This is a genomic window from Pseudomonas sp. LBUM1647, assembly GCF_059716175.1.
Map to the genome: position 1 here is coordinate 3,844,614 of NZ_CP166809.1, position 57,671 is coordinate 3,902,284.

At 60.3% G+C, this 57,671-nt stretch carries 49 protein-coding genes and 1 pseudogene (2 of these 50 cut by a window edge); 25 read left to right on the forward strand and 25 right to left on the reverse strand.

Annotated elements, in window-relative coordinates:
- The 8 genes from ACA059_RS17505 to ACA059_RS17540 all read right to left on the reverse strand — a co-directional run.
- Window positions 1–578 carry the 5' portion of a dipeptide ABC transporter ATP-binding protein gene (locus ACA059_RS17505; RefSeq protein WP_497630284.1) on the reverse strand. It extends 1,147 nt beyond the left edge of the window, so the window shows 578 of its 1,725 coding nt (coding positions 1–578); its start codon is at window positions 576–578; its stop codon lies off the left edge, out of view.
- On the reverse strand, window positions 575–1,450 hold the full coding sequence (locus ACA059_RS17510; protein WP_497630285.1) for an ABC transporter permease: 876 nt from the start codon (window positions 1,448–1,450) through the stop codon (window positions 575–577). The genes ACA059_RS17505 and ACA059_RS17510 overlap by 4 nt, the downstream gene beginning before the upstream one ends.
- Window positions 1,451–1,616: 166 nt before the next feature.
- Complete coding sequence (locus ACA059_RS17515; RefSeq protein WP_497630286.1) at window positions 1,617–2,666, reverse strand: NADP(H)-dependent aldo-keto reductase; 1,050 nt, start codon at window positions 2,664–2,666, stop codon at window positions 1,617–1,619.
- Between the two features lie 43 nt (window positions 2,667–2,709).
- Window positions 2,710–4,053, reverse strand: a complete 1,344-nt coding sequence (locus ACA059_RS17520) for an LLM class flavin-dependent oxidoreductase (RefSeq protein WP_497630287.1) — start codon at window positions 4,051–4,053, stop codon at window positions 2,710–2,712.
- A complete protein-coding gene (locus ACA059_RS17525; protein WP_497630288.1) occupies window positions 4,050–5,363 on the reverse strand; it encodes an acyl-CoA dehydrogenase family protein in 1,314 nt (437 codons plus the stop codon). The genes ACA059_RS17520 and ACA059_RS17525 overlap by 4 nt, the downstream gene beginning before the upstream one ends.
- Window positions 5,364–5,388: 25 nt before the next feature.
- On the reverse strand, window positions 5,389–6,321 hold the full coding sequence (locus ACA059_RS17530) for an ABC transporter permease (RefSeq protein WP_497630289.1): 933 nt from the start codon (window positions 6,319–6,321) through the stop codon (window positions 5,389–5,391).
- Entirely contained in the window at window positions 6,318–8,018 is a 1,701-nt protein-coding gene (locus ACA059_RS17535) for an ABC transporter substrate-binding protein (RefSeq protein WP_497630290.1), read from the reverse strand. The genes ACA059_RS17530 and ACA059_RS17535 overlap by 4 nt, the downstream gene beginning before the upstream one ends.
- 76 nt (window positions 8,019–8,094) lie before the next feature.
- Window positions 8,095–10,236 carry a TonB-dependent receptor family protein gene (locus ACA059_RS17540; RefSeq protein ID WP_497630291.1) on the reverse strand — a complete coding sequence of 714 codons (2,142 nt, stop codon included), beginning with the start codon at window positions 10,234–10,236 and terminating at the stop codon, window positions 8,095–8,097.
- A 446-nt stretch (window positions 10,237–10,682) separates the two neighbouring features.
- On the opposite strand from ACA059_RS17540, the gene ACA059_RS17545 reads away from it, so the two are divergent.
- Entirely contained in the window at window positions 10,683–11,411 is a 729-nt protein-coding gene (locus tag ACA059_RS17545; protein WP_497630292.1) for a class I SAM-dependent methyltransferase, read from the forward strand.
- A 132-nt stretch (window positions 11,412–11,543) separates the two neighbouring features.
- Here ACA059_RS17545 and ACA059_RS17550 read toward each other — a convergent pair whose 3' ends face one another.
- Window positions 11,544–12,911: an MFS transporter gene (locus ACA059_RS17550; protein ID WP_497630293.1), complete on the reverse strand. Its 1,368-nt coding sequence runs from the start codon at window positions 12,909–12,911 to the stop codon at window positions 11,544–11,546.
- A gap of 67 nt (window positions 12,912–12,978) precedes the next feature.
- Entirely contained in the window at window positions 12,979–14,175 is a 1,197-nt protein-coding gene (locus ACA059_RS17555; protein ID WP_497630294.1) for a fumarylacetoacetate hydrolase family protein, read from the reverse strand.
- Between the two features lie 120 nt (window positions 14,176–14,295).
- Here ACA059_RS17555 and ACA059_RS17560 point away from each other — a divergent pair, with 120 nt between their 5' ends.
- From ACA059_RS17560 to ACA059_RS17570, 3 genes are all read left to right on the forward strand, one after another.
- Complete coding sequence (locus tag ACA059_RS17560) at window positions 14,296–15,255, forward strand: LysR family transcriptional regulator (RefSeq protein ID WP_056741656.1); 960 nt, start codon at window positions 14,296–14,298, stop codon at window positions 15,253–15,255.
- 164 nt (window positions 15,256–15,419) lie between these two features.
- Window positions 15,420–16,967: a UxaA family hydrolase gene (locus ACA059_RS17565; RefSeq protein ID WP_497630295.1), complete on the forward strand. Its 1,548-nt coding sequence runs from the start codon at window positions 15,420–15,422 to the stop codon at window positions 16,965–16,967.
- A gap of 72 nt (window positions 16,968–17,039) precedes the next feature.
- Entirely contained in the window at window positions 17,040–18,620 is a 1,581-nt protein-coding gene (locus tag ACA059_RS17570) for an aldehyde dehydrogenase (NADP(+)) (protein WP_497630296.1), read from the forward strand.
- Window positions 18,621–18,712: 92 nt separating this feature from the next.
- Here the strand turns inward: ACA059_RS17570 and ACA059_RS17575 are convergent, their stop codons facing one another.
- The gene (locus tag ACA059_RS17575) at window positions 18,713–19,585 is read right to left on the reverse strand and encodes a DNA/RNA non-specific endonuclease (protein WP_497630297.1); all 873 of its coding nucleotides are present in this window, start codon (window positions 19,583–19,585) and stop codon (window positions 18,713–18,715) included.
- 368 nt (window positions 19,586–19,953) lie between these two features.
- On the opposite strand from ACA059_RS17575, the pseudogene ACA059_RS17580 reads away from it, so the two are divergent.
- A pseudogene (locus tag ACA059_RS17580) lies at window positions 19,954–20,121 on the forward strand (LysR family transcriptional regulator); the annotation flags it as partial.
- 328 nt (window positions 20,122–20,449) lie between these two features.
- Here the strand turns inward: ACA059_RS17580 and ACA059_RS17585 are convergent.
- Entirely contained in the window at window positions 20,450–21,325 is an 876-nt protein-coding gene (locus ACA059_RS17585; protein WP_008154093.1) for a LysR substrate-binding domain-containing protein, read from the reverse strand.
- A 122-nt stretch (window positions 21,326–21,447) separates the two neighbouring features.
- On the opposite strand from ACA059_RS17585, the gene ACA059_RS17590 reads away from it, so the two are divergent.
- Both ACA059_RS17590 and ACA059_RS17595 read left to right on the forward strand, forming a co-directional pair.
- Window positions 21,448–21,798, forward strand: coding sequence for a RidA family protein (locus ACA059_RS17590; RefSeq protein ID WP_497630298.1), 351 nt, complete (start codon window positions 21,448–21,450; stop codon window positions 21,796–21,798).
- 46 nt (window positions 21,799–21,844) lie between these two features.
- Window positions 21,845–23,236 (forward strand): FAD-dependent oxidoreductase, encoded by a 1,392-nt coding sequence (locus ACA059_RS17595; RefSeq protein ID WP_497630299.1) that lies wholly within the window; start codon window positions 21,845–21,847, stop codon window positions 23,234–23,236.
- Window positions 23,237–23,367: 131 nt separating this feature from the next.
- Here the strand turns inward: ACA059_RS17595 and ACA059_RS17600 are convergent, their stop codons facing one another.
- The gene (locus tag ACA059_RS17600; RefSeq protein ID WP_497630300.1) at window positions 23,368–23,940 is read right to left on the reverse strand and encodes a hypothetical protein; all 573 of its coding nucleotides are present in this window, start codon (window positions 23,938–23,940) and stop codon (window positions 23,368–23,370) included.
- 43 nt (window positions 23,941–23,983) lie between these two features.
- The gene (locus ACA059_RS17605) at window positions 23,984–24,910 is read right to left on the reverse strand and encodes a Gfo/Idh/MocA family protein (RefSeq protein ID WP_497630301.1); all 927 of its coding nucleotides are present in this window, start codon (window positions 24,908–24,910) and stop codon (window positions 23,984–23,986) included.
- Between the two features lie 151 nt (window positions 24,911–25,061).
- On the opposite strand from ACA059_RS17605, the gene ACA059_RS17610 reads away from it, so the two are divergent.
- Window positions 25,062–25,973: a bestrophin family protein gene (locus ACA059_RS17610; RefSeq protein WP_497630302.1), complete on the forward strand. Its 912-nt coding sequence runs from the start codon at window positions 25,062–25,064 to the stop codon at window positions 25,971–25,973.
- 110 nt (window positions 25,974–26,083) lie between these two features.
- On the forward strand, window positions 26,084–27,586 hold the full coding sequence (proP, locus tag ACA059_RS17615; protein WP_497630303.1) for a glycine betaine/L-proline transporter ProP: 1,503 nt from the start codon (window positions 26,084–26,086) through the stop codon (window positions 27,584–27,586).
- A gap of 15 nt (window positions 27,587–27,601) precedes the next feature.
- Here proP and ACA059_RS17620 read toward each other — a convergent pair whose 3' ends face one another.
- The gene (locus tag ACA059_RS17620; RefSeq protein WP_497630304.1) at window positions 27,602–30,505 is read right to left on the reverse strand and encodes a sensor domain-containing phosphodiesterase; all 2,904 of its coding nucleotides are present in this window, start codon (window positions 30,503–30,505) and stop codon (window positions 27,602–27,604) included.
- 345 nt (window positions 30,506–30,850) lie between these two features.
- Window positions 30,851–31,192 (reverse strand): hypothetical protein, encoded by a 342-nt coding sequence (locus ACA059_RS17625; RefSeq protein ID WP_348133307.1) that lies wholly within the window; start codon window positions 31,190–31,192, stop codon window positions 30,851–30,853.
- Between the two features lie 254 nt (window positions 31,193–31,446).
- Here ACA059_RS17625 and ACA059_RS17630 point away from each other — a divergent pair, with 254 nt between their 5' ends.
- Window positions 31,447–31,683 carry a hypothetical protein gene (locus tag ACA059_RS17630; RefSeq protein WP_497630305.1) on the forward strand — a complete coding sequence of 79 codons (237 nt, stop codon included), beginning with the start codon at window positions 31,447–31,449 and terminating at the stop codon, window positions 31,681–31,683.
- Window positions 31,684–31,735: 52 nt separating this feature from the next.
- Here the strand turns inward: ACA059_RS17630 and ACA059_RS17635 are convergent, their stop codons facing one another.
- The 4 genes from ACA059_RS17635 to ACA059_RS17650 form a co-directional block, all read right to left on the reverse strand.
- Complete coding sequence (locus tag ACA059_RS17635; RefSeq protein ID WP_497630306.1) at window positions 31,736–32,497, reverse strand: bestrophin-like domain; 762 nt, start codon at window positions 32,495–32,497, stop codon at window positions 31,736–31,738.
- A 297-nt stretch (window positions 32,498–32,794) separates the two neighbouring features.
- Window positions 32,795–33,556, reverse strand: coding sequence for a PAS domain-containing protein (locus ACA059_RS17640; protein WP_497630307.1), 762 nt, complete (start codon window positions 33,554–33,556; stop codon window positions 32,795–32,797).
- The gene (locus ACA059_RS17645) at window positions 33,557–34,228 is read right to left on the reverse strand and encodes a response regulator (RefSeq protein ID WP_497630308.1); all 672 of its coding nucleotides are present in this window, start codon (window positions 34,226–34,228) and stop codon (window positions 33,557–33,559) included.
- A complete protein-coding gene (locus tag ACA059_RS17650; RefSeq protein WP_497630309.1) occupies window positions 34,197–35,342 on the reverse strand; it encodes an ATP-binding protein in 1,146 nt (381 codons plus the stop codon). Before ACA059_RS17650 ends, ACA059_RS17645 begins: the two co-directional genes overlap by 32 nt.
- Window positions 35,343–35,531: 189 nt before the next feature.
- Here ACA059_RS17650 and ACA059_RS17655 point away from each other — a divergent pair, with 189 nt between their 5' ends.
- The 9 genes from ACA059_RS17655 (at window position 35,532) to ACA059_RS17695 (ending at window position 46,603) form a co-directional block, all read left to right on the forward strand.
- A complete protein-coding gene (locus ACA059_RS17655) occupies window positions 35,532–36,044 on the forward strand; it encodes a dimethylamine monooxygenase subunit DmmA family protein (protein WP_497630310.1) in 513 nt (170 codons plus the stop codon).
- On the forward strand, window positions 36,041–36,970 hold the full coding sequence (locus ACA059_RS17660) for a PDR/VanB family oxidoreductase (protein WP_497630311.1): 930 nt from the start codon (window positions 36,041–36,043) through the stop codon (window positions 36,968–36,970). Before ACA059_RS17655 ends, ACA059_RS17660 begins: the two co-directional genes overlap by 4 nt.
- 9 nt (window positions 36,971–36,979) lie before the next feature.
- The gene (locus ACA059_RS17665) at window positions 36,980–37,996 is read left to right on the forward strand and encodes a heme-dependent oxidative N-demethylase family protein (RefSeq protein WP_497630312.1); all 1,017 of its coding nucleotides are present in this window, start codon (window positions 36,980–36,982) and stop codon (window positions 37,994–37,996) included.
- A 49-nt stretch (window positions 37,997–38,045) separates the two neighbouring features.
- On the forward strand, window positions 38,046–39,176 hold the full coding sequence (locus tag ACA059_RS17670; RefSeq protein WP_497630313.1) for an aminomethyl transferase family protein: 1,131 nt from the start codon (window positions 38,046–38,048) through the stop codon (window positions 39,174–39,176).
- A 31-nt stretch (window positions 39,177–39,207) separates the two neighbouring features.
- Window positions 39,208–40,074: a formyltetrahydrofolate deformylase gene (gene purU / locus ACA059_RS17675; RefSeq protein ID WP_497630314.1), complete on the forward strand. Its 867-nt coding sequence runs from the start codon at window positions 39,208–39,210 to the stop codon at window positions 40,072–40,074.
- Between the two features lie 28 nt (window positions 40,075–40,102).
- Window positions 40,103–41,470: a trimethylamine monooxygenase gene (locus tag ACA059_RS17680; protein WP_497630315.1), complete on the forward strand. Its 1,368-nt coding sequence runs from the start codon at window positions 40,103–40,105 to the stop codon at window positions 41,468–41,470.
- A 15-nt stretch (window positions 41,471–41,485) separates the two neighbouring features.
- Window positions 41,486–43,828: a trimethylamine N-oxide demethylase gene (locus ACA059_RS17685; protein WP_497630316.1), complete on the forward strand. Its 2,343-nt coding sequence runs from the start codon at window positions 41,486–41,488 to the stop codon at window positions 43,826–43,828.
- Window positions 43,829–43,903: 75 nt separating this feature from the next.
- Complete coding sequence (locus ACA059_RS17690) at window positions 43,904–45,583, forward strand: APC family permease (RefSeq protein WP_497630317.1); 1,680 nt, start codon at window positions 43,904–43,906, stop codon at window positions 45,581–45,583.
- A gap of 96 nt (window positions 45,584–45,679) precedes the next feature.
- Window positions 45,680–46,603 (forward strand): bifunctional 5,10-methylenetetrahydrofolate dehydrogenase/5,10-methenyltetrahydrofolate cyclohydrolase, encoded by a 924-nt coding sequence (locus ACA059_RS17695; RefSeq protein ID WP_497630318.1) that lies wholly within the window; start codon window positions 45,680–45,682, stop codon window positions 46,601–46,603.
- Between the two features lie 53 nt (window positions 46,604–46,656).
- Here ACA059_RS17695 and ACA059_RS17700 read toward each other — a convergent pair whose 3' ends face one another.
- The 5 genes from ACA059_RS17700 to glnT all read right to left on the reverse strand — a co-directional run bounded on the left by ACA059_RS17700 (window position 46,657) and on the right by glnT (window position 52,545).
- Window positions 46,657–47,982 carry an ammonium transporter gene (locus tag ACA059_RS17700; RefSeq protein ID WP_497630319.1) on the reverse strand — a complete coding sequence of 442 codons (1,326 nt, stop codon included), beginning with the start codon at window positions 47,980–47,982 and terminating at the stop codon, window positions 46,657–46,659.
- 210 nt (window positions 47,983–48,192) lie between these two features.
- Window positions 48,193–49,521 carry an FMN-binding glutamate synthase family protein gene (locus ACA059_RS17705; protein WP_497630320.1) on the reverse strand — a complete coding sequence of 443 codons (1,329 nt, stop codon included), beginning with the start codon at window positions 49,519–49,521 and terminating at the stop codon, window positions 48,193–48,195.
- A gap of 16 nt (window positions 49,522–49,537) precedes the next feature.
- Window positions 49,538–50,221 carry a protein glxC gene (locus ACA059_RS17710; protein WP_497630321.1) on the reverse strand — a complete coding sequence of 228 codons (684 nt, stop codon included), beginning with the start codon at window positions 50,219–50,221 and terminating at the stop codon, window positions 49,538–49,540.
- Between the two features lie 11 nt (window positions 50,222–50,232).
- Window positions 50,233–51,138, reverse strand: a complete 906-nt coding sequence (locus tag ACA059_RS17715) for a class II glutamine amidotransferase (protein WP_497630322.1) — start codon at window positions 51,136–51,138, stop codon at window positions 50,233–50,235.
- Between the two features lie 72 nt (window positions 51,139–51,210).
- Complete coding sequence (gene glnT / locus ACA059_RS17720; protein WP_497630323.1) at window positions 51,211–52,545, reverse strand: type III glutamate--ammonia ligase; 1,335 nt, start codon at window positions 52,543–52,545, stop codon at window positions 51,211–51,213.
- A gap of 282 nt (window positions 52,546–52,827) precedes the next feature.
- Here glnT and ACA059_RS17725 point away from each other — a divergent pair, with 282 nt between their 5' ends.
- From ACA059_RS17725 to ACA059_RS17750, 6 genes are all read left to right on the forward strand, one after another.
- On the forward strand, window positions 52,828–53,427 hold the full coding sequence (locus ACA059_RS17725; RefSeq protein ID WP_046052997.1) for a helix-turn-helix domain-containing protein: 600 nt from the start codon (window positions 52,828–52,830) through the stop codon (window positions 53,425–53,427).
- A 242-nt stretch (window positions 53,428–53,669) separates the two neighbouring features.
- Complete coding sequence (gene purU / locus ACA059_RS17730) at window positions 53,670–54,536, forward strand: formyltetrahydrofolate deformylase (protein WP_497630324.1); 867 nt, start codon at window positions 53,670–53,672, stop codon at window positions 54,534–54,536.
- On the forward strand, window positions 54,533–55,438 hold the full coding sequence (gene folD, locus ACA059_RS17735; RefSeq protein ID WP_497630325.1) for a bifunctional methylenetetrahydrofolate dehydrogenase/methenyltetrahydrofolate cyclohydrolase FolD: 906 nt from the start codon (window positions 54,533–54,535) through the stop codon (window positions 55,436–55,438). The genes purU (ACA059_RS17730) and folD overlap by 4 nt, the downstream gene beginning before the upstream one ends.
- Window positions 55,420–56,661: an FAD-dependent oxidoreductase gene (locus ACA059_RS17740; RefSeq protein ID WP_497630326.1), complete on the forward strand. Its 1,242-nt coding sequence runs from the start codon at window positions 55,420–55,422 to the stop codon at window positions 56,659–56,661. The genes folD and ACA059_RS17740 overlap by 19 nt, the downstream gene beginning before the upstream one ends.
- 13 nt (window positions 56,662–56,674) lie before the next feature.
- Entirely contained in the window at window positions 56,675–56,974 is a 300-nt protein-coding gene (locus ACA059_RS17745; RefSeq protein ID WP_497630327.1) for a sarcosine oxidase subunit delta, read from the forward strand.
- On the forward strand, window positions 56,971–57,671 hold the 5' end (the start) of the coding sequence (locus ACA059_RS17750) for a 2Fe-2S iron-sulfur cluster-binding protein (RefSeq protein ID WP_497630328.1). The gene runs 2,197 nt beyond the window's last position; 701 of the gene's 2,898 nt are visible here — the first part of the coding sequence; it begins with the start codon at window positions 56,971–56,973; the stop codon falls past the right edge of the window. The genes ACA059_RS17745 and ACA059_RS17750 overlap by 4 nt, the downstream gene beginning before the upstream one ends.

The following is a 57,671-nucleotide window of genomic DNA, read 5'->3' on the forward strand; positions in this document are numbered from 1 at the left end:
ACCGTGGCATCCAGTGCCGTGGTCGGTTCGTCAGCAATCAACAGGTCCGGTGCGCAGGCAATCGCCGAGGCAATCAACGCCCGTTGGCGCAAACCGCCGGAGAGTTGATGAGGGTATTGCCTGGCCCGCAACTCGGGCTCCGGAACGCCGACCGAGCGCAACAGCTCCAGCACCTTGAGCTGGCGTTGTTTTTTTGTGAGGTGTTCATGCAAGCGCAACGGCTCTTCGATTTCATCGCCCACCCGGCGCAACGGATCGAGGGAACCCAAGGCGTCTTGCATGACGAAGCCGATGCGCGCTCCACGAATGCGACGCCACGCGCGTTCGTCGAACGTGCGCAGGTCCAGCCCGTCAAAGTGCAATCGCTGCGCCTGAAGACTGGCACCCTGCCCGGTCAAACCCGCCAGGGTGCGCGAAGTCACGCTTTTGCCGGAACCGGATTCGCCCACCAGCGCCAGGCATTCGCCGCGATGGAGAGTGAAGGAAATGCCGCCGATCACCGGTTGTGCCTGACCGGCAAAGTGCACGCGCAGGTCCTGGACGTCGATCAGCGCGGGACCTTTTTCGAATTGGCTCATGTGCGCTTTCCTTCGCTGCGACGCAACAGCTCACGCCCCAGCGCGGTGATGGAAATCACCGTCAAGGTCACCGCCAGACCCGGCCAGGCCACCAGCCACCAACCATTGGCGAGGTAGTTGCGCCCCGCCGATAGCATCGCGCCCCATTCAGGAGAAGGCGGCGGCGCGCCAAAGCCTAGAAAACTCAAGGCCGCCCCGGCGGTGATGTTGCCGCCGATGCCGATGGTGGCCAGGACCAGAATCGGTTTGATCGCGTTAGGCAACACGTGGCGAAAGATAACGGCCGCTCGGTGAATGCCCAGGGTCGTGGCCGCTTCGACGTAAGGGGCCGAGCGAACGACCAGCGTCTGGGCTCGCACCATCCGCGCAAAACGCGGTACTCCGGCCACGCCCACCGCGACCACCGCGTTGAACAGTCCCTCGCCCCAGAACGTGATGATCACCAGGGCCAACAGCAGATCGGGAAAGGCCAACAGCACGTCCACCAAGCGCATGATCGTTGCATCGACAAGTCGCGGCCCCAGCCCTGCCAACAGACCCAGGGCGACACCGAACACCAGCGCGATGGCGGTCGCCGCCAACCCCATCAACAAGGAAGGTCTGACGCCATGAATCAGCCGCGTATACAAATCGCGGCCGTTCTCGTCGGTGCCCAGCCAATGGGTGCCACCGGGAGGCTGAAACGCGTGGCGTGCACTGGCTTCCAACGGATCGCCCGGTGCCAGCAGACCGGGTACCAACGCGGCGATGATCAGCAGCATCAGAAACACCCCGGCCAGCAGCAATCCGGGGCGCAACCGCCAGACTCGCGGCGCGGCACCCAAGGCCAGCGCGGGCAGGTTGCTCAGTAAAGTCTTGTTCGCGACAGTCATCTTTTTTCTCCTTCTAACAGCCAGCCAAACCGCGAAACCCTGTGGGAGCGAGCTTGCTCGCGATGGCGTCGTGTCAGGCGACATCGTATTGCTTGTACCGCCGCCATCGCGAGCAAGCTCGCTCCCACAGGGTTCGCGGTGTCCGCATGTCCGGGGGCGCCCGGCGTTACGGCGCCGGGTTGGGAATGCGCGAGTGAATCGCGTTGATGCGCCCGAGCAATTCGGCGTTGAGCGTCAGCGCCAGGCTGTCGAGGTTTTCCTTGAGCTGATCGAGCCGTGTCGCGCCCGATAGCGCACTGCTGACAAACGGACGACTGGTGACAAAGGCCAGCGCCAGCTGTACCGGCGACAGGTCGTATTCCCGGGCCAACTCCACATAGGCGGTGACCGCTCGTGTCGCCTCTTCACCGTCGTAGCGAGAGAACCGACGGTAGACCGAAGCCAGTCGCGAGCCTTCCGGCAAGGCGCCATTGAGGTATTTGCCGCTGAGCACACCAAAGGCAATCGGTGAGTACGCCAGCAAGCCGACTTGCTCTCGGTGGCTGAACTCGGCCAGACCCACTTCGAACTGACGGTTGAGCAGGCTGTAAGGGTTCTGGATGCTGACGATGCGCGGCAGCTTAAGACGCTCCGACTGCTTGATGAATTCCGCCGTGCCCCACGCGGTTTCGTTGGAGATGCCGATATGGCGAATCTTGCCGGCCGTTACCAGCTCGGCCAGTACCGAGAGCGTCTCCTCGATGGCGACGCTCTGCTCGCCTTCGACCCAGGGGTATTCGGCGCGACCGAAAAAGTTGGTGCTGCGGTCCGGCCAGTGCAACTGGTAGAGGTCGATGTAATCGGTCTGCAACCGGTCCAGGCTGCCCTCCAGCGCCGCAATGATGTTCTTGCGGTCATGCCGGGTTTCGCCGTTGCGAATGTGCGTCTGCTGGGCCGAGCGTGGCGGGCCGATGATTTTGCTGGTGAGGACGATGTCCTGGCGACGCCCGCTTTTAGCCAGCCAGGAGCCGATGAAACGCTCGGTGCTGCCCCACGTATCGGCATGGGTCGGCGTCGGGTACATCTCGGCGGTGTCGACCAGATTCACCCCGCGTGACAGCGCGTAGTCGAGCTGTTGATGGGCATCGGCCTCGCTGTTCTGATGGCCCCAGGTCATGGTGCCGAGACCGATCAGGCTGACGTCGATATCGGTTTTGCCTAGCTTGCGGTATTGCATGGTGATGATCCTTGAGCGTTGAAGTTGAACGTAGAAGGGTTGATCAGGCACTTTCGCGCTGAGCGGCATAACGACTGGTCACCGTCGGCAAGCCCAAGTGACCGCGCAAGGTGGTTGAGGTGTATTCGTGGCGGAACACTCCGCGCTTGCGCAGCAACGGCACGACTTCGTCGACGAAGATCTCGACGCCCGACGGGAACATGTCCGGCATGATGTTGAAGCCGTCGGCAGCACCGGCCAGGAACCAGTGCTCCAGGGTGCCGGCGACTTGTTCCGGGGTGCCGACGACCAGGCGGTGGCCGACGAGGATGCGTTGCGACAGTTGGCGCACGCTGAGGTTTTCCCGGCGGGCGAGATTGAGTTGGGCCTCCAGGAAGCCATGGGAACCGGCCTCGAAACTCTCCACCGGGCCGATGCGATGCCAGGGCAGCGGGCCATCCAGATCGAGTTCGCTGGCCGGGATACCAATACGCCTTGCCACCTGATCGATCAGGCCGCCGTCGCCATTGAAACCATTGAGCTGATCGAAACGGGCCTGGGCTTCCGCCTCGGTGCTGCCGATCACCGTGGACAGGCCCGGCATGATTTTCAAATGCTGCGGATTGCGGCCCCACTGCCGGGCACGGTTTTTCATTTCCTGATAGAACGCCAGGCCGTCTTCAAGGGTGGTCTGGGTGGTGAAAATTGCATCGGCGTAGCGCGAGCCCAGGGCTTTGCCGCCCTCGGATGAACCGGCCTGCACCAACACCGGATGCCCTTGAGGACTGCGCGGCACATTGAGCGGGCCCTTGACCGAAAAATGCTCGCCGACGTGATCGACCTCATGCACCTTCGACGGGTCGGCAAAACGTCCGCTGACGCGGTCACCGATGATCGCGTCGTCCTCCCAGCTGTCCCACAGCTTGCGCACCACATCGACGAACTCATCGGCCCTGCCGTAGCGATCGACATGCAGTGGCGCGCCACGCAAACCGAAGTTCTGCGCCGCCGCGTCACCGGCATTGGTCACCACATTCCAGGCCGCGCGGCCACCGCTGAGGTAGTCCACCGACGCGAGGCGCCGGGCCAGGTTGTAGGGATCGTTATAAGTGCTCGACGCCGTGGCGATCACACCAATGTGCTGGGTCGCCAGCGCCACCGCTGTCAGCAAGACCGTAGGTTCCAGTCGCCCGGCCGGCGAGCTGGAAACGTCACCCGCCAGGGCCGGACCGTCAGCGAGGAAGATCGCGTCCAAGGTGCCGCGCTCGGAAATACGCGCGATGTTGCGGTAATACTCCACGTCGAGGTAAGCATCAGCCGCCACTTCACCGACGCGCCACGCCGCTGAGTGCGCGCCGAAGCCCAGGATGTTCATGCCGATGCTCATTTGCTTCTGCGACGCGCTCATGGCGTTTGCTCCTCGGTGGTTTGGGGGGTGGTTTCCAGGGTGGCGCTGGCGTCTTTTTCAGCCTTGTCTTTGGCCAGTCGCTCGGCCCACGCCTCACTCGGTGTGACGTCGTTCAAGTAGAAATCGCCTAGCGCCCGCTCGCGCAAAATCGCCGGGTTGTGCGAAGACACGGTGCGGGCGTTGCGCCAGTGACGGTCAAGGTGACGCGGCGTGCTGGTGGCCGAAGCCCCGCCGACTTCAAACAGCAACGTGGTGGCTTGCAGCACCAGATCGATTGCGACCTGCTGGCCCTGATAGGCCTTGATCTCGGCCGCGGCGTAAAGCGCAGCATCGGCCGTGCCGGCCTGATGGGCTTGCCAGACTTCCTCGACCCCCGCCGACACGCGATCCACCACGGCTTCGGCGGCGAACGAAAGGCTGGACAGTCGACCGACGACGCGCTGGACCAAAGGGTCATGCCCGGGAATGGATTGCCCAGGCACGCCGAAAGTCCGCGTGCGACCTTTGACGAACGCCACCGCATCACGCAGTACGGCTCGGGAAATACCGGCGAGGGTCGCCAGATGCACCAGTTGATAGAACGCCGTGATGTAGCTCTGGCCATGCCCTTCGGCCGTCTTGAAGCGGCGAATCACCTGGTCGTCGCTGATAAGTACGTTGTCGAAGCGCGTGGTGCCGCTGCCGGTCAAGCGTTGGCCGAAACCGTCCCAATCGTCGAGGCGTGTCACGCCGGCTGCCGTGGTGGAAATCACCACACTGACATGGTCGTCGCCATCGGCAGTGGAAGCGGCGATCCAGTCGGCGTAAAGGGTGCCGGTGCAGTAATACTTCTCGCCGTCGACGCGCCAGTCGTCACCCTCCTTTCTCAGAGTCACGCTGTTACGGGTTTCGCCAGTACGCTCGGCCATCGCCGCCCCGAACAACTCGCCGGCCACCACCCTTGGAAACCAACGCTGGCGTTGCTCGTCTTCGCTGTCATTGAGGCGACCTTCGACGAAGCCGAAATGCGCCCGCAGGATTTGTGGCAGATTCGAATCGGCTTCGCCCAGCAACGTCAGCAAACGAAACAGCTGCGGCATCGTCGCCCCGATGCCGCCAAACGCGCGCGGCACACGCAGGGCGCCGAACCCGGCAGTGCGCAGCCAGTCGACGGCTTCGTAAGGCAGCTCGCGACGTTCTTCGCGCTGCAGCGTTCCGGCGGCGATTCGGTCGAACACCGGCTGAAAACGGCTGAGCAGTTCATTGTCCGTGGGCACGCCACTGGCGTCGTGCTGGTCCTGATCCACGAGAGAAGCGTTGATTGCGTTCATGGGAATTTCCTTGAATTACGAGGTTTCATGACTCGACCACGCGGGGGTCGAGAAAACTGTTCAACAGGTCGACAATCAGATTCACCAGCACGTAGATCAACGCCACCAGCAACGTGATGCCCAGTACCAGCGGGATATCCTTGTTGGTGGTGGCTTCGATCATCAGTCGCCCAAGGCCCTGCCGGGCGAACAGGGTTTCGGTAATCACCGCACCGCCGAGCAGGCTGGCAAAAATGAAACCGGAGAGCGTCACCAGCGGAATCAGCGCGTGGGGCAGCGCATGCCGCAGGCGCACACCGGCTTCCGACATCCCGCGTGCACGGGCCATGCTGATGAAGGGCAGCTCAAGCACATCCTCCAGTTCCTGGCGCAGCACCTGGGTCAGCACCGCTATGACCGGAAGCGCCAGCGTCAGTGTCGGCAAGACCATGGTTTTCCAGCCTTGGGAGCCGGCCGGCGGGAGCAGATGAAACTGAAAAGAGAAGATCAGCAGCAGGACGATGCCCAGCACAAAGCTCGGAACCGATGTCAGTACCAATTCGGAACCCGACGACAGTGAACGGATCCAGCGCGCGCGATGCGCGGTCAGCAAGGCCAGGAGCAACGCCGCCAGAACCGCCAGCACCGCGGCGCACGCAGCCAGTTGCAACGTGGCGCCGATCTGCTGGGAAATCGCCTTCACCACCGGGATTCGCAACCGGTACGAATTGCCGAGATCGCCCTCGGCCAGACGTCCGAGATAGCGTCCGTATTGCACGATCAAGGGCTGATCGAGACCGTATTCGGCGCGCACCTGTGCCAGCACTTGAGGCGTCGGCAATGCATCGGGGCCGCCGAGGATGGCCAGCGCGGTATCACCGGCAGTGACGTTTAGCGTCACGAAAGACAGGGTCGCCGCGCCCCACAACACCAGGGCGCCGGCCAGCAGGCGCCAGACAATACGCTTGAGGATTTTCATTTCGACTCCTTGCTGTCGAGCCAGACCGAGGTAAAGAACGGCGTGTTGTGCGAGGTGTCGTAGACGATGCCTTTGACACGTTGCCGGTGAGCGCTCAGCGAATAGTTCTCGTAGAGCGGCACCGCCGGAACCAATTCGGTCAGACGTTGCTGGACCTTGCGGTAAAGACCTTGCAACTGCCCCGAGTCAGTGGTGTGGCGGGCCTGGCCCAGCCAGTCATCAAGCTGCGCATCACGCAAGCGCGCGGTGTTTTGCCCGATGCGTTGGGGCGAGATGATTTCGCCGCTGTGATAAAGAATGTAGAGACCGTCCGGCGTATTGGTGTGCCAAACGCCGGAGCCCACCGCCTGAAAAAGATTGGCGCTACGTCGCTCGGCCAGTTGCAAAGGTGGCACCTGCGCAATACGCAACTCGAAGCCAAGCTTCTTGACGTCCGACTGAATGGCGACGGTGTCGGCAACAGGAGTGATGCCTTCGGCCAGCAACACCTCGGCACTCAAACGGTGACCATCGCGCACCCGATAGCCTTGCGCATCACGCTGATTCCAGCCGGCCTCGTCCAGCAGACGGTTGGCAGTTGCGGGGTCATAAACCAGTGCGCCGGCAAACGCGGGATCGTAGAAACGCGTGTTAGCCGCAAGAAAATCGCTCTTGGGCTGGTACTCGCCAAAACCACTCATCTGCACGATGCCTTCGCGATCGACACCCAACGCAAAGGCCCTGCGTACCCTGACATCGTCGAACGGCGCTTTGGAGGTGTTGAAGGTGATGCCGCGATTGGGGTTTCCCTGCCTGATCCTTCTGTCCATGACCAGTTCCGGGTCATTGCGCATCGCCTGGGCATTCTGCGCGGGAGCATCGACGGTCAGGTCATACTGCCCGGCGACCAGTGAGGAGTAGCGGATCATCGCCTCGGGTACGAAATCGATCTGGATCCGCTCCAGATACGCCGGCCCCGGGTGATTGATGAAGTCAGGTGCCCAATGGTAGTCATTGCGCCGCACCAGACTGATGCCTTGCTGACGGGTGTAATGCTCGACGACGAAGGGGCCTGAACCGACGGGCGCTTCACTCAGCCTGCGCGGATTTTCGGTGATTGCCTTGGGCGACATCATGGCCAGCCACGACTGCGCCAACACATTGAGAAACGCCGTGTAGGGTTCGCGCAGGTGCGCTTCAAAGGTGAAGTCGTCGATGACTTTGCCATCGACATACGGCGCGATGTACGCCGCCGCCAGGGGTGACTGGGTGGCCGGCGCCCTCATGTGTTCCAGATTGATCTGCAACGCCTTGGCATCGAAGCGTGAGCCGTCGCTGAAGGTCACGTCGTCGCGCAGGTGAAAGGTGTACGTCAGTCCGTCTGGAGAGATATCCCAGGATTTGGCGAGCCAGGGCGTGATGTTGCCCTTCTCATCCAGGTACACCAGGTTGTCGTAGAGCAAACGCCCCAGCCACTGTGAATTGGTGTGGGAAATGGCATGCAGGTCCAGCGACCCAGTGTCAGCCGCCACGGACACCCGAAGCGTGCCACCGGACTCGCCCGAGGACTGCTCACGGTAGTCTCGTGCGCTGTCGACTTCAGCAGTGTTCGTTTGACTGCTGGACAGTTTTCCAGCGTCGTTCGCGGGTGAGCAGCCACCCAGCGTCAATCCAAGGCAAAGCGCCGCCACTGCGCGGAAATACCATCGATTATTCACGCGTTCATTCCATCAAAAAGTTGGGCGCCAGCGCCTGGCAGTGGGCGACCAGGTGGCTGCGCAGTTGGGGTGTCAATCAGTTGAAGCGATAACTCACGCCACCGTAGATACCGAAGCCGTCGCTTGGATAAGAGCGCGCACGGTCAACGCCGCCATCGTCGTACGTCGGGCTGACGACCGTCGTGTAGTGGCGGTCGGTCAGGTTGCGCAGATCCAGATAGGTCAGCCAGGTTTTCTTCGGCGAGTTCCATCCGATGGTTGCGCCGAAGACGTGATAAGGCCGGGTGTAGAACGAGTTGGCGTAGTCCACCGACATTTTCGAACCGATCTGCGTATTGACCCCCACGTACACACCGTTGGCAAAGTCGTATTGCAACTCACCCTGGTAGTAGTGTTTGGGGATGCCCGGCAGTTCGTTGGCGTTGAACTTGTCGTCGTTGACGAAGTGGAAATCGCTGTAGGTATAGGCCTGGCGCAAGGTCAGCTTGTTGACATCGCTGCCCTGCCATAGCGTTGATTCGAGGCCTGCTTCCACACCTTGGTGAATCGTCGCGCTGCCGTTGGATTCCGCCGTGATCGCCGCCGTAGTGTTGGTCGCCGGTACGATTTCAACCGAGAGCAACTCATGGTTAACCTTGGAGTAGTAGTAACTCAGGCTCCAGACGTTACTGTCGAATTTGCCCCGTGTCCCCAGCTCAAAGGTGGTCGCCGTCTGATTGACCAGGTCCATGCCTGCACGGGCCAGACCTCTGGCGGGCCCGCTGGTGAAGCTCGGCGGCGTGGTCAGGATCTGCCAGTCGCTGGGCGGCTCGACAGAACGGCTGATGTTGCCGTACACCTGAAAGTTCGGGGTGAAGTCGTAGCGCAGACCTATACGCGGCGCGTAGTCCCAGTCATTCTTTTCGTAGCGATCATTGGTAACCGGGTACTCCACTTCGGTTTCGCGCTTGGTGTAGATCATCGACAGACCCGTGGTGAGCCACAGGTTATTGACCAGCTCGGTGTCGTTACTGACATGGAAGACGTTATCCATGCCTTCGTAACTCGCTTCACGAATCAGCGTTCCTACCGGTAACCCGGCCGTGGCGCCTGCCGGAATCCGCACATAGGTCTTCTGGAAGCCCTCACCCGGCAAATGTTTGGTCGACAGCAACCCGACGCGGGTCGTACTGGCGTGGCCGAAAAGCTCGTCGTCACGCACGTACTGCACCGAAGCGGAAACATCCCTGTAGCCCCACTTCGCGCGGTTCACCCCACCTAGGATGTCGATCGGGTAGTCGTGGTACACCGCACCGAGTTCCAGCCGGGAATTGTCATCCAGATGGATCGTGGTCTTGTTGGCGACCCAGGTTGAACCCGGCTGTTTGCGCGAGGCATCTTGTGCAAGGTTGGTGGCATTGGCACGACGCGGGTGATGGGCGATTTCATCGCGCGTCAGCAAGCCACCGGTGTCGTTATCGGTTTCTCGGTAACGCAGGTAAAAACGCGTTTCGATATTCGGATTGAATTTGTAGCCGAAGTTACCGGCGAAGCCCTTGCTCGATCCGTTGGTATGGTTCTGATAACCGTCCTGTTCCGAGTCGGTCAGGCTGAAGTAGTAGTCGAAGTCACCGAGCACCTGACCGGACGCAATCTGACGCTTCTGGTAGCCATAGCTGCCCGCCTCATAACGCACTTCCAGGGGCGCCGCGTCATAGCCGGTTTTGGTGACATAGTTCACCGCGCCGCCCAGGGTCAGCGAACCGTAATCGAAGCCGTTGGCGCCACGCAAAATATCGGTGCGCGCCAGCCCCAGCGGCTCGAACAACTCATAGGGCGTACCACCAGGGCCACTGACGGGTAGACCGTCGAACATCAAGAACACACCGGAACGGAAGTAATTGACGCCCTTGTTGATACCCGAGCCGCGGATGGACAGTTTGATCCCGTCCGCGCCGCCAACTGACTGAGCATAAACACCCGGCTGGTAAGCCAGCACATCCTGGTTGGTCGCGACGCGGCGTTTTTCCACGGTAGCGGAATCCACCTGCGCAGTACCGCCAGGGACTTCGTTGAGCACCTGTTTCGCCTGTTCCTTTTCGCTGAGCTGCTGACCCTGCACGACAACCGTGGCCAGACGTTTTGAATCAGCGGACGCTGTATTTTCCTCACTTTCGCCTGATGAATTCACCTCCGCGGCCCACACGCCTTGATGCGTCCCCAGCAACACAAGGCTCATGCTCAATGCACTAAACACACCCCGATGATTTTTTGGCCTTACGCTTGCGTAAGTTCGCCCCTTTACACGCAAAGATACTTCCAAAGCTCGACTCCCTTAGTATGAATACGGGCGAGGCTTATTGATTTTTATATTCCTCAAGGGGGGTCATTGCACACGCTATGCCAAACCGTAAATCTCTTTTATTTCAATGACATATTATTTTTGATCAGCAGCATGAAGTGTGATTCTGACGGCACTGTGTTCAGCTGATGTCGTCCTGGCAACAGTGAAGGCTTACTTATAATCAACGGGCAGTAAAAATGAACATCTGGTTATGATAGTTGCGCACTGGCATATAACGTTCCCCGTGAAGGTTAAGCGATTCACACGCTTGCTCTAACCTGTAGCCTGCTCGTAGACTTTTTTACTTGAAGCCGAAGTGCACATCCCCAGCGAGATCGTCAGTGACCCAGAATATCTACGACAACCCCGAGTTCTTCGACGGATACAGCCAACTGCCCCGCTCGCGCCAAGGACTGGCCGGTGCCCCCGAGTGGCCGGCGTTGAGATCGTTACTGCCGCCAATGTCCGGCCAGAAGGTCGTGGACCTGGGCTGCGGTTATGGCTGGTTTTGTCGATGGGCCGCCGACCAGGGCGCCGAGCGCGTGCTGGGGCTGGATGTCTCGGAGAAGATGCTGGAGCGCGCCGTCGCCACCACACACGACTCACGGGTGAGTTATAAGCGGGCCGACCTGGAGCGCCTTGAACTTGCCAAATCCGGTTTCACCTTGGCCTACAGCTCACTCGCGTTTCATTACATCAGTGACTTGGCAGGGCTATTGCGCACCGTACATGACGCACTGGTATCCGGTGGAAGGCTAGTGTATTCAATTGAGCATCCCATCTATATGGCGTCACGCCGACCGGACTGGATCATCGACGCGCAAGGGCACAAGTCATGGCCGGTAGACAGTTATCAGGTGGAAGGTCCCCGGTTGACGAACTGGCTCAGCGACGGCGTCGTCAAACAGCATCGAACGCTGGGCACGCTACTGAACCTGCTGATCCAAACCGGATTCACTCTCGATCACGTGAACGAATGGGGCCCGACCGAAGCCGATCTTGCTGATCGCCCTGCCCTTTCCGATGAAGTCGAGCGACCCATGATGCTGATCGTATCGGCCAGCCGCTGAGTTTCTAATTACCAAAGACGAAAGCTGACTTGCGCAAAACCGCACGGATGCCGTCACACGGGCAGGATTAATGGGCAAAAAAAGCCGAAGCGCTTAAAAGGCTTCGGCTGTTTTTATCGGTCTATTGTGGTTTCAAGGATTCGAAGATGCCCGGACGTTAGTTGCCACCCTGTCCAGCGGACCTTGATTGACCTGCAGTTGCCCCTTCGGCACGCGCAACGTCCATAACAGGTAAACCCCTACCAGCCCCGCTGCCGACAGCGACAACATCCCTGCCCGTGGATCGGTAAACCAGACCTCCATATTGGCCTTGAGCATTGGCGCGACGAAGCCGCCGATGTTGCCCATGGAACCAATCAGGGCGATACCACCTGCCGCGGCGACCCCACCGAGGTAACCGGTCGGCAGTGTCCAGAACAGCGGTTGAACAGTCACGAAACCTGCGGCTGCGAAACAGAATGCCAACAGCACCGGTGCAAAACTGTTGAGCAAGGCCGACGCCGCAATACCAAGGGCCGCCATACCGAGCATGCACATCGCCATCTTCAGGTGCGCCCCATGCCGGTCGGCATAACGCGTCACAAAGTACATGGCGATGGCGGCACACAGCCATGGCAATGAAATGAACATGCCCACCTCCAAGCCGACCTTGGTCCCCAGCAGCTCCGAAATCCGGGTCGGCAGATAGAAGATGACCCCGTACACGCTGACCTGAACGCTGAAGTAGATCAGGATGAACTTCAGCACGCGCTTGTTGCGCATCAGGCCCAACAGGTTGTTCGGGCCATGGGCCAGTTTGAGCTTGTCTTCAGCCTCGATCTCCTGGCTCAGGGCGGCTTTCTCTTCGCGGGTCAGCCAAGGGGCGTCCTGTGGCTTACTCTTGAGGTAGAACAGCGCAATGATCCCCACGACGACAGCCGCCAAGCCTTCCACCAGGAACATCCACTGCCAGTTGGTCAGGTTGAACATGCCATGCATTTCCAGCAACCAGCCCGACAGCGGACTGCCCAGCATCAGGGCCATTGGCAAGCCGAAATAGTAGATCCCTATGGCCTGACCGCGACGCTGGGCCGGAAACCAGTAGGTCAGGTACAGGATGACGCCTGGGGAAAAGCCCGCTTCGGCCACACCGAGCAGAAATCGCAGTACGTAAAACGTTGTTTCATCCCGGGTGAACATCATGGCGGCGGACACCAGCCCCCAGGTTATCATGATCCGGCTGAGCCAGAGCCGTGCGCCGACCCGGTGCAACATCAGGTTGCTGGGGACTTCGAAGATCGCATAACCGATAAAGAAAATACCCGCGCCCAGGGCGAAGGCGGCATTGCTCAAACCGATATCGGTCTGTAGTGCCGCCTTGGCGAAGCCGACGTTGGAGCGATCGATCATTGCCAGGGCGAACATCAATGCCAGGAACGGCAACAGCTTCCATCTGCATTTGGCGATGGCGCTCTCGATGGCTGCCGCGTGATCCGGTCTTGTTGTGTTTTTGGTCATCATTTGTGTGCCTTATTATTATTGTCCAGCGACCACTGTTTTTATCTGCCGGCAACCTCTGGCAGGCAAATCAGTGGAGTGATTTACCTGCCACCAGACCGCGAGCCGCCAGGTTGCCCATCAATGCACGCAGGCCAAACGTCCATGGTGTGGCTTGATTGCTGTAGGTGACGCGATTGTGCAGGGTGCCCAGCAACGGGCTGCCGATGCTGACGCTATCGCCCTGCTTGTGGGTGAAACCGCTGCCCTGCTCTTCACGATCCTGCGTCGGAGCAAACAGGGTACCCAGGAAGAGCATGAAACCATCCGGGTACTGGTGATTGCTGCCCACAGTCTGGGCTACCAGCTCCATCGGATCGCGACTGATCTGCTCCATCGAACTGCTGCCGCGCAGGATGAAACCTTCATCACCTTCGACGACCAGGTCGACCACGCAGCGGCGCACATCATCCAGAGAAAAGCCTTCGTCGAACAGGCGAATAAACGGGCCGATCGCGCAAGACGCATTGTTGTCCTTGGCCTTGCTCAACAGCAATGCGCTGCGACCTTCGAAGTCACGCAGATTGACGTCGTTACCCAGGGTTGCACCGAGTATCCGGCCTCGGCTGTTTACCGCCAGGACGATTTCCGGCTCAGGGTTGTTCCATTTTGATTCAGGATGAATCCCGACCTCATTGCCACTGCCGACGGAAGCGAGGACCGGCGCCTTGGTGAAGATCTCGGCATCAGGACCGATGCCCACTTCCAGGTATTGTGACCACAGCCCCTGCTCGATTAATACACCCTTTAGCCGGGCGGCTTCGGTCGAACCCGGTTTGATCGAGCGCAGGTTGTCGCCGATAGCCACCTTGACCACGTTGCGCACGCTCTCGGCCTTGACCGCATCGCCACCGGCCTGCTCTTCAATCACGCGCTCGATCATACTGGAGGCGAATGTCACACCGGCGGCCTTGATCACTTGCAGGTCAACCGGTGGCAACAAGAACGCTTTGGCGGGGTCGGAGCCCATTCCCGTATTGGCCAACAATTCGTCAACACTGCCAATGTATCGACCCCGGGCGCTGCGAACAGCCTCGAGCGGTGACGGGCTCTCAAGCAGATCGCTCAATGTCGCAAACTCCTGCGACACATCAAACACGCCGTCGGCGCGCAGTACCACCGGCGACGGGCCTGCGGCCTCCCCCGGTACCCAGGCGCGACCGATCAGCGTGCCTTCCAGGCCATCGATCGGGAGAGTGTTTTTACCAGTCAAATTCAGCTCGGGCATATGCAGATCCAGGTCAATTCGATAACGACCAGGCAAAACTAGTGGAGTGTGTTGATAAATCCCAATGACATATTTTCAGCATTTGATATCGTTTCGTTATCAATCAGATTTGAGCGACTTATGGAAAACGACGAGATTTCCTACGCCAGCGTCAGCAAATGGCTCAAGATCAAGCACCTGATGCTGGTCGATACCCTGGCCCGGACCCGCAACATGCATACCACCGCCGAGCTGATGAACCTGACCCAGCCCGCCATCAGCAAGATGTTGCGCGACATCGAACTGTTGCTCGGCTTTGCCTTGTTCGAACGGCAAACCCGCAGCATGGTCCTGACCGAGCTCGGCGAGTTTGTGGTTCGCTATGCGCGGATGACCCTGGACGACACGCAATCTTTCGTCGATCAGCTCAATAAGCTGCGCAAAGGTGGACATGGCCATTTGAAAGTCGGCGCGATTTTCGCCGCGACCTCGGTCGTGCTGCCCGAGGCCATCACCCGGATCAAGCTGGACCGCCCGATGCTGTCCATCGAAGTGATCGAGCAAACCAGCAATCAACTGCTGGAAATGCTCGAGCATAAAAAACTCGATTTGATCATTGCCCGCTTCACCGATGAGCGTTATCAGCAGCCCTTTGAGTTTCGCGCACTGGGGCCCGAGCCCTTTTGCCTGGTGGTCAACAGTCGCCATCCCCTGGCGCAGTTCGATGAAGTGGCGACCGATCAGCTCGGCGATTGGCCCTGGGTCATGTACCCCTTCAATGCCCCCATACGGCGGCGAATGGAAAGTGCCTTCGCCGAGTTCAATGTGCGCACACCCACCAACACGGTCGAGACCATCTCGATGCCAACCTTCCTGCAATTGCTGCAATCGGGACCGATGCTCGCGATGTTGCCCGAATCCATGGTCCAGTCGCAGGTCCAGAGCGGCTTGCTCAAAGTGCTCAACACGCCGTTCAAGGTCGAGCCCCAGGACTACGGAATCATCACGCGCAAGGACGAACCCCTGAGCGAAGCTGCCCGGGAATTCGCCGATACGTTGCTGGAATTTGCCAGGCTGCGACGGGAAGCTGGCGACCGTTGAGCGATGTTTTACTCAGAAAACCCTGAACCAATGAGTAAAGGTTATCGATCAATCCAAAGGTCTCATTAGGCAGCCACGGGCGGGGCTCTTATAGTGCGGCAACAAAGGTTTGGCGCGGCCCGATTGCCAGCGACCTCCCACGCTTCATAGCCAGTGAGTTTCCGATGGAATTGATCATGAAAACCGGTGCAGCCGCCGTCCTGCGCCTCAATCCTCTGGACGATGTATTGATCGCCCGTCGGCCGTTGGTGGCGGGTGAAGTACTCGAGCAGGAAGGTGTGACCGTGCGCCAGCCGGTACCCGCCGGCCACAAGATCGCCGCACGCCGTGTCGAAGCCGGCCAGCCCTTGCGTCGTTACGGACAGATCATCGGTTTTTCCACCGGGGTTATCGAAGCCGGCGATCACGTGCATGTGCACAACCTGACCATGGGTGATTTTACCCGTGACTATGCCTTCAGCGTCGATGTGAAACCTGACAAGTCCTTGAACGACGAGCCGGTGTTCATGGGGATCGTGCGCCAGGATGGTCGAGTGGCGACGCGCAACTACATTGGCATCCTGACCTCGGTCAATTGCTCGGCCACCGTGGCCCGCGCCATTGCCGATCACTTCCGACGGGACATCAACCCTGGCGCGTTACTGGCGTACCCGGCAGTCGATGGCGTGGTCGCGCTGACCCATTCCGCCGGTTGCGCCATGGACTCCGCAGGCGAAGGCCTGGCCCTGTTGCGCCGAACATTGGCAGGCTACGCAACTCATGCCAACTTCGCCTCGGTGCTGGTGATCGGACTGGGCTGCGAAACCAACCAGATCGAAGGGTTGCTCAGCACCCAGGGTCTGAGCAGGAGCAATACACTACGCACATTCAACATTCAGGACAGCGGCGGCACCTCTAAAGCCATTGCCAGCGGCATTGCCCAGGTCAAGGAATTGCTTGAGGAGGCCAACCAGGTCAAGCGCGAACCCGTGAGTGCCAGGCATCTGATGATTGGATTGCAATGTGGCGGCTCGGACGGTTATTCCGGTATCACGGCCAACCCGGCGCTAGGCAATGCCGTCGACCGCCTGGTCGCCTGTGGCGGTACGGCCATCCTTTCCGAAACCCCGGAAATCTACGGTGCCGAACACCTGCTGACCCGTCGGGCTGTCAACCGCGCCGTGGGCGAAAAACTCATCGCCCGTATTCATTGGTGGGAGGCGTATTGCGAGCGCATGGGCGCAGAGCTGAACAACAACCCTTCGGCCGGTAACAAGGTCGGAGGCTTGACCACCATCCTGGAGAAGTCCCTAGGTGCCGTGGCCAAGGCAGGCTCCAGCAACTTGGTCGATGTCTATGAGTATGCCCAAGTGGTCAGCGCCAAAGGACTGGTGTTCATGGACACCCCCGGCTACGACCCGGTATCGGCCACAGGCCAGGTCGCCGGCGGCGCCAACCTGATCGCCTTCACCACCGGACGTGGCTCGGCCTACGGTTGCGCCCCCACGCCATCGATCAAACTGGCGACCAACACCGCGTTGTGGAACCGCCAGCGCGAAGACATGGACATCAACTGCGGCGAGATCGCCGAAGACACCATGACCATCGAAGAATGCGGTGAAGCCATCTTCAAACTCATGCTGCGCATCGCTTCGGGCGAACGCAGCATGAGCGAGCAGCACGGTTACGGGCAGAACGAATTCGTGCCCTGGCAGATCGGCGCAGTCACCTGACCCCCTCTCTCCTCCCCTATTGCCCTGAAATCCCCGCAATGGGGATTCGAACATTCTTTTCTGGAGCCAGAAATGCCCACGATCATCGGCCACAACTACATCGCCGGTCAGCGCAGCGCTGCCGGCACTGTCATCGTCAACAGCGTTGATGCCAACACCGGCGATCGCCTGCCTTACAGTTTCTATCAGGCCACCCTTGAAGAAGTTGACGCCGCCGCCAAGGCCGCCGCCGCGGCTTACCCGACCTATCGCAGCCTGAGCGCCGAACGTCGGGCGCAATTTCTCGATGCGATAGCCGACGAACTGGACTCGCTAGGCGATGACTTTGTCGCGTTGGTCTGCCGTGAAACCGCGCTACCTGCCGCACGGATTCAAGGCGAGCGCGGTCGCACCAGCGGTCAGATGCGCCTGTTCGCCAAAGTGCTGCGTCGCGGTGATTTCTACGGTGCGAGGATTGATCAGGCACTGCCGGATCGCCAACCGCTGCCACGTCCGGACCTGCGCCAATACCGCATCGGCCTTGGGCCAGTCGCGGTGTTTGGTGCGAGCAACTTTCCGTTGGCATTCTCCACGGCGGGCGGCGACACCGCGTCGGCGTTGGCCGCCGGTTGCCCGGTGGTGTTCAAGGCTCACAGCGGTCACATGGCCACCGCTGAACGGGTCGCTGATGCGTTGATTCGCGCGGCGGAAAAAACCGGCATGCCGGCCGGGGTGTTCAACATGATCTACGGCGGCGGAGTCGGCGAAGCGTTGGTCAAGCATCCGGCGATTCAGGCGGTAGGCTTTACCGGTTCGCTGAAGGGCGGTCGTGCGTTGTGCGACATGGCCGCTGCACGGGCGCAACCCATTCCGGTGTTCGCCGAGATGTCGAGCATCAACCCGGTGATCCTGTTGCCTCAGGCCCTGGCAGTTCGCGCTGAAAGCGTGGCCCGTGACCTGACCGCTTCGGTGGTGCAAGGGTGTGGCCAGTTCTGCACCAACCCTGGCCTGGTCATTGGCATTCGTTCTCCGCAATTCAGTGTGTTTGTGCAGCAGGTCGCCGGGCTGATGGGCGATCAACCGGCGCAAACCATGCTCAATGCCGGGACCTTGAGCAGCTATGGCAAAGGTCTGCAAAAACTCCTCGCTCATCCCGGTATCGAGCATCTGGCCGGTAGCCCGCAACAAGGCAATCAGGCGCAACCGCAGCTGTTCAAGGCGGATATCAGTTTGCTGATCAACGGTGATGAAGTCTTGCAGGAAGAAGTGTTCGGCCCGACCACGGTGTTTGTCGAAGTCGCCGATCAGGCGCAACTCAGCGCAGCGTTGAACGGTCTTCACGGACAGCTGACGGCAACGATCATTGGCGAACCCTCAGACTTCGAACAGTTCGGCGAGCTGACGGTATTGCTGGAACAAAAGGTCGGGCGGATCCTGCTCAATGGTTATCCGACCGGGGTGGAAGTCTGCGATTCGATGGTCCATGGCGGGCCGTATCCGGCAACATCCGATGCTCGTGGTACGTCGGTGGGCACGCTGGCCATCGATCGCTTCCTGCGCCCGGTGTGCCTCCAGAACTACCCCGACAGCCTGCTGCCGGATGCGCTGAAGAATGCTAATCCGTTGCGCATTCAACGCCTGGTGGACGGCCAACCGTCCCGCGACGCCCTCTAACGGCGGGCGATCGGCCTTTACCCCATCCGGTTGTCGTGAATGAAGCACCCCATCGGTTGAATCCAGCCTTTGAGGTGCAATTCATCAAGCCATCAAGAGCGCCCTACGGAACCTGTGACCGGTAGATTTCCCAGCAAGTTGAGCCCGGTACTCTTCACGAAAGCGTCATAGTCCATCGGTCTCTCGATACGGGTTTCAGCGTTGGGGAGTACGTAAGCCCAGGCACGCTTGGACGACGCGTCGTAAACCAGCTTGAACAGGCGGGTCGGCACCCAGACCTTGTTGTCGCCGATGGTGGTGTGGCCTGAGTCAAAGAGCGGGCCGGTAAAGACAAAAACATTGCCATCGGCGCGCTTGGCAAATTTTCTGACATCCGCCTCGACCTTACTCCAGATCTTCCGGTTGTTGGTGGGGTCTTGCGGCACCATGTTCGACAACGCAAAGGATTGAGCCATTGCATTGGGGTTCGGTGCATCGGCTGCCGGGGATTGATGGCCACGGTCCACGGCCGGATGTTGGCTACGGTAGTCGCTCAACTCTGCCCGTCCACTCTTGGGGATGCGTGGGTCTGGGTAGAACTGGTTGGTGCGTTCCTCCCCTTTGGCATCCTGCAGCTGGGCGGCATTAAGGCGTTCGACCACTACCAGCGGCGTCCTACTGGTTTGCGAGTACAGCACCGCGAAGTTGTCAGAGCACAGGGCCAGGGGTTTCATGGTTGCAGGCACAGTGGCCATATTGATCGGTTTCGCAGCCGGGAACAGATCTGCGCAGCCGTCAAACGATGCCTGTTTCTGCTTGTTTGAATAGAGGTCCAGGGCCGCGTTCTGGTTGATCGAGCCCGAGCGGGACACGTGTTCCTGATGCTGGGTGGGCGGCTTGATGAGATCCAGCAGACTGCGGGCTTCTGCCCCGGTCGAGAGCAAAACAAGGGCCGACAGCCCAACTGCAATTTTGCGTAGGTGCATGCTTTTAATCTTCGAATTGGATTGAGGGGTAAACGTACGGCGAGTCCCGATTCACGGAACCAGGTGGAGGCGGTTGCTGATTATCTTGCGGCGAGCATGCTTTCACTGTCCTTGATCAAAATGCCGATGCGGATCCGGTCGGCTCCGAGCAGTACGACCGCTGACGGTCGTGCGGGATTTATTGACCATGACAAGTCAGATAAGTGCTGAGCAACGTTTACATTCTACTGGCCAATGCTCGTCGATGAAGCGATAGGCAGAGTACGGCCAAAAACTGAAAAACTTTCTCTGGGCGCAACGCATTATCGAAGCCGCCAGCTCAGGTGACGGCGTCTTCGTGCTGGATGGGCTCGGGAACAGGATCTTCTATGTACCAGTACCACTAGTGGTTACGTTCCTTTCATGCGGTGGCGAAGACGAGCAGTTCCACCCTCGCCGCCGAGTACCTGAGCGTTGGTCAGCCGACCGTCAGTGAACAGGTCAACGCGCTGGAGAAGAAGTTCTCCGTGGAACTCTTTCATCGTCGAGGCCGTTTTAACCCTGGCGGATCCGGGTGTGGTGCAGCATTTGATTGATGAGCAAAAAATCATGAACGTCGCGTAAGCGGTTCTTGAGTCACCAAAGCCCTGCCAGGTGTTGAGCCTGGTGGGGCTTTTTGTTTACTGATGATTTTGCAGTGGCAGTTCGGGCCTCTTCGTCGGAACGCCGCCCGGAGCAAGCTCGCGATGGCGATCTGTCAGGCACCACATCAACAACGGCCAATAATTACTGCCTTTGACCAGGCCTGTGCCAATTTTTCAACAGAATCGGCCGATATCTGCCCTTCCTGACAGGCAGCTATCGGCCACGATCGAACGATGAATCTCACTCGCCCAACCCTTCTCGAACCATGTCAAAAAAGGTCGTCAGGATACGTCGCGAACTCTGTGCCCGCAGACAGACCAATGTCTCGGTGAAGTGCCGCTGACAGTCAACGATCGGCAAGCCGCGAACCCGGGAGTCCGAGCCCAGCTCGGCTGCCGAGACGACCCCGACGCCCATGCCAATCGCCACGGCCTCGCGTGCCGCTTCACGCCCTTCCACTTCGATTGCCTTGCGAATGTGCAAACCCGCCGCAGCCATCTCCTCCTCCAGCGATAACCGTGTGACCGAACCTTGCTCGCGCAAGACCATGGGTGTGTTGTCCAGGTCGGCAAGGCAGATGGAATCCCGTTGCGCCCAGGGATGGTCATGGGCGACGAAGGCGAGCATTGGATCGCTGCGCAGGTGCAGCGTCATCAGGCGATCGTCTTCGATGTTGCGCCCCAGCAGGGCGATGTCGGCCTGGTGGCTGAACAACCGCTGCAGGACCTCGTCGGTATTGGCGGTTTCGATCTTCACCTCAACGCCGGGGTAACGGCTGCAGAAGCGTGAGACATAGGGCAAGACGTGCACCGGCGCATCCACGGCAAGGTTCAGGGTTCCCGTCGACAGGGTGCGGTAGTCCGTCAGCATGTCGTGAGCATCGATACTGATATCGAACAGGCGCTGGGTCAGGCCGAACAACCGCTCGCCCACTTCCGTCAGCCGCACCAGGCGCTTGTCGCGGTAAAACACCATCACCCCGTAATAATCCTCGAGCTTGCGCACCTGGTCGGAAACCGCGGGTTGTGACAGGCAGAGTTGCTCGGCCGCCCGGGTGAAGCTGCCATTCATTGCAACGGCGTGAAACGCCTTGAGTTGGGTATGGGAAATCGTCATCGGCGCACCTCGCTATAGGTTCAGCTTATCTTTCCATACGATAAATCGATTTTATTTATGGACGATGAACTGCAAGCATGATTTTCACAACTGCCGCCCCTCGTACCCATCAGGAATGCTTTATGGAAATTGAACGTTTCGCTGTGGCAAAACGCCGTTCGGACATGGTTCGGTACGACAACCATCTCTACATCGGTGGCCAGGTCGCCTCGGACCTCGGTGGTGATATCGGGGCGCAGACCCGCGAAGTGCTCGCCGGTATCGAGCAGCTTTTGCTCAGTGCCGGCAGCAGCCGTGAGCAGGTGCTTTCGGTGCGCATCCTGCTCGCCCATCGCGAGGACTATGAAGGGCTGAACAGGGTCTGGGATGAGTTTTTCCCTGAAGGCCATGCTCCCACACGCGCTTGCACGCTGGCTCAGCTGATCGACCCCGGTTGGCGCGTGGAAATGATCGTGGTCGCCGCGTGCGGCTGATTGTGTCCTGAACCCTGCCTCCAACCGATCCAACGGAGATGACCCCATGCGCCCCTACTGGCTGGACCAGGCCCTGAAAAATCAACCCGCTACGCCCTGCCCTCCGCTGCAACAGAACACCCGCGCCGACGTCTGCATTGTCGGCGGTGGCTATACCGGTTTATGGACCGCCATCATGCTCAAGGAACAGAATCCCGAGCTGGACGTGGTCATCGTCGAATCCGACATCTGCGGTGCCGGTGCCAGTGGGCGCAATGGCGGCTGCGCGCTGTCCTGGTCAGCCAAGTACTTCACCCTTGAGCGCTTGTTCGGCGTCCAGGAGGCGATACGCCTGGTCAAGGAATCGGAGCAGAGCATCTACGCCATCGGCACCTTTTGCGAAAAGTATGCGGTGGATGCCGACTACCGTCTCGACGGCACGCTCTACACGGCGACCAACCGCGCCCAGGTCGGCTCGACCGACGGGGTGATCGCGGCACTGGAGCGCAATGGCATTAACTCCTTCTCCAAATGTGCGCTGCCTAACGTGCAACGCATGGCCGGCTCAACCCGGCACATCGAGGGCTGGTTCTCGCCCGCGGCGGCCAGTGTGCAACCGGGCAAGCTGGTCCGTGGGCTGCGCCGAGTCGCACTGGAACTGGGCGTGCGTATTTTCGAGGGCACGCCGATGACCGGTCTGGAAGAGGGAATGCCGGCCATCGTCAATACGCCCAAAGGGAAAGTGACCTGCAACCGGGTCGTGCTGGCGATGAACGCCTGGATGGCCCGTGCCTTTCCACAGTTCTCGCGTTCGGTGGCCATCGTCTCCAGCGACATGATCATCACCGAGCCGCGACCTGATCTGCTCAAGCGGATCGGCTTGACCAGCGGAGTCACCGTACTCGACTCGCGGATATTCGTGCACTACTACCACAACACTCCGGACGGCCGAATCATGCTCGGCAAAGGGGGCAACACCTTCGCCTATGGCGGGCGCATCCTGCCGGTATTCGACCAGCCATCACCCTACGCAGGGCTGCTGCGCAACACGTTGACGGAGTTCTTTCCGGACTTTGCCGATGTCGGTATCGCCGCCACCTGGAATGGCCCTTCCGATCGCTCAGTCACCGGGGTGCCTTTCTTCGGCCGCATGGGCGCAAGCGGCAATATCTTCTATGGTTTCGGGTATTCCGGCAGCGGCGTCGGTCCGTGCCATATGGGTGGACAGATCCTGTCGTCGCTGGTGCTGGGCCTGGATAACCCTTGGACACGCTCGCCGTTGCTGCAAGGCCCGCTTGGCCATTTCCCACCGGAGCCGGTCCGCTACCTGGGTTCATTGATGGTGCGTAATGCCATTCGCCGCAAGGAGCAGGCCGAAGACCACAACCGACCTCCTCGTCGACTGGACGTGCGTCTGGCGAAATTTGCGGCCGCCGCCGGCAAGGCGGACAAGGGATAACGCCTCGATCCCAAGCGGTATTTTCATGCGTACCAACAGAAAACCCCGCCCGGTTATTCGCCGAACGGGGTTTTTCCAGCACCTGTCAAATCATGTGGCAGCGAGCTGTGCTTACTCGGATCGATCATCAGTCAGCTTCGATTAAGGCCGCCATCGCAAGGCGGGTCTTCGGGGTTACGCGAGGTTACGTACAGGTCAAACGCCCAGACTTGAGCAGTCATTAGCGCGGCATCCCTGTAGTGGTGAACGTGATTTCGATAGGCAACGAACTCATCCGACTGCGGACCGTCAGCAAATAACGAAGCGAGAGCCGCGCTTTGCATCAGCCAGTAAATGTCCTGCGAGAGCTCTTGGGCTTTGGAGCTGCTGAGATCAATCGCTTTTTCAAACAGGTCTCTGGCCAAACGCTGCCCGGCCTCGCGCAACTCTTCGTTGGCCACTGGGGTATCGAGCGTCTCTACTTGCGCGACATAGGCCAGATAGCGACTGGCCAACCGGCCGGTGGACGGACCTAATGGAGGACATGCAGGAGGCGGAAGATCAAGGGGCTTCGGCTCTTCAAAAGTCGGCATCCACGCCAAGTTTCGTTCAAGGCGGGAAGATGCTTGATCGTCATCTTGCGTCATCGATGCGCCGGCCTCCCGAAGCGAATCCACAACGGGACTCCAGCCGAAGTACGCCTTCATGCGGTGCACAAATTTCATCACCAAATCATCCCTGAAAATAGCCTGATCGCCGCTCGGCGAGCTAATCGTAGAACGGCGCAACCAACGCCCGACTGCCGACGAAAAAGCTGTCGGCAACCAGTCGCAGCGGCTGGAGGTCCAGGTCACTGGCTTTGTCGCCAATCAGCTGTTGAAAATGTCGATACACCGCCGCGTACTCGCCTTCCTCCGATACGGCTTGGCTCACGCCGTCGATACTCAACAGCGCGCCACCGTTGTCCAGTCTCAGGATGCCTTCGGTGCAGCGAATCTCGATGCTCCAAAGTTCTTCGTGACCGTGGTCGAAATCGAATTCCGCACGAACATCGAGGTGGTGCGCGTCAGACATTTTAATGGAGGCGGCGATAGGCGACTGGCAGTTGCTGGGGACTCGCAGTTCGGCAGACTCAACAAACAGCGGCAGCGCCAGCAGATGGGTTGCAATCGACAAGGCATTGATGCCGGGATCGAAGATGCCCAAGCCTCCGGGCTGCCAGATCCATGCCTGGCCTGGGTGCCACTTGCGCACGTCTTCCTTCCAGTCGATCTGTACGCTTTGCAGGGTGCGGGTGGCCAGCCAGTTGCGGGCGGCTTCGATGCCGGGCGCGTAGCGTGAATGCCAGGCGAACAGACCGCTGACGCCTTGCTCATCGGCCTGATTCACCAACGCCATCGCTTCACCCAACGTGGCGCACGGCGGCTTTTCGACCAGCACGTGTTTGCCAGCGGCCAGCGCTTGTTGCACCAGAACGAATCGTCCTTGCGGCGGCGTGCAAAACGCAATCGCATCGACGTACGGGCCGTTTTCGAGCAGCTCGCTCAGGGACTGAAAGTTCTCTACCCCGGCGCAGGGCTCCCCTTGCGTGGCGACAGACACCAACTGGAACGCGGGATTGGCGTTAATAGCGGGGACGTGTTGATCCTGGGCAATCTTGCCGTAGCCCACCAGACCGAGACGGATCGGTTGCATCATGACTCCTGATTGTTTTTCTTATCTTGGTAAGCGAGCGGGCAAGGTTACACCGCTCGGATCATTGATCGCAGCCCCCACCGAACCTTTACCCGGCAACCACCGTCCGATCTAGGGCATCAATGCTCACCATTCACCGCGAGGTCGCCGTTTGAAAGCCGTCATCATCAAAAAATACCGCCTGATCATCAAGACCATGAGCTATGTGGGCTGGGCCCTGTTCTGGTTGCTGCTCTGGGATATAGCCGTCACCGTGGACTTCATGCTGTTTCTCAACAGCAAGATCAATCTGCCGCTGATGCCTCTGACCTTGCTCGGCTCGGCGTTGGTGGTGCTGATCAGTTTTCGCAACAGCAGTGCCTACAATCGTTGGTGGGAAGCGCGCACGTTATGGGGGGCGATGGTCAATAATTCCCGTAGCTTTGCGCGGCAAGTACTGACGTTGCTGGATGACCCGGTTGATGAGGTCAATCCGATGAAATCAACCCTGTTGCGCCGCCACGTGGCGTACGTAAATTGCCTGGCGGCGCATCTCAGGGGCCAGCCGTGCCCGCTCGAAGTACAGGCGTTTATTCCCGCCGGGGAGTTCGCACGCAGCGGCACCACCAATAACTTTGCCAACGATATCCTCAACGGTTCCGCGGCTCTGCTGGCCCAGGAATACAAGGCCGGGCGCCTGGACAGCATTCGCCTGGCGCGGCTGGAGTCGACTCTGGTTGATCTGTCCAACAGCCAGGGCGGCATGGAGCGGATTGCCAATACGCCGCTGCCCTACCCTTACGTCTATTTTCCACGGCTGTTTATTTCAGTGTTTTGCCTGATTGTGCCGGTGGGGCTGGTCGAGTCCCTGGGCTGGTTTACCCCGCTGGCCTCGACAGTGGTGGGCTTCATGCTGCTGGCCATCGAACGCATCGGCACCGATCTGCAAAGCCCGTTCCGCGACAGCGAACACCAGATCCAGATGGAAAACCTCTGCGAAACCATCGAAAAAAACCTGCATTCAATGCAACGCGATTCACTGGGCAGCGATCAACTCAGCTATCCCAGCCCAGCGGGGATTTAACAAAAAAACCGGCGGGTGGTGAATTATTCAGTGTCCTCATGTATCTGAACCAAAGAGCACGAGCCGTTAAATCAATGGCTTCGAGAGGGATCAGGGACAGAGTAATTCTCATGAAATCAAGCAAGAAAACCGTCAACCCCATCGGATTGGACGACATCACCATCGTCGACGACGCCAAGATGCGTAAGGCGATCACGGCCGCCGCGCTGGGCAATGCCATGGAATGGTTCGACTTCGGCGTCTATGGTTTTGTCGCCTATGTGCTCGGCAAGGTGTTCTTTCCCGACGCGTCCCCCAGCGTGCAGATGATCGCCGCGCTGGCGACCTTTTCGGTGCCCTTCCTGATCCGCCCTCTGGGCGGTCTGTTCTTCGGCGCATTGGGCGACAAATATGGCCGGCAGAAAGTCCTGGCGGCCACCATCGTGATCATGTCCCTGAGCACCTTCGCCATCGGGCTGATTCCGTCCTATGACTCGATCGGCATCTGGGCCCCTATCCTGCTGTTGCTGGCCAAAATGGCCCAAGGCTTCTCGGTGGGCGGCGAATACACCGGCGCCTCGATTTTCGTCGCCGAGTATGCCCCGGACCGCAAGCGCGGCTTTCTCGGGAGCTGGCTGGACTTCGGCTCAATCGCAGGGTTTGTACTCGGAGCAGGCCTGGTGGTGCTGATTTCCGCCGTGATAGGCGAAGAGCAGTTCCAGGCGTGGGGCTGGCGCCTGCCGTTTTTCCTCGCCCTGCCCCTTGGCATCATCGGGCTCTATTTGCGTAACGCACTCGAAGAGACCCCGGCCTTCCAGCAACATGTCGAAAAACTCGAACAAGGCGACCGCGAAGGCTTGGCGAGAGGCCCGAAAGTGTCCTTCAAGGAAGTCGCCACCCAGCATTGGCGCAGCCTGATGACCTGCATCGGCGTGGTGGCTGTGACCAACGTCACTTACTACATGCTGCTCACCTACATGCCGAGCTACCTCTCGCACAACCTGCATTACAGCGAAAACCATGGGGTGTTGATCATCATCGCGATCATGGTCGGCATGTTGTTCGTACAGCCACTGATCGGCTTTATCAGCGACAAAATTGGCCGCCGGCCCTTTATCCTCTTCGGCAGCATCGCGCTGTTCTGCCTGGCCATTCCTGCCTTCATGCTGATCAACAGCGGTAAGCTCGGGCTGATATTTTCGGGCCTGCTGATCATTGCCGTGGTGCTCAACTTCTTCATCGGTGTGATGGCCTCCACCCTTCCGGCCATGTTCCCCACCCATATCCGCTACAGCGCCCTGGCCAGTGCCTTCAACGTCTCGGTGCTGATCGCGGGCCTGACTCCAACCTTGGTGGCCTGGCTGGTGGAAAGCACCAACAACCTGTACATGCCGGCGTACTACCTGATGGTGATTGCCGTGGTGGGTCTGGTGACCGGCATTACCATGAAAGAAACCGCCAACAAGCCCTTGCATGGTGCAGCCCCGGCGGCGTCCGACCTTGAGGAAGCGCGGGAACTGCTGCAGGAGCATGAAGACAATATTGAACAGAAGATCGAAGACATCGACGCGCAGATCGCCACGCTGGAGGCCAAGCGCAAGAACCTGGTGCAACAGCATCCACGCATCGACTGACGGGGCGATCCGTCATCAACCCTGGCAACCAACCAGCGAGCTCGCCAACAACGCTTCCAACCCCATCGGCCTGGCAAAATAATAACCCTGGGCCTGCCCTGCGCCGATTTCGCGCAGCAGGTCCAGGGTCGCTGCATCCTCGACACCTTCGGCCACCACACTGAGGTCCAGCGATTCGGCCATCCGCACAATCGCCCGGACAATCGCGCGACTGCGGGAACTTGTGGTCAATTCGAGGATGAACGACTTGTCGATCTTCAAGCCGCTGAAACGGTATTGGTGCACATAGCTCAGGGATGAAAACCCGGCACCGAAGTCATCGAGCACCACCGACATGCCGTTGTCGGCCAATTGCTGCATGGTCAGTCGGGCAATCGCCGGCTCAGCGACCAGCGCACCTTCGGTCAACTCCAGGCAGATCCGCGACGGCGCGACCCCGTGCCGCGCCAACAGGGCAAGCACATCACTGGCGAAGTCCGGGCGCGTCATGCTGTAGCTGGAGCAATTGACGTGCACCGGCGGCCAATTGGCGTGCCGGGGTTGTGCGAGGATCACTGCAATGCTGGTGAGCATGTACAGATCCAGTCGACCGATCAGGCGCAAGCCCTCGACATCCGGCAAAAACTCGCCCGGCGCGATGACCCGGCCGCCCGGCTGATGCCAGCGGATCAGCGCTTCAAGGGCCAACAATTCGCCGCTTTCGACGCTGACAATCGGCTGGAAATACGGCAGCAGTTCGTCAGTGCGTTTGAGCGCATTGCGCAAGGCCCCTTCACGCTCAACCTGATCCGAAACTTCGCGGCGCACTTCTTGATTGAACACCGCGTAGCTGTCGCGTCCGGCACTTTTGACCCGGTACATCGCCGCATCGGCATCGCGCAGCAAGTCGGCTGGCTCGTGATGGAACTGACTGTCGGCGCTGACAATGCCGATACTGCAGGACGAAAAAACCTGATGGCCATTGATGACAAACGGCAGGTCGAACGCCACCAGGATCCGTTCGGCGATGTCGATCACCACGTCCAGCGGTGCCTCGGGAGCGAGCACCGAAAACTCATCGCCCCCCAGGCGCGCCAGCATGTCGGTGTCGCGCAGACAGCCGCGCAGACGGTGGGCAGCCTGCCTCAACAGCAGGTCGCCAAAATGGTGGCCAAGGCTGTCGTTGACCATCTTGAAACGGTCGAGGTCGATGAACATCACCGCCAGGTGCCCGCCTGCGCTACCGAACTGCGACCAGGCCAGATTGAGGCGCTGTTGCAGGTAGGTGCGATTCGGTAGCCCGGTCAACGCATCATGGGAGTTTTCGTGTTGCAACTTGGCATTGGCGTGATCGAGCTCGCGAGTGCGGTTCTGCACCCGGGCTTCCAGCATGAGGTTGGCAGCATGGATCGCTTCGGCGGCGGTGCGTCGCGACAACGCGGTGTCAATGTGTCGCGACACGAACGTCAGCAGTTCCTGGTCACGCAGGGTATAGCGCACCTGCGAGGTATAGCTTTGCACCGCCAGCACGCCACGCACTACATCGCCATCGAACAAGGGAATGCCCAGCCAGGAGTAGGAGCGGAAATACACATCGGCGACTTCTATTTCACCGTGCGTCGTCAATCGCTCAGCCTCGTCGGCGTCAATCAAACAAGGTCGACGCTGACGGATAACGTATTCGGTCAGACCCCGGCTCCCACGCCGTGCCTCCGGGCGGACCGTCTGACGCTCATCGACGTAATAGGGAAAGGTCACTTCACTGGTGCCGTCGTCGAACAGCGCAATGTAGAAGTTCTGCGCGAACAGCAGATCACCGACGATGCCATGCAAGGTTTGAAACAGCTCGGCCATGTCGCCGGGCTGGCTCGACAGTTCAGCAATCTGGAACAGCGCGCTCTGCAGATGTTCGGCACGCTCTCGTTCTGCCACTTCCTGCCTCAATGCGTCGTTGAGTGCCGACAGCTCCAGGGTTCGACGCATCACCGTCTCTTCCAGGTCCGCGCGGTGCAGAATCCGGTCCAGCGCCATGGCCACGTGGCGGGCCACCACCAGGAACAGCGCGCGGTCTTCAGCGCTGTAGATACGGGACACGTCGTAGACCTGCATCGCCAGCATGCCAAACACGTCATCCGAGGCGTTTTTCAACGGTGCGCCCATCCAGAACTCCGGACAGTCACCCACGCAGTAGAAACGCCCCTCGGCCTCCGCCGCATGAATGCCGGCGGCGTCGATCAGCAGCGGCTGGCCAGTGGTCAACACCTGGGCGGTCAACGACAAGTGCGAAGGGTCGAGGTATTCGTAGTTCTCGGATTCCAGGGCTTCAACATCAATGATGTCGACGTAATACGGGTAATCCATCTTGCCCGTGTGCGGGTCATACAGCGCGAGATAGAAGTTCTCGGCGTCGATCAGGCTAGCCAGCAGCCGATGAACCCCCACCAGAAACACTGACCGGTCGCGGGTCGAACTGGCCAGGTAGGTAATTTCATACAGCACTCGTTGAGTAATCTGCGCACGGGCAAGGGTATTGGCCTGCACCTCAACGCCCAGGCGCTGGGCGAACTCGGCGAGCGTCGGGTCCGCGGCATCGTCGACTGGCGCGAGTAACCAACCCAGCACACATTCGCCTCGACCGGTCGGCCAGCGGTGCAAGCGCCGGGTCAGGCAAAAGGCTTCAAACTCGTCATTGGCAACGATTGACGGCCACTGCTCCAGGGCGTCGCCCTGCCCGACCCAATGCAGTTGTTCACCGGTGCGGTAAACCACCCAGGCGGTGGTATGGGCCCAGTTGCGCGCTGAGTCCAGCAATTGTTCGATCGTGTCCTCGTTGCCAGCGTAGGCCAGGCCGACAGTATCCGAACTCCCTTTTTGTTGAGAGGCAACAACGTCGCAATCGTTCGATTGCCACGGGGAGTCAGTCAATGGACGAACACTCATCAGCGCTCCCTGAGCCAAAAACCGGCAATACTCACTTACTGATTGCTAGCAATTTGCTAGCGAGCTTCCCGTTTAAAGCTAATGGGAGTTTTTATCAATAGTTTTATTCGCTTAGAGCCAACTAAGGGACGAACAACGAGTTATTCGCTCCTTGTTGTCCAGGACAACCTTTTTTACGGCGATGTGTTTGAGACCATCAAATGCGTGCAACCCTCAGCATAGATAGACACTCCCTTGTTCATTCGCCGACGAAAAAAAGCCCCGCCACCGAATGCGGTGCGGGGCAAAAATTGGTTGGTTGCGGCCAACCAAAGGAGCGCTATGAAAAGCGTGTACGGGCCGGGCTCAGATGCAATCCTGTGCGGCGCGTTCAAAACTCGAAGGCAGGAAGTTCGAAGCCAGCAAATGCCGCTCGTAGATGAACACCTTGCCGCCGTTCCCGGCCTTGTAGGCTTCCAGCACGTTGTCCGCCGAGACTTTGCTCGGCACCACGATCCGGTAGCTGCGCTGGGTCTGCGAGACAGTCGGGTTCAACGCACTGCCCTGCAATTTCGGTATGACGCAGTCGGCGTATTGGGCCGGGGTCTTGCTGGTCTGCAAGGTCAGGGTCGGATCGTTCGGCGCGGAGGCACAACCGGCGAGCAGCAAAGAGGCAAACGCCATGGCAGGCACGAAAAAAGGGCGCATCGGTCTCATCCTGAAAATAAAAGGTTCGGTTCATCAAGCAACGGAACTGCGTCACGAGCGTCGCCATTCGGGTCAATGCCTTCATCACGCAAATTTTTTGAGCCGCGTGTTCGATGGAGGTGATTTTCCGCCTACTACCGACAAAGCAGAACTTGCGTTTCGTAATGGTCACTATTACTTCTAGCGATAGTTGCGCGCCGTGCAGACGGATGCACACTCAAATCACAACCAGAAAGATTGATGAGGATCTCTCCTTGAGAACATTTGACCTGATCCGTGACGCCGTTTTGCCCGATTTCCGAGACCGGGTGGCCGAGTACCTGACCCAATACGAAACCGTACTGTTGTGCGAAAACGCGCCCGACCCGGAGCTTGTACGGGCCACCGCCAATCAGTTGCGCGGCTATTTGCGCGGGTTGAACACCACGCGAGTGTTGGGCATGGCGGATTGGGAGGAGCTGGATCGCAGGGTGGTGAATACGTGGCTTTAGCCTCAGCGCGCGCACCTCAATCCAAATGGCCACCGCTCGATTACACAAAAAACTACTTACCGATATGCATGAGCGCAGTCCGCAACGGGGCATCCGAAACATGGATGACACCGATGTAAGGATGAGCCATATCGACTACCAGAAACACCGCAGCGGCTACCGACAAGGAGCAGATGAGCATGACCCCTATAACCGTAGGATTTGCCGGCGCCTGAAGACCGAACGTCGCGAATAGCCAGGCCAGCCAGCAGGTCAGGATGACAAGAAACGCCGTAGGCAGTCCCTCCGTATTGCTCTCGACCAGAATCCAATGGGCTTCCGCCAACTGAGTGCTGACTTGCAGTGCGCGGGCCTGCAGCATGCGTTGCGGTTCGTTGGCGGGCGTGAGCGCCCGGAGCACAACCTGAATCGGTTCGATACCCGCAGAATCGTCAATAGGGTCGACCACCGTCGACTCGGCGGGCGAATGGCCCCAGCCCCGGTTTAACCGGGTTTCAATCAACTGACGCAGGCGGGTTCGAGCCTGCGCTGTCTCCGGGCCATACTGGTCCATGACCCTGTCGAGCAGGACGATGCGTGCTGCCGATGTCCGCACTTCAATCTCATAACTGTCATAGACGTTTTTTGCAGACGCAATCAGCAGCCCGAGCGCAAGCGCGGACAGCGTCCCCACGACGGCCGTTGCCAGGCGGATGACGTCTTTGGACTCGGCATCCAGGTGATGAATCGGTAATCGCATGCGCAGCAGCATCCCTATCAGCGCGGCAGCGAACAGACAGGCGAAGACGATTCCTCCGATGATGATGGAGCTCAATGTGTGATCTCCCTGGAGCGGTGACGATCCTGCCTTCGGGGCGGTTAATCCGATTGCGACTAATGTCTAGTGCTTATCGTGATTATCCTCGGTGGAAAGTTCCGGTCTAGCAGCAATACTCCATTCTGCTTCGAAAACTATTCGAGTATAGCGTGGGGCAATAAGTCATGAACTTAACTCATTGGCTGATGAAACTCGGCAAGCGCACCCTCGGAGTCGGCGAACTGTCCTGATCCCCCCCTGAAAACCACAACGCCGGGCGCGATGCCCGGCGTTGTTCCTTCCCCCAATCTCCGTTCAGCGCCCCAGATTCTGGCCAGCCCTGCGCTCGAAAATCGCCCCCTCGATACCCAGCACTTCACGCGTGTCGGCATAGATCCCGACGCCCTTTTCCCAGACATGCTTGATCGACTGATCGGCACAGCGAATCCGGTAATTGAGTTCGAACGGCTCCTGCCGCGACAAGGCATATTGCACCTCGCGCCAGACGTAATCGGCGTCCTGCGCCAGGATCAGGCTGTTGTAGGTGAACTCATGGTTGTCCACCAGCCGCTCCGGTGGATACCCGGTCAGTTGCAGGCAACCGGCACTGACGAATTCCATGGTCCAGTCGCGGTTGTTGCGGCCGCGATAGATCAGCCCCGGCATGCTGTCGAGCAGGCTCATGCTGCTGCGCTGGCTGGCCTGAAAGGCAATCTCGCGCCGCTTGTGCGCAGTGATGTCACCGGCCACCAGATAAAAACCCTGAGGCCCGCGCTTCAGGCTGACATCGAACCAGCGCAGTTCCCCCGAAGGGTGAACAAAACGCAGCCGCTGGTTGAAGGAGGTTTCGGGGCGCCGACGCAGTTCATGCAGGGCCTGACGCCACAACGAACGGTCTTCGTGGTGCACATAGTCGATGAGGTTGCGTTCCGTACCCGGCAGATCCATCAGCTCGACCCAGGCCAGGTTGAAGTGGGCGATCTGACCGTTATCACGCAGTTCGAGCAACGCCGCCGGAAAGCGATCCATCAGGTGCAAGGCCGGTGTCTGCACGAATGCCTCTGGGCGTTCCATCATCTAATGACGCTCCTCGTGTCTCACCGACGTGCCGTTGTGCACCCACGCCGCCAGCTCCAAGCGCGAGTGCAGGCCGAGCTTCTGCAAGAGATTGCGCACATAGATCTTGACCGTGCCATCGCTGATCCCCAGCTCCCGACCGATCTGTTTATTGCTCATGCCCGCGGCGATCAGGGCCAGGGTCTGTCCCTCGCGCTCTGTAAGGTTGCCGGTGCCAAGCTGAGCCGAATCGTGCGCAGGCCGGTGCACCGACTCGCTCTGATCGGCAAGCAGCGCAATCAGGGTCGAGTCCAGAACGATCGCGCCTTTGTTGCAATTGCGCATGTAGGCCAACAACGCATCAGGCTCGGTTTCCTTGAGCACATAACCACTGGCGCCCAGGCGCAGGGCCGTCAACAGCTCGGCGCGATCCATCGATGCGGTGAGCACCACCACCTGGCAGTCGAGGCGCAACTGACGCAGTTCGTCGAGCACCTGCAAACCGCTCAAGCCGGGCATGTGCAGATCAAGCAGAACCTGCTGCGGCGCCAGGCTCACGGCCAGGTTGATGCCTTCTCGGCCACTGGCGGCCTGCCCCACCACTTCGAAGTCGTCACTGGCGCCGAACAGCTGTGCCAGGCCTTTACGAAACAGCGGGTGATCATCGATCAGTAATAAGGTCGTGCAGTCCATCGAAACTCCCCTGTGGCAGGCTTTGGTGGTGGCGAAGGCCAAGGTGTACGCGGACCCCGTGCGGGCGAATCGCTTCAATGGTCAATCGGGCGCCAATGCTCGCAGCGCGCTCACGGATAATCGCCAGGCCGAAATGGTTGTCCTCCCCTGATGCGGGACTCAGGCCGATGCCGTCATCTTCCACCGACACCGAGGCATCGCCGTCCTGGCTTTGCCGCAACTCGATGCGCACATGCCGTGCATGGGAATGGCGTACCGCGTTGGCCAGTGCCTCGCGAATGATCTGCAGAATCTGCAATTCGGTTTCCGGGCTCAAGGCATCGTCGGCCAGGCGATTGTCCAGTTCAAAAACGATGATGCAGCGCCGCGAAAACTCGGCGACAGAGTCGGCCAGGGCCTGTCGCAGCGAGCGCCCGTCCATGGTCAGACGAGCGCTGGTGATCAGCTCGCGCACCTGGCGCTGCAACTGACTCAAACCGCCGCACAGTTCCTGCAACGCGGCGGTGGCCTGCGCAGGCTCGCCCAACTGCGACTGCAGCAAACGCGCCTGGAACGACAGGTAACCCAACTGCTGAGCCACCGAATCGTGCAGCTCACGGGCCAGGGAGCCGTGCCGGGACGTAGCCTGTTTGCGCTGTTGCTCACGGGTGTAGCAGCGCAAGCGCACGGTGACGCCGACCGCTTGCGCCGCCTCTTCCAGCAACTGGCGCCAGCTTGCGTGGACCGGTTGTGGGGTATCGAGCAACAACACCCCTTTACTTGAATCGTCACTGTGCGGCAAGGCACACAGCAGGCGATGTACGCCCCGTTGCCGGCAAGGGCCACAGGCCTGAGCCGCATCAGGCAGTGTCGAGTCACGCCAAGGGCAACGCGCAACGTCCTGACAGCCCTCGAGCAATCCGCGCCGTGTCGGCCCCAGGTATTCGCCGCCCAGGATCAGATTCAGTTTGCAGGTCGGCAACAATGCTTCGAAACGGTCCAGAAAACCCGACAAGGCACCGTCAGCGTGCACCTGACACAAGGGCAATCCGGCCAGCAGTTTGCGCACGCTGCGTGCCTGTTCGGGGCGAATACGCCCCAACCAGAGCGGCCACCACTGCGGTCGTGTTCGCACTCTCGATAACTCCCCGTCCGGTTGCTCAGCCCTGAGCAAAGACCAGCAACTTCCATGCCCCGAACAGGTGTTGCGCAGGACTTATCTCCAAAGACATAGCCCTTTTTCCGGATTGAGAAGATTTTCCCCATAGGAAAGTATCTTCCCCAACAGGAAACAAATTCCCAGTTCAACGCCAGGAAAGCCCACATGACGGATAGACACAGCGCCGCCCCGGACCGACTTCACAGCCTCCCGTGCTATCGCCAGCCGCTGCCTCGTGAAAGCGTCACCCGACACATCGTGGTCATGCAATCAGCTGCCGTCTGCTCGCCCTTTGTCGGGAAACTGGAACAGCCCTTGGTGCTGAATGGCGAGAGCGCTGACTTTTCCCGGCGTCTGCATCAGGTGCTGGTCAGCGCCACCGTCGGCAGCCATCTCTACATCATGGGCGACGAAGCCTTTATCTGGCGCATTCACGGCGAGGCCCGCTGCGCCGGACTGGAAAATGACGAGATCGACATCACCCGCACGATTGCCGGCCCGCGCCTGGTGTATTGCGTGCACTGCGGCCTGACTCAGGCCGCCGGGCCGGAGCCGCTGCTGACCTGCATCGGTTGCGCCGTCGGGCTGGAAGTCCGGGAGCACTTTTCCCGCCGCCTCGGGGCGTACCTCGGCGTCTGCACCAACCCCGACCAGCCTTACGCAGGCGTCCGGTCATGAGCGCCGTCATCGAAGTGCGGGTCAGCGCGGCAAGAATGCTTACCCCAGTGGTGCGCGAATTCACCCTGCAGACGTGCGCCGGGCCCCTGCCAGCGTTCTCCCCCGGCAGTCATGTGCAGGTTCACCTGCCGCTGGCCGAGGGCAAGGTGCGCAATGCCTATTCACTGACCAGCGACCCGGCGCACAGCCAGCATTACCGCATCGCTGTACGCCTGCAGGAAGCTTCTCGCGGCGGCTCGCACTACCTGCATCGACAGGTCCAGGTCGGCGACAGGCTGGAGATCTCACCACCGGCCAATCTGTTCGCCCTGCACTCGACCGCCAGCCTGCACATCCTGATCGCCGGAGGCATCGGCATCACGCCGTTCATGGCCTACATCGCGGCCCTTGAACAACGCCAGGCTCACTTCGAATTGCACTACCTCTGTCGTCCGGGCCTGAGCGATGCCTATGTCGAGGCGTTGCAACAGCGGCTGGGATCGCGCCTGCACACCTACGCCAGCCGCCCGGACCTGAGCCGGATCCTGCGTGATCGACCGCTGGGCAGCCACCTTTACACCTGCGGCCCGCAACCGTTGCTCGACGCGGTTCGGCAACAGGCCAAGGTGCTCGGCTGGCCGCGCAGCCGTGTGCACTGGGAAGCCTTCAATGCCGCACAACCGGGCCACCCCTTCGATCTGGAACTGCTGCGCAGCGGCCGGCGCCTGCGGGTCGGCCCCGAACAAAGCCTGCTCGAAGCCCTGGAATCCGCCGGGCTGCAGATCCCCAACCTGTGCCGCGGCGGGGTCTGCGGCCAATGCATGACCCGCCACGTGGGTGGCGACATCGAACACCGCGACAGTTTTCTGAGCCCCGCCGAGCAGGCCGACTTTCTCATGCCCTGTGTCTCCCGCGGCTGCGGCCCTACCGTTTCGCTGGATCTTTAGGAGTCGACCATGACCATTCAACTAAGCCCCGTGCAGAGCTATCGAGACGATTTCAGCTTTCGCAACAGCCCAGCTGCGATCCGTCGTTTCCCCTTCCCCTTCACCGAGGACAGCTACCTGTATTCGGTGAACATCGAACCGGCGACCTCCCGGGATCCCGGCTCGATCTACCAGCACGGGTTCGACATCGATGAACACTACCGTTCGGAAATGGCCGAACGCGCCCTGGTGCTGGACAAGGATCCGCGCCGCTACCTGGTGATGCCGCACATGCAAGTGGCGGCCTGGGATGCGCTGCAGATGCTCATGGAGCACCTGGCCGCGGATTATCCGCAGTGGTTCTCGCTGGTGCGTGAAGGTGATCACTGGCATTGGCGCAACACGCTGCTGAACATCGATCAGCACTTTGTGTTCGGTGATGCCACCAGCCTGCCTTGCGAACCGCTGGAGTTCATTGGCCGACAGGTGCAGGGGGATTTCGCCCTGCTCGATCAACGCGACGGCGATCTGTACATGGACGCCGGCCTGGTCACCAGCCCGGCCGACTGGTCCCTGGCCTTCGACGCCGGCATGAGTTTCAAGCAGTGGCATTCGCCGGTGCCCATGGCCCACCAGATGGGCATCTTCGACCGCGCGCTGAAGTACCTGCTCAACCTGCAGGTGGGGCAGCCGGTGCGACGTCTGAACTGGACGCTGACCATCAACCCGCGCCTGGACTCCTCCCCTGAGACTTTCCATGAATGGGGCGCCGACCGCGGCCGCATTACCGCCGAGAACGTCGGGCAACAGGTTCACTTGCGGGTCGAGTTGCAAGTGATGGTCCGCCTGCCGCGCAGCAACGCGGTGATGTTCAGCATCCGCACCTACCTGATCAGCCTGCAGGAGCTGGTCACCCAGCCCGGCTGGGGCTGCCGCCTGCACCGTGTGTTGCGCGACCTGCCCGAGCCGATCGCCGATTACAAGGGCATGAGCCGCTACCGACAGACCCTGGTCGAGTGGCTGAGCCGCTTCGACCCGCAAGCCTGAGCCCTAAACCCTGAACCCAGACCCACCTTTTCCCGACAAGGATCTTCACATGACGCATTCATGGCGTATTTCTGCATTGGCCGAACGGCACCGCGCACTCGGCTCGAACCTCGAAGACTGGAACGGCATGGGCACTGCCTGGACCTACGACAGCGACCTGGCCGATCACCATCAGGCGATCCGCACCCGGGCCGGACTGATGGACGTGTCCGGGCTGAAAAAAGTCCACTACGTCGGCCCCCATGCCGAGAGCCTGTTGCAATGGGCGACCACCCGCGACATCGCCAAGCTCTACCCCGGCAAGTCGGTGTACGCCTCGATGCTCGACGAGGATGGCAAGTTCGTCGATGACTGCATCGTCTACCGCACCGGACCCAACGCGTTCATGGTGGTGCACGGTGCCGGCAGTGGCCACGAAATGCTGGTGCGGTCATCCCAGGGCCGGCAAGTGGCGGTGCTGTTCGATGACGACCTGCACGATCTGTCGCTGCAAGGGCCGCTGGCGGTGGACTTTCTCGCCGAGCACGTTCCCGGGATCCGTCAGCTGCCTTACTTCCATCACCTGCAAACCCGCCTGTTCGATCGCCCGGTGATGATCTCTCGCACCGGCTATACCGGCGAACGCGGTTACGAGATTTTCTGCAAGGCCGCCGATGCCCCGGCGCTGTGGGACACGATCCTCGAACAGGGCGCGGGCCTGGGCATCATCCCTTGCGCCTTTACCGCCCTGGACTGGTTGCGGGTGGAAAGCTCGCTGATGTTTTTCCCCTACGACAACTCGCAGATGTACCCCTTCGCCGATCAGAAGGCTGGCGACACCCTGTGGGAAATGGGCCTGGATTTCACCGTCTCCCCGGACAAGCGCGAATTCCGCGGCGCCGAAGAACACTTTCGGTTGCGCGGTCAGGAGCGCTTCAAGATCACCGGCGTGTTGCTCGAAGGCGTCCGCGCCGCGGAGGCCGGCGACACCTTGTGGCAAGGCAACCAGCAAGTCGGGGTGATCACCTGCGGCATGTATTCGCGCTTGAGCAAACGCTCAATGGCCATCGCCCGCATGAGCGTCGCCTGCTCGGTCCCAGGCATTGCCCTGCAGGTGCGCGGCAGCCAGGAAAGCACCGCCGTGACCCACGCCCTGCCCTTCGACGATCCGGAAAAAACCAAGCGCACGGCCAAGGGCTGAGCCTCCAACCACTTTATCCAAGGGACCTTCGATGGACACTTCCAACGAACATTACATTCTCAAGATCAATTGCCCGGCAGCGTCCGGCATCGTTGCCGCGATCACCACCTGTCTGGCCGGACAGCAGTGCTACATCAGCGAGCTGGCGCAATTCGACGATGAGTTCACCGGGCAGTTTTTCATGCGCGCGGTGTTCCGCTTCAACACCGGCGTGACCGGCGATGTCGGTGCTCTGCGCGAAGGTCTGGGCGACTTGGCCGGCGGCTTCGACATGCAGTGGCAGCTGTTCTGCAGCAGTCAGCCAACCCGGGTGCTGCTGATGGTCAGCAAGTTCGACCACTGCCTGACCGACCTGCTGTACCGCCACCGCAAGGGCGAGATGGACATGCACATCACCGCAGTGGTCTCCAACCACCTGGACCTGCGGGCCATGGCCGAACGCGAAGGCATTCGCTTCATCTACCTGCCGGTCACCAAGGACAGCAAGGCCAGCCAGGAAGCCGAGTTGATGCGCATCGTCGAGGACACCCAGACCGACCTGGTGGTACTCGCCCGCTACATGCAAATTCTGTCTGACGGTCTGTGCCAGCAGCTGTCCGGTCGAGCCATCAATATCCATCACTCGTTCCTGCCCGGTTTCAAGGGTGCCAAACCCTATCACCAGGCCTACGACCGTGGCGTGAAGCTGATCGGCGCCACCGCCCATTACGTCACCAGCGACCTCGACGAGGGACCGATCATCGAGCAGGAAATCCAGCGGGTCGACCACACCCACCTGCCTGACTCCCTGGTTGCCATCGGCCGCGACACCGAAACCGTCGCCCTCTCCAAAGCCTTGAAGTACCACCTGGAACACCGGGTATTCATCAACCAGGACAAGACGGTGATTTTTCGCTGAGCGCCCCTTTCTGATACGAGGCACGATCATGACTTTACGCGTAGCAATCATCGGCGCCGGCCCTTGCGGCATGGCGCAACTTCGAGCCTTCCAGTCGGCCCGCGACCAGGGCGACGACATCCCGGAACTGGTCTGCTATGAGAAACAGACCGATTGGGGCGGCATGTGGAATTACACCTGGCGCACCGGCCTGGATGAAAACGGCGAACCGGTGCATGGCAGCATGTACCGCTACCTGTGGTCGAACGGCCCGAAGGAATGCCTGGAGTTCGCCGACTACACCTTCGAGGAGCATTTCGGTCGCCCCATCGGCTCCTACCCACCACGGGAAGTGCTGTGGGACTACATCAAGGGTCGCGTCGAAAAAGCTGGGGTTCGCGACTACATCCGTTTCAATAATGTGGTGCGCCAGGTCACCTTTGACGAAGAGACTCGCCGCTTCACAGTGATCGCCCACGACCACGGCAGCGATACCCGGACCTCGGAACAGTTCGACTATGTGATCAACGCCTGCGGGCACTTTTCGACGCCAAAGATGCCGTACTTCCCCGGATTCGAGCAGTTCGGCGGGCGCATCCTGCACGCCCATGATTTCCGCGAGGCGCTGGAGTTCAAAGGCAAGGATCTGTTGATCGTCGGCAGCAGCTATTCCGCCGAAGACATCGGTTCCCAGTGTTACAAATACGGCGCCCGCAGCATCACCAGCTGCTACCGCACCGCGCCCATGGGCTATGACTGGCCGGCCAACTGGGAAGAAAAACCGCTGTTGCAGCGCCTGGAAAAAAACCGCGCGTACTTTATCGACGGCACTCACAAGCACATCGATGCGGTGATCCTCTGCACTGGCTACAAACATCACTTCCCCTTCTTGCCGGACGAACTGTGCCTCAAGACCGACAACCGGCTATGGCCGATGAACCTGTACAAAGGCATTTTCTGGGAGTCCAACCCGCAACTGATCTACCTCGGCATGCAGGACCAGTGGTACTCGTTCAACATGTTCGACGCCCAGGCCTGGTACGCCCGCGACGTGATCCTGCAACGCATCGCCCTACCCGACCAGACACAAAGGGCCGCCGATAGTCAGCAATGGCATGCCCGTGAACAGCAGCTTGAAACCAACCAGCAGATGTTCGAATACCAGGGCGCCTATATCCAGCAACTGGTGGACGCCACCGACTACCCGAACTTCGATATCGCCGCGGTCAACGACACCTTCCTGCACTGGAAGCACGACAAAGCCCACAACATCATGGGTTACCGCGACAAGTCCTACCCCTCGCTGATGACCGGCACCCAGTCGCCACCCCACCACACGCCCTGGCTGCATGCCCTTGACGATTCCATGGCGGCGTACCTCGCTGAACCGCCGATATCCGTCAAGTCGATCGGTTGACCCGGGAGCCCTACCATGAATGCACCTCGTGTTTCCCGCCCGCGGGAGCCCGGACTCTTTGCCCGGGCCCCGGCCCTGGAGCGCTATCGGGTGGCCGCCGGCGGCCTGACCCTAGTCGCGATGCAGCCCGGCGACAGCCTGCAAGTGATCGACCTCGAAGGCCGACAACCCTGCGAATTGCTGGCAATGGATTCGCTCGGTCGCAGCGCCCTGCCGGCCTGGGCGCTGAGCGGTTCGACCGCTTGCGGGTTCATCGGCGCACGGCTCGCCGAACCGACCTTGCAGTCGCGTCGCATTGGCCAGGCGCTGATCCGACGCGCGATTGATCCACAACACCTGCCCAGCGCCGCCTCACTCTGGGACGAGGACAGCCCTGCCGACTTCAGCCGCCGCTTCGTCGCCAGCGATGAGCTACTGGTGATCGTCGCGGCACCCGCCGGGCCAACGGCCGTCGACCGCCAGTATCGGCCCAGCGAGCTGCGGCTTCTGGTGACACGAGCCAATCCCTCGCCCCTGCAGCTGCCACACCTGCCCGAGCCACTGGGTGAACTGCTGGACGAGTTCACCATCGGCGCCGGCACCGCCCAGAGTTACACCGTCGGCAAAGGTCAGTACGTGCAGGTGCTCGATGTCGCCGGTCGCCAGTGCTCGGACTTCGTCGCTCTGGACCGGCGGGCACTGGATCGAGGCCTGGAACTGGACCTGGACCAGACCGTGACCCGCACCTTGAACGGCAGCGCCTACCCGGCACCGGGACTGTTCTCAAAGTTTTTCGACCGGCAGATGCAACCGATGCTGGAGGTGGTGCGTGACACCGTCGGCCGCCACGACTCCTTCGCCCTGGCCTGCGCCGCGCGCTACTACGAGAGCCACGGCTACTTCGGGCACGACAACTGCAGCGACAACCTGAGCCGGGCCTTGGCGCCCCACGGGGTCGAGGCTCGCAGCGGGTGGCCGGCGATCAATTTGTTCTTCAACACCGGGATCGACGCTCATCAACAGATGACGCTGGATGAACCCTGGTCGCGCCCCGGCGACTACGTGCTGCTGCGGGCCATGACCGATTTGCTGTGCGGCAGTACCTCGTGCCCGGACGACATCGACCCGGCCAATGGCTGGAACCCGACCGATATCCATGTCCGCATCTACAGCGAAAAGGAGCGTTTTTCCATCGCCATGAGCACTCGAACCACGGCCGATGCCGACCCGATTCTTACCCGTGAGTCCGCGTTCCACTCACGCACCAGCGCCTTGACCGGCAGCTTCGTCGACTACCGCAACTGGTGGCTGCCGCTGCGCTATGACGGCTATGGCGCGATCGAGGAATACCTTGGTTGCCGCGAGCGAGTGGCGGTGATGGACCTGACCGCCCTACGCAAATTCGAAATCATCGGCCCCGACGCCGAAGCCTTGTTGCAGTACTGCCTGACCCGCGATGTGCGGCGCCTGGCGGTGGGGCAAGTGGTGTATTCGGCGATGTGTCACGAGCACGGCGGCATGCTCGACGACGGCACCTTGCTGCGTCTGGGCCCGGACAATTTCCGCTGGATCTGCGGCGAAGACTACGCCGGAGTCTGGCTGCGTGAGCAGGCGCAGAAGCTCGGAATGAAAGTCTGGATCAAGTCCGCCAGCGAGCAGATCCATAACCTGGCGGTGCAAGGCCCGATGAGCCGCGAGTTGCTCAAGCAAATGGTCTGGACCCCGCCCAGCCAACCAAGCCTCGAAACCCTGGGCTGGTTCCGTTTCCTGGTGGGCCGCCTGGACGGTTACGACGGCTGCCCGCTGATGATCTCGCGCACCGGCTACACCGGCGAACTGGGCTACGAAGTCTGGTGCCAGCCCGAGGATGCCGAGCGGGTCTGGGACCGGATCTGGCAACTGGGCCAACCTTTGGGCCTGGTGCCGCTGGGCCTGGAAGCACTGGACATGCTGCGCATCGAAGCCGGACTGATTTTTGCCGGCTACGAGTTCAGCGACCAGACCGATCCGTTCGAGGCCGGTATCGGCTTTTGCGTACCGCTGAAAAGCAAAACCGATGACTTCATAGGCCGCGACGCCCTGTTGCGGCGCAGCACCCATCCCGCTCACAAACTGGTGGGCCTGCAACTGAGCGGCAACGAAGGCGCCCACCACGGCGACCCGGTGTACCGCGGCCGAGCACAGGTCGGGGTCATCACCAGTGCCTGCCGCTCGCCGTTGCTGGCCAGCAATATCGCACTGTGCCGGGTCGACGTAGCCTGCGCCGACGTCGGCACAGCGTTGGAGATCGGCAAAGTCGATGGCCTGCAGAAGCGCATCAGCGCCACGGTCACCGCAGCGATTTTCTACGACCCGGACAAGAGCCGGGTACGCAGTTGATCGATCACACGAGCCTGTGCGCCACCCGACTTTGACTGCCCCACTACCACTCTACTCAGACATGGGAATACGAAGATGGAAGCGACTACGTTCGAGGCCGTACCGCAGGCCGCCAGCTCAGTGGGCAGCCTGCACCGCAAGATCGATTGGCGCGGGGCTTTCTGGGTCGCCAGTGGCGTGCCCGCCCTGGTGCTGTTCTCTATCGGCGCGATTGCCGCCACGGTAGGAAAACCGGCCTGGATTGTCTGGATCGTGTCGATCCTGTTCGGCTTCATCCAGGCCTTCACCTATGCCGAAATCGCCGGGTTGTTCCCACACAAATCCGGTGGCGCATCGGTCTACGGTGCAGTCGCCTGGGTGCGCTACAGCAAGCTGATTGCGCCGGTCTCGGTGTGGTGCAACTGGCTGGCCTGGTCCCCGGTTTTGTCCATTGGCTCGGGACTGGCAGCCGGTTACATCCTCACCGCATTGTTCCCCGCTGATGCGCTGATCAATACCTGGCAACTGACCCTGCTTGACCTGGGCTGGGTCAAGAGCGGCCTGTCACTAAGGATCAACGCAACGTTCGCCATCGGCCTGTTGATTTTACTGACGGTGTTCGCCGTGCAGCATGGCGGCATCTTACGCTCGGCACGCCTGACCCTGGTGCTTGGCGTGACCTCGCTGATTCCTTTGTTGCTGGTGGGCGTGGTGCCGTTGTTCACCGGGGACGCAGCCCAGGCCAACTTCCTGCCCCTGTTCCCGCTGGCCCATGACGCAGCCGGGCAAGTGATCGACGGGCCTTGGGATATTTCCGGGTGGTCATTAATGGCCGGCGGCCTGTTCATGGCCGCATGGTCCACTTACGGCTTCGAAACCGCAGTGTGCTACACCCGGGAATTCAAGGACCCCAAGCGTGATACGTTCAAGGCCATTTTTTACGCCGGCCTGCTGTGCATTCTGGTGTTCACTCTAGTGCCCCTGGCGTTTCAAGGTAGCCTCGGTCTCGGTCAATTGGTGACACCGGCAGTGCTCGATGCCAGCGGCGCGGTGGTTACACCGGCGGTCTACAGCGGACTGTTGTCGCCGGCGATCTACAGCGGCATGGGCGTCGGGCAGGTCATGGCGGACAGCATCGGCGGCGGAAAGCTGGTGGCCAACATCGTGCTGATCATGCTGGTCCTGGCCACGTTGCTGGCGATCATGACCTCGATGTCCGGTTCGTCGCGCACCCTGTATCAGGCGTCGGTCGATGGCTGGCTGCCGAAATACCTGGGGCGCACCAACGAACACGGCGCGCCTACCGCCGCGATGTGGACCGACTTGTCGTTCAACCTGCTGCTGTTGCTGATGTCCGATTATGTGTTCGTGCTAGCCGCGTCCAACGTCAGCTACATTATCTTCAATTTTCTAAACCTCAATGCCGGCTGGATCCATCGCCTGGACCGTCCCGACTGGATACGCCCGTACAAGGCCCCAACCGTGCTGTTGGCCGCGGGTGGCGTACTGAGCTTCGTCAACCTGGCGTGCATGGGGCTGGGAGCCGATATCTGGGGCGCCGGCACCCTGGTGACCGGCCTGTTGCTGGCGTTGTTGATCCTCCCGGTGTTCTGCTTCCGGCACTATGTGCAGGACAAGGGGCGCTTCCCGGAAGCGATGCTCAGCGACCTGTACATTCAAACCGATGTCGGTCAAAAACGCGCCGGCTGGTTGCCTTATGCCACGCTGATCGCGGGTGTACTGGTGGTGTACGGCTGCCATCAACTGGTAGCCTGAGCACCCTTGCCTGCAGGTCTCTGATGGATCATCGGGGCGCAACGACGCCTCGATGATCACTTCGCCCCCCTATCAATCAAGACGACGGTGACTCTTTTGATCAGCACCACCCCTGCACTTGCCCGCGTTATCGACGGCAAAGCCATCTCTGCCCAGGTTCTCGACGAAGTTCGAGAAGAGGTTCTGGCCCTGGCCGGACAGCAGATTTACCCCGCCCTGGCCGTGCTGCTCGTCGGTGAAGACCCGGCCAGCGAGGTCTATGTGCGCAACAAATTGCTGCGGGCCAAGGAAGTCGGGATTCGCTCCCTTGAATACCGTCTGCCGGACGATGCCAGCCAGGCGCAAGTACTGGAACTGATTGCCCAACTGAATGCCGATGCCACGGTGAACGGCATTTTGGTGCAGTTGCCCCTGCCGGGGCATATCGACGAGGCGGCAGTGATTCACGCCATCGACCCGATCAAAGACGTGGACGGTTTTCATCGGGAAAACGTCGGCGGCCTGGTGCAAGGCATCGAAGTCCTGACACCCTGCACGCCCAGCGGCTGCATGCGTCTGCTGCACGAAACCTGCGGTGAGTTGAGCGGCTTGCACGCGGTGGTCATCGGTCGTTCGAACATTGTCGGCAAACCCATGGCAACCCTGTTGTTGCAGGCCAACTGTTCGGTCAGCGTGGTGCACTCGCGCAGTGTCGATGCACCGGCGTTGTGCAGGTTGGCGGACATTGTAGTCGCGGCGGTGGGTCGACCTGAGCTGATCGACGCCAGCTGGCTCAAACCCGGAGTAGTGGTGATCGATGTCGGCATCAATCGCATTTCCGACGAGTCGGGAAATCGTCTGGTCGGTGATGTCAATTACGCCAGTGCGCGCACCGTTGCCAGCGCGATCACGCCGGTTCCCGGTGGGGTCGGGCCGATGACCATTGCGTATCTGCTGAAGAACACCCTGATCGCCAGTCAGTTGCAGCGTGCCGCCGAGGCGCGGGAGCGACAGACGATCAGTGATGCCGCGGCTAGCTGAGCACCACGAAAACGGCCCACGCGAAGGTGGGCCGTGTCAGTCAACATTAAAGATCAGTGGTTATAGGCACTCTCGTTGTGCTCGGCCAGGTCCAGCCCCATCTCCTCCACCGACTCGTCGGCACGCAAGCCGATCACCGCGTTGATCACCTTGAGAATGATCCAGCTGATGACGAAGCAGTACACCGTCGTCAACAACACGCCCTTGATTTGAGCCACGACCTGAGCGCCCATGCTCACGCCTTCTACCAGACCACCCAGGGACGGCACGCAGAACACGCCGGTCAATACCGCACCAATCATGCCGCCGATGCCGTGCAAGCCAAACACGTCGAGGCTGTCGTCATACCCGAAGCGGCGTTTCAGCACAGTGACGCTCAAGTAGCAGAACACCCCGCACAGCAGACCGATGGCCAACGCTCCGCCGACGCCCACATACGCACACGCCGGCGTAATGCCGACCAAACCGGCCAAAGCACCGCTGGCCAAGCCCAAAGCACTCGGCTTGCCGACCTTGAACCACTCGGTGAACATCCAGCCGAGAATCCCGGCGCAGGCACCCAGTTGGGTGTTGAGCATGACAATGCCGGAAGTGCCATTAAGGCCGCCGCCGGAACCGATGTTGAAGCCGAACCAGCCAACCCAGAGCATCGCCGCACCGGCCATGGTCAGGCTCAGGTTGTGGGCCGGCATCGGCGTATTCTGGTAACCCTTGCGCTTGCCGAGAATCAAGCACGCAGCCAACGCGGCAACGCCAGCATTGATATGCACCGCTGTGCCGCCGGCAAAATCGAGGACACCCCAGTTATGCATCAAAGCGCCAGAACCACCCCAGACCATATGGGCGACGGGCGCATAAACCAGGGTAAACCACAGCGCCATGAACCACAGCGCCGCAGAGAACTTCATGCGCTCGGCGAATGCGCCGGCAATCAGCGCCGGGGTAATGATCGCGAAGGTCATCTGGAAGGTTACAAACACGCCTTCCGGGATGTCACCGACCAGGCTCTGCGGGGTCATGCCGGCCAGAAAGGCCCGGCTCAAACCACCGACGAAACTGTTGAACGTCACCTGTCCCTCGACCATGCCGGTGCTGTCGACCACCATGCTGTAGCCATAGATCACCCACAGCACGCCGACCAGGCCGGCTATGCCGAAGCACTGGGTGAACAGCGAGAGCATGTTTTTCGCCCGCACCAGACCTCCGTAGAACAAGGCAAGGCCAGGCAGACACATGAACAGCACCAGCACCGCGGCGGTCACCATCCACGCGGTGCTGCCGGTGTTCAAGGTGGGTGCATCGGCCGCCTGGGCGAGCGGCGCGAGCGCGCCGGCCGCCAATAAGACAAGAAGGGATTTGCCGAGAAGACGATTGACCATTTTCAAAGCTCCTGCAAAAGAATGGAAAGTGTCTGGCAGCGAGCAATGGTTACTTCATGGGCCTCTTGGCGGGCCTCTCAATCTGTGGCGAGGGGGCTTGCCCCCGTTCGGCCGCGAAGCGGTCGCAGAACGGCAAACGGGGTTTATCTGAAGGACCGCGGCGCGGTCCAACGGGGGCAAGCCCCCTCGCCACAGGTCTTTCACTCAGCCTCAGTAACCGGAACCAGAACCAGGAATCCAACTGGTTCCCGCCAGCGGGACCCGCGCCATGGCAGCCGACTCCACCGTCAGCGCTACCAAGTCCTCAGGATCGAGGTTGTGCAGGTGCGACTTACCGCAAGCCCGGGCCATGGTCTGGGCTTCCAGCACCAACACGCGCAGGTAGTTGGCCAGACGCCGACCACCTTCCACCGGGTCCAGACGCTTGGACAGTTCCGGGTCCTGCGTGGTGATACCGGCCGGGTCGCGGCCGTTCTGCCAGTCATCGTAGAAACCGGCGGCCGAGCCGATTTTCTTCAGTTCCTCGTCCAGGCGTGGATGGTTATCGCCCAAGGCAATCAGCGCCGCCGTCCCGATGGCCACCGCATCCGCACCCAGCGCCATCGCCTTGGCGACGTCGGCACCATTACGAATACCACCGGACACAATCAACTGAACCTTGCGATGCATGCCCATCTCTTGCAAAGCCTGTACCGCTTGCGGGATAGCCGACAAAATCGGGATCCCGACGTGTTCGATGAACACTTCCTGAGTCGCTGCGGTGCCGCCTTGCATGCCGTCGAGCACAATCACGTCAGCCCCGGCTTTTACCGCCAACTTGACGTCGTAGTACGGTCGGCTCGCGCCGATTTTCACGTAAATGGGTTTTTCCCAGTCAGTAATTTCCCGCAGTTCGGCAATCTTGATCGCCAGGTCATCCGGGCCGGTCCAGTCCGGGTGACGGCAGGCGCTGCGCTGGTCGACACCGATCGGTAAGGTGCGCATACCGGCCACCCGCTCGGTGACTTTCATGCCCAGCAACATACCGCCGCCACCGGGTTTGGCGCCCTGCCCCAGCACGATTTCAATGGCGTCGGCCTTGCGCAGATCGTCCGGGTTCATGCCATAGCGGGACGGCAAATACTGATACACCAAATGCTGCGACTGGCCGCGTTCTTCTGGGGTCATGCCGCCGTCGCCGGTGGTGGTGCTGGTGCCAGCGATAGTTGCGCCACGGCCCAGGGCTTCCTTGGCATTGGCCGACAAAGCACCGAAGCTCATGCCGGCGATGGTCACCGGAATCTTCAGGTGAATCGGCTTCTTGGCGAAGCGGTTGCCGAGGATTACATCGGTGCCACACTTCTCCCGATAGCCTTCCAGCGGGTAGCGCGAAACGCTGGCGCCGAGCAGCAGCAAGTCATCGAAATGTGGCAGTTTGCGCTTGGTGCCACCGCCGCGAATGTCATAGATGCCGGTTTCCGCAGCACGCTGGATTTCCTGAATGGTCAGGCGGTCGAAAGTGGCCGACTCGCGCAGCACCGGAGGATTTTTCTCACTCATGTCTTGTTCTCCTGGATCAGTACGCGGACGCGTTATCGACTTTGAAGTTGTACAACTGACGGGCCGAGCCGTAGCGCTTGAAGTCAGCCGCCTTGTGCTCGAAACCGGCGCGATCAAGCAGCTCTTGCAGCTCTTGCAGGTGCTCGGCGCGCATCTCTTTCTCGACGCAGTCCGAGCCCAGGGATTCGACGGTGCCTTTCACATAGATGTGGGTCTCGTACAACGAATCGCCCAGAGCATCGCCGGCGTCGCCGCAGACCACTAGGCGACCGGCCTGCCCCATGAAGCAGCTCATGTGGCCGATACTGCCGCCGACAACGATGTCGATGCCCTTCATGGAAATCCCGCAACGCGCCCCCGCGTCGCCTTCAATCACCAGTAACCCGCCATGGGCCGTGGCACCGGCCGCCTGAGAGGCGCTGCCTTTGACCCGGACGTAGCCGGACATCATGTTCTCGGCACAACCGACACCGACGTTGCCGTGGACGGTGATCGAGGCCTTTTGATTCATCCCCGCGCAGTAGTAACCGGCGTGCCCCTGGATATCGATGGACACCGCTTCATTCACCCCGACCGCGAGGTTGTGCTTGCCATCGGAGTGAGTCACCACCCACTCGTGATCGGTCACGTTATTGACCTGATCGTGTAGCGCCTGATTAAGGTCACGCACGGTGGCAGTGGAAAGATCGATGGTTTTCATGTGTGCGCTCCTTAAGCTGACTCGCGTTCCCAGATGTACAGGGTGGCCGGTGCCGGCTCCCAGATTCTGGCGTTTTCGATTCCCGGCAGGCTCGACAGCGCCTGATATTCGGAAGCCATGGCGACGTAGTCGTCGGTCTCGGCAAGGATCGCCGGCTTGCAGGCGACCGGGTCGCGGATCACCGCAAAACCGTTACGGGTGCCGATGGCAAAGGTGAAGAAACCGTCGAGATCCTCCAGCGAGTGATCCAGCGCTTCCTTCAATGAGTCGCCTTGCTGCAGGCGCCAGGTCAGGTAGCCGGCGGCCACTTCGGTGTCGTTGTCGGTCTCGAAGTGAATGCCTTCGCGCTTGAGTTCCTGACGCAGGCGGAAGTGGTTCGACAACGAGCCGTTGTGCACCAGGCACAGGTCGGCGCCGGTGGAAAACGGGTGGCTGCCTTCCATGGTTACCGCGCTTTCGGTGGCCATGCGGGTGTGACCAATGATGTGGCTGCCCTTCATCCCGGCTAGGCCGAAACGCTGAGAGATTTCCTGGGGCAAGCCCATGCCCTTGAGGATTTCGATGCTTTGCCCAGCGCTCATGATGCGGATGCCCGGCGCCAATTCAGCCAGAGCCTGACGCACCGGAACCTCTTCGGCATGGATCTTGAGCACTGCGGCGCTGGCGTTCTGGAACCAATCCAGCGAGCAGCCCAGGCGCCCTTCCAATTCGCCCATCAGGCTTTTCCAGTCGAAGCCTTCGGTGGTCGCCTGCAAGGTCAGCTTGACCCAGCCGTCCGCCACTTCATCGCCGTAAATGGCGAAGCCGGCACTGTCCGGGCCACGATCGGTCATGGCCTGCAACATCGGTTCGAAGAGCTTGCCGAGCTGGGATTCCAGCTGCGGATTTTTCAGGTAAAGACCTACGATTCCACACATATCAAGTCTCCTTCGGAGGCAGTGAACGCCCGACGCCGTGCCGGGTGCCCGAATGGTTGTCAAAACACGGAGTCAGAAAAATTCGGTGTAGCGCTGGATTTCCCAGTCGGAAACGTGGCGGCTGTATTCCACCCATTCCATGCGCTTGAGCTTGATGAACTCGCCAACGATCTGCGGGCCAAGCACCTCGGCGAACAACGGGTCGGCTTCGAGCGCGTCGCAGGCTTCCTTGAGCGACTGCGGCAGGGTCTTGATGCCCCGCGCAGCGATCTGCTCAAGGCTCAGGCTGTAGAGGTTTTCATTGCAGACGTGGTCGATTTCCAACTGGCGGTCGATGCCGTCCAGGCCCGCAGCGATGATCGCGGCGCTGACCAGATAAGGGTTGCAACCGGCGTCCGGCAGACGAAACTCCAGGCGACCGTAAGGCACCCGCACCATGGCTGAACGGTTGTTGGCACCGAAGGCGATAAAGGCTGGCGCCCAGGTCGCACCGGACAACGAATTGCCCACCACCAGACGCTTGTAGGAGTTGACCGTCGGTGCAGCGAAGGCACACAGCGCTGGGCCATGGGCGAGCAGGCCCGCGGCGAAGTGATAGGCCAGTTTCGACAGGCCCATGCCGCTCGGGTCGCTGGCGTCATGGAACAGGTTCTTGTTATCGGCACTGCTGATCGACAGGTGAAAGTGCATGCCGTTGCCGGCGCGTTTCGGGTCAGGCTTGGGCATGAAGGAACAGATCATGCCCAGGTCATTGGCGATCTCGCCGGCAGCCATGCGGAAGAAGGTGAAGCGGTCCGCCGAGGTCATGGCGTCGCTGTAGGTGTAGTTGATCTCGAACTGGCCGTTGGCGTCCTCGTGGTCGATTTGATAGACCTCGAAGTCCACTGCTTGCAGGGCCTCGGTCAGGCGTTCAAGGAAAACGCGGGAGCGCGACAAGCCTTTATAGTCGTAGCAAGGCTTGTCGAGGTTGTCGCTGGGGTCAACCAATTGCAGCTTGCCCTGCTCGTCGCGGCGCATCAGGTTGAACTCGGGCTCCAGACCGGTGTTGAGAGTCCAGCCTTTTTCTTCCAGGCGTTGTACTTGTTGCTGCAACACATAACGGCTGTCATACGGATGTGGCTTACCATCGACGTGGCCGACGCACACCACCCGCCCGTAACCCGGCTGCCAGGGCACCGGGGTCAGGGTAGACAAGTCGCCGCGAGCCATGAAGTCCGGGCCATGGGGTTCCATGCCCATGCCGCTGATCGCGAACCCGGCAAAACCTGCCCCCTCTTCCGCGACTGTCTTGAGCCCACAGATCGGCACCGACTTGGTCTTGGCCGCACCGTGAATATCCACAAATTGCGCAAGCACGTACTTGATCCCGTGCTTGTCGATGATGCGCTGGGTTTCTGCTGGCAACATTGCTCGTCACTCCTCGCGAAAGGCAAAACATTCTGGATGGGCCTTGACCGTCTTTTTATTCCTAAAAAGAAAGTTAGTTTCCCAATAGGAATGCAAAGCCCTTGCCAGATTCGCGAGTGAAACGTTGAAACGCCGTGACAGGCGCTTTTGTGCTGTATATATGGGAATATTCTTTTCCCTGTGGGAATACTGCCCGCAGGGCATGCCGCAAGCGTCGCCATTTGCACTTTCTCAGTGCGAAACTAATATTACTGAACGGAAAGTGTGCAGGATCTGATGACTATGTCGACCGAAACCGCCCCGCGCCTCAAGCTTGAGCAATATCTGGGATTGCAGATCAAGCGCCAGCGCCAGGCTCAGGATCTGAAATTGTCTGACGTGGCCAAGATTGCCGATATCAGTCAGGGCATGTTGAGCAAGATCGAAAACGCCCAGGTGTCCACCAGCCTCGATACCCTGAGCCGTCTGTGCGACGTGCTCGGCCTGCCACTGTCCAAGTTGTTCAGCGAATACGACCAGCAGGACGGCAGCGCGCTGTTGGTCAAGGCTGATCAGGGCATGGAAGTGGTTCGGCGAGGGACCGAGAAAGGCCATACTTACCATCTGCTCAACCACACTCGCGGGCCGAAGAAGAGCTTTGAGGCCTACATGGTCAGCATGGATGACGCCAGTGAAGAGTTTCCGACCTTCTCCCACCCTGGCACCGAGTTCCTCCACCTGCTGGAAGGTGAACTGATCTATCGCCACGGCAATCAGCTGTACCGCATGGAAGCGGGTGACAGCCTGACATTCGAAGGTGAAATCCCTCACGGTCCGGAGCAGCTGGTGCACGTGCCGATCCGCCTGCTGTCGATCATGAACTACGGTTCCGACAAAGAGTAACGTCCCCCTCTGCCCCCGCTTTGCCCTGCCTTGAGGCCGACCCACGTCGGCCTCACGTATTTTCCTGCCAGTTAAAAAACTTTCTTAAAAGCTCTGGACGCGACGCGACCATTCCCCTATAAAGCCACCAACAGGAATAAATTATTCCCCACAAGAAAACACGCTCACGGAATGAGCCTGCTGTCCGCTGACACTTTTTTTCGCTATGCGATGAGCTGCCGCCATCATCCCGAGGACGTGTCATGCAACACGAAAAAAACCATTTCATCATCAAGATCACCTGTCCCGCGGTGTCCGGCATCGTCGCTGCCGTCACCACCTACCTGGCGGACAACGGTTGCTACATCGGGGAGATGGCGCAATTCGACGACGACTTCAGCGGCCGCTTTTTCATGCGCGCAGTGTTCCGCTTCAACGACGGCCACCCAGGCGACCTGCAACAAATCAAGGACGGTTTCGCCGACGTCGCCAAGGCGTTCGAGATGACCTGGGAATTGCACGACACCCGCGAGCCGATGCGTGTGCTGCTGATGGTCAGCAAGTTCGACCACTGCCTGACCGACCTGCTCTACCGCTACCACAAGGGCGAGATGGACATGACCATCACCGCCATCGTCTCCAACCACCTCGACCTGCGGCCCATGGCCGAACGCGAGGGCATTCGCTTCATCTACCTGCCCGTGACCAAGGACACCAAGGCCCGGCAGGAAGCCGAGCTGATGAAGATCGTCGACGACACCGGCACCGAACTGGTGGTGTTGGCGCGCTACATGCAGATCCTCTCCGATGACCTGTGCAAGCAACTCTCGGGGCGGGCGATCAACATTCACCATTCGTTCCTGCCCGGTTTCAAGGGTGCCAAGCCTTATCACCAGGCCTACCAGCGTGGCGTGAAACTGATTGGCGCCACCGCCCATTACGTCACCAGCGACCTCGACGAGGGACCGATCATTGAGCAGGAGGTGCAGCGCGTCGATCACGTCTATCTGCCCGACGATCTCGTGGCCACGGGCCGTGACACCGAAACCGTGGCCCTGTCCAAGGCGGTCAAGTACCACCTGGAGCATCGGGTTTTCCTCAACCAGGACAGAACGGTGATCTTCCGGTGAACGCGCACAAACTGATCGACGGCAAAGCCACCGCCGCTCGCGTCCTGGTGCATGTCCGCGAGGACGTGGAGCGACTGCGCGAGCAAGACATTCAACCGGCGCTGGCGGTGATTCTGGTGGGCAGCGACCCGGCCAGCCAGGTCTACGTGCGCAACAAGATCCTGCGCGCCGAAGAAGTGGGTATCCGCTCGCTGGAACATCGGCTGTCCACGGATACCAGCACTGAACAGTTGCTCATTCTGATCGCCCGACTGAATGCCGATCGCTCGATCCACGGCATTCTTCTGCAGCTGCCGCTGCCGTCGCATATCGATGAATTACGCGCACTGGAGGCTATCGCTCCGGACAAGGATGTAGACGGGTTCCACAGTCAGAACGTCGGCGGTCTCAGCCAGGGTCGCACGGTACTCGCGCCCTGCACCCCCAGTGGTTGTTTGTACTTGCTGGAACAAACCTGCGGCGATTTGCGCGGCAAGCACGCGGTGGTGATCGGCCGCTCGAACATCGTCGGCAAACCCATGGCTGCGTTGTTGCTGCAGGCCGACTGCTCAGTGACCGTCCTGCATTCGCGCAGCCCGGATCCGCAGGCTCTGTGCCGGCAGGCAGACATCGTCATCGCCGCCGTGGGTCGCCCAAGGCTGATCGACGCCAGTTGGCTCAAGCCTGGCGCAGTGGTGATCGACGTCGGCATCAACCGTATCGAAGACGATGGCCGCAGCCGTCTGGTGGGCGACGTCGACTTCGACAGCGCCCTGCCCCACGTCGCGGCGATCACCCCGGTACCTGGTGGTGTCGGGCCGATGACCATCGCCTTTCTGATGAAGAACACCGTGACCGCAGCCCTTGCGCAACACCAGGCTCAACGCAGCCAATCGGAGGCCCTATGCCATTCAATCTATTGAAATACGGGCTGAGTTCGGAGTACCCGGTGGAAGTGGATTTGCCGCCACCGAAGGAACTCAAGTCGAGCTATGACGTTGTGATCATCGGCGCCGGCGGCCACGGTCTGGCCACCGCTTACTACCTGGCCAAGTACCACGGCATCACCAACATTGCGGTGCTGGAAAAGTCTTACCTGGGTGGCGGCAATACCGCGCGCAACACCGCAGTGATCCGCTCCAACTACCTGACCAGCGAAGGCGTGCGTTTTTATGCCGAGTCGGTGCGGATGTTCCAGTCGCTGTCCAACGAATTCGATTTCAACATCATGTACTCCGAGCGCGGCCAACTGACCCTGGCCCACACCGATGCCACCGTGCGTTCGTTCCGGCAGCGCGCCGAGGTCAACAAACACTTCGGCGGCCGTACAGAGATGATCGACCGCCAGCAGATCCGCGAACTGGTGCCCAGCCTTAACCTCGATCCCGGCCACTTGCCGGTGATCGCCGGGCTCTGGCACATCGACGGCGCCACCGCGCGCCACGACGCCGTGGCCTGGGGCTACGCCAAACAGGCGGCCAAGCGTGGTGTGGAAATCCATCAGCTCACCGAAGTCCAGGATCTGATTATCGAGAACGGCGCCATCACCGCCGTGAAAACCAATCGCGGCACCATCAAATGCGGTTGCGCGGTCCAGGCGATTGCCGGGCACAGTTCGTTGCTGATGGCCAAGGCCGGAATTCGTTCGCCGATCCAGACCTTCCCGTTGCAAGCCATGGTCACCCAGCCGTTCAAGCCGTTTCTCGATCCGCTGGTGAGTTCCTCCGCCCTGCACTGTTACGTGCAGCAAACCAGTCGTGGCGAGGTGGTGTTTGGCGGCGGCTCCGATCCTTATCCATTGTTCAATACTCGTTCCACGCTCGATTTGAAGGAAAGCTTGCTGGCCCACGCCATCGAGATGTTCCCGTTCCTGGCCAACGCCAAGCTGATGCGCCAATGGGCCGGGATCACCGACATGACCCCGGATTACAGTCCGATCATGGGCCTGTCGCCGGTGAAGAATTACTACCTCGACGCCGGCTGGGGAACCTGGGGTTTCAAAGCCACACCGATCTGCGGCAAGACCATGGCCGAATTGGTGGCCAGCGGCGGCAAGGTGCCGGAGCTGATCAAGCCCTTTGCCCTTGAGCGCTTCTCAACCTTCCAGCAAGTCAACGAAATGGGCGCTACAGCGGCCAGCCACTGACGGAGAGCAGACGATGAAAGTCATGATTTGCCCGCTCAACGGGCCGCGCAATATCAGCGAGTTCACCTATGGCGGTGAATTCAAGCCGATGCCTGACCCGGTCAGTTGCAGCGACACCGAATGGGCCGACTACGTGTTCAACACCGACAACCTCGCCGGTTTGGTGCGCGAATGGTGGATGCACACGCCATCCAGCTACTGGTTTCTGGCGGAGCGTCACACCGTCAGCGATGAAATCCTGCGGACCTTCGACCCCAAAGAACTGTTCACCGCCCGTGTCGACTTTAGCGCCTCCAAGGAGATCGCAGGATGAATCGCCTACCCGCCCCCATGGGCTTGCTGATCGACCGTGATCAGCCGCTGGATTTCAGTTTCGACGGCCACGATTACCAAGGCTTGCAGGGCGACAGCATCGCCAGCGCCCTGTTGGCCAACGGGCGTTTCCTGATCTCCCGTTCGTTCAAATACCATCGCCCGCGTGGCCCGCTGACCATGGCCGGCCAGGACGCCAACAGCCTGGTGCAGTTGCCCGAAGAACCCAACGTGCTGGCCGACGCACACGCGTTGTCCGCCGGGTTGCAGGTGACGGCGCAGAACGTCAACGGCTCGCTGGATAACGACAAGGACGCCTACCTAGGCAAGTTCTCGAAATTCATGCCGGTGGGTTTCTACTACCGCTCGTTCTACAAGCCCAAAGGCATGTGGAAAGTCTGGGAACCGATCATTCGCAAGAAGGCCGGCCTCGGTGTGCTCGACCTGACGTTTAAACCCGAGTACTACGACAAGGCCTACCTGTTTACGGACTTGGCGGTGATCGGCGCCGGGCCTGCCGGTTTGCACGCCGCCCTGACCGCGGCCAATGCCGGGGCCAAGGTATTGCTCATCGAGCAACAGCCGGTTCTCGGCGGTTCGCTGACGTATGCCCGCTTCGATATCGAAGGCAGCAGGGCTGAAAACCTACGCCGCGAACTGCTCGCTGCGATAGAGCAACACGCCAATATCCAGATCCT

Excerpts from the sequence above, each read along its gene's own strand:
- ACA059_RS17715 (WP_497630322.1), bottom strand. The coding sequence starts at position 51,138 with ATGTGTGGAATCGTAGGTCTTTACCTGAAAAATCCGCAGCTGGAATCC.
- ACA059_RS17585 (WP_008154093.1), bottom strand. The coding sequence starts at position 21,325 with ATGACGATTTCCCATACCCAACTCAAGGCGTTTCACGCCGTTGCAATG.
- ACA059_RS17740 (WP_497630326.1), top strand. The coding sequence starts at position 55,420 with ATGCCATTCAATCTATTGAAATACGGGCTGAGTTCGGAGTACCCGGTG.
- ACA059_RS17600 (WP_497630300.1), bottom strand. The coding sequence starts at position 23,940 with ATGAAATTTGTGCACCGCATGAAGGCGTACTTCGGCTGGAGTCCCGTT.
- ACA059_RS17620 (WP_497630304.1), bottom strand. The coding sequence starts at position 30,505 with ATGAGTGTTCGTCCATTGACTGACTCCCCGTGGCAATCGAACGATTGC.
- ACA059_RS17705 (WP_497630320.1), bottom strand. The coding sequence starts at position 49,521 with ATGAGTGAGAAAAATCCTCCGGTGCTGCGCGAGTCGGCCACTTTCGAC.
- ACA059_RS17570 (WP_497630296.1), top strand. The coding sequence starts at position 17,040 with ATGCCCACGATCATCGGCCACAACTACATCGCCGGTCAGCGCAGCGCT.
- purU (WP_497630324.1), top strand. The coding sequence starts at position 53,670 with ATGCAACACGAAAAAAACCATTTCATCATCAAGATCACCTGTCCCGCG.
- ACA059_RS17680 (WP_497630315.1), top strand. The coding sequence starts at position 40,103 with ATGACTTTACGCGTAGCAATCATCGGCGCCGGCCCTTGCGGCATGGCG.
- ACA059_RS17710 (WP_497630321.1), bottom strand. The coding sequence starts at position 50,221 with ATGAAAACCATCGATCTTTCCACTGCCACCGTGCGTGACCTTAATCAG.
- ACA059_RS17590 (WP_497630298.1), top strand. The coding sequence starts at position 21,448 with ATGGAAATTGAACGTTTCGCTGTGGCAAAACGCCGTTCGGACATGGTT.
- ACA059_RS17725 (WP_046052997.1), top strand. The coding sequence starts at position 52,828 with ATGTCGACCGAAACCGCCCCGCGCCTCAAGCTTGAGCAATATCTGGGA.
- proP (WP_497630303.1), top strand. The coding sequence starts at position 26,084 with ATGAAATCAAGCAAGAAAACCGTCAACCCCATCGGATTGGACGACATC.
- ACA059_RS17520 (WP_497630287.1), bottom strand. The coding sequence starts at position 4,053 with ATGAGCGCGTCGCAGAAGCAAATGAGCATCGGCATGAACATCCTGGGC.
- ACA059_RS17645 (WP_497630308.1), bottom strand. The coding sequence starts at position 34,228 with ATGGACTGCACGACCTTATTACTGATCGATGATCACCCGCTGTTTCGT.
- ACA059_RS17510 (WP_497630285.1), bottom strand. The coding sequence starts at position 1,450 with ATGACTGTCGCGAACAAGACTTTACTGAGCAACCTGCCCGCGCTGGCC.
- ACA059_RS17605 (WP_497630301.1), bottom strand. The coding sequence starts at position 24,910 with ATGCAACCGATCCGTCTCGGTCTGGTGGGCTACGGCAAGATTGCCCAG.
- ACA059_RS17555 (WP_497630294.1), bottom strand. The coding sequence starts at position 14,175 with ATGCCCGAGCTGAATTTGACTGGTAAAAACACTCTCCCGATCGATGGC.
- ACA059_RS17640 (WP_497630307.1), bottom strand. The coding sequence starts at position 33,556 with ATGATGGAACGCCCAGAGGCATTCGTGCAGACACCGGCCTTGCACCTG.
- ACA059_RS17625 (WP_348133307.1), bottom strand. The coding sequence starts at position 31,192 with ATGCGCCCTTTTTTCGTGCCTGCCATGGCGTTTGCCTCTTTGCTGCTC.
- ACA059_RS17690 (WP_497630317.1), top strand. The coding sequence starts at position 43,904 with ATGGAAGCGACTACGTTCGAGGCCGTACCGCAGGCCGCCAGCTCAGTG.
- ACA059_RS17655 (WP_497630310.1), top strand. The coding sequence starts at position 35,532 with ATGACGGATAGACACAGCGCCGCCCCGGACCGACTTCACAGCCTCCCG.
- ACA059_RS17670 (WP_497630313.1), top strand. The coding sequence starts at position 38,046 with ATGACGCATTCATGGCGTATTTCTGCATTGGCCGAACGGCACCGCGCA.
- glnT (WP_497630323.1), bottom strand. The coding sequence starts at position 52,545 with ATGTTGCCAGCAGAAACCCAGCGCATCATCGACAAGCACGGGATCAAG.
- ACA059_RS17565 (WP_497630295.1), top strand. The coding sequence starts at position 15,420 with ATGGAATTGATCATGAAAACCGGTGCAGCCGCCGTCCTGCGCCTCAAT.
- ACA059_RS17530 (WP_497630289.1), bottom strand. The coding sequence starts at position 6,321 with ATGAAAATCCTCAAGCGTATTGTCTGGCGCCTGCTGGCCGGCGCCCTG.
- ACA059_RS17745 (WP_497630327.1), top strand. The coding sequence starts at position 56,675 with ATGAAAGTCATGATTTGCCCGCTCAACGGGCCGCGCAATATCAGCGAG.
- ACA059_RS17595 (WP_497630299.1), top strand. The coding sequence starts at position 21,845 with ATGCGCCCCTACTGGCTGGACCAGGCCCTGAAAAATCAACCCGCTACG.
- ACA059_RS17575 (WP_497630297.1), bottom strand. The coding sequence starts at position 19,585 with ATGCACCTACGCAAAATTGCAGTTGGGCTGTCGGCCCTTGTTTTGCTC.
- ACA059_RS17665 (WP_497630312.1), top strand. The coding sequence starts at position 36,980 with ATGACCATTCAACTAAGCCCCGTGCAGAGCTATCGAGACGATTTCAGC.
- purU (WP_497630314.1), top strand. The coding sequence starts at position 39,208 with ATGGACACTTCCAACGAACATTACATTCTCAAGATCAATTGCCCGGCA.
- ACA059_RS17525 (WP_497630288.1), bottom strand. The coding sequence starts at position 5,363 with ATGAACGCAATCAACGCTTCTCTCGTGGATCAGGACCAGCACGACGCC.
- ACA059_RS17515 (WP_497630286.1), bottom strand. The coding sequence starts at position 2,666 with ATGCAATACCGCAAGCTAGGCAAAACCGATATCGACGTCAGCCTGATC.
- ACA059_RS17550 (WP_497630293.1), bottom strand. The coding sequence starts at position 12,911 with ATGATGACCAAAAACACAACAAGACCGGATCACGCGGCAGCCATCGAG.
- ACA059_RS17660 (WP_497630311.1), top strand. The coding sequence starts at position 36,041 with ATGAGCGCCGTCATCGAAGTGCGGGTCAGCGCGGCAAGAATGCTTACC.
- ACA059_RS17685 (WP_497630316.1), top strand. The coding sequence starts at position 41,486 with ATGAATGCACCTCGTGTTTCCCGCCCGCGGGAGCCCGGACTCTTTGCC.
- ACA059_RS17700 (WP_497630319.1), bottom strand. The coding sequence starts at position 47,982 with ATGGTCAATCGTCTTCTCGGCAAATCCCTTCTTGTCTTATTGGCGGCC.
- ACA059_RS17540 (WP_497630291.1), bottom strand. The coding sequence starts at position 10,236 with ATGAGCCTTGTGTTGCTGGGGACGCATCAAGGCGTGTGGGCCGCGGAG.
- ACA059_RS17560 (WP_056741656.1), top strand. The coding sequence starts at position 14,296 with ATGGAAAACGACGAGATTTCCTACGCCAGCGTCAGCAAATGGCTCAAG.